Source organism: Paenibacillus sp. CF384 (assembly GCF_900106745.1).
Lineage (GTDB): Bacteria > Bacillota > Bacilli > Paenibacillales > Paenibacillaceae > Paenibacillus_Z.
The window spans coordinates 1-47,475 of record NZ_FNNV01000030.1 but is presented as its reverse complement, the minus strand read 5'-3'; the positions used below and the strand labels follow the sequence as shown (position 1 = coordinate 47,475).

Annotated in this window: 40 protein-coding genes; 33 read left to right on the top strand and 7 right to left on the bottom strand. The window is 50.8% G+C overall.

The genetic code is table 11. The features are described 5' to 3' along the window. Positions 1-364 precede the first annotated feature (364 nt). Positions 365-3,589 carry a histidine kinase gene (locus BLW29_RS29875; RefSeq protein ID WP_090986563.1) on the bottom strand — a complete coding sequence of 1,075 codons (3,225 nt, stop codon included), beginning with the start codon at positions 3,587-3,589 and terminating at the stop codon, positions 365-367. A 299-nt stretch (positions 3,590-3,888) separates the two neighbouring features. Between BLW29_RS29875 and BLW29_RS29870 the strand changes: the two genes are divergently transcribed. The 3 genes from BLW29_RS29870 (at position 3,889) to BLW29_RS29860 (ending at position 7,478) form a co-directional block, all read left to right on the top strand. Further along, entirely contained in the window at positions 3,889-4,761 is an 873-nt protein-coding gene (locus tag BLW29_RS29870) for an ABC transporter permease (protein ID WP_090986571.1), read from the top strand. Between the two features lie 28 nt (positions 4,762-4,789). Beyond that, positions 4,790-5,680 carry a carbohydrate ABC transporter permease gene (locus BLW29_RS29865; protein WP_090986561.1) on the top strand — a complete coding sequence of 297 codons (891 nt, stop codon included), beginning with the start codon at positions 4,790-4,792 and terminating at the stop codon, positions 5,678-5,680. A 139-nt stretch (positions 5,681-5,819) separates the two neighbouring features. Beyond that, the gene (locus BLW29_RS29860) at positions 5,820-7,478 is read left to right on the top strand and encodes an extracellular solute-binding protein (protein WP_090986559.1); all 1,659 of its coding nucleotides are present in this window, start codon (positions 5,820-5,822) and stop codon (positions 7,476-7,478) included. Positions 7,479-7,591: 113 nt separating this feature from the next. Here BLW29_RS29860 and BLW29_RS29855 read toward each other — a convergent pair whose 3' ends face one another. Further along, the gene (locus BLW29_RS29855; RefSeq protein ID WP_090986557.1) at positions 7,592-8,185 is read right to left on the bottom strand and encodes a CGNR zinc finger domain-containing protein; all 594 of its coding nucleotides are present in this window, start codon (positions 8,183-8,185) and stop codon (positions 7,592-7,594) included. Between the two features lie 230 nt (positions 8,186-8,415). Between BLW29_RS29855 and BLW29_RS29850 the strand changes: the two genes are divergently transcribed. Then, positions 8,416-8,964, top strand: a complete 549-nt coding sequence (locus BLW29_RS29850; RefSeq protein ID WP_090986555.1) for a pyridoxamine 5'-phosphate oxidase family protein — start codon at positions 8,416-8,418, stop codon at positions 8,962-8,964. A gap of 38 nt (positions 8,965-9,002) precedes the next feature. On the opposite strand, the gene BLW29_RS29845 is transcribed toward BLW29_RS29850, so the two are convergent. Both BLW29_RS29845 and BLW29_RS29840 read right to left on the bottom strand, forming a co-directional pair. Next, a complete protein-coding gene (locus BLW29_RS29845; protein ID WP_256209060.1) occupies positions 9,003-10,100 on the bottom strand; it encodes a sensor histidine kinase in 1,098 nt (365 codons plus the stop codon). Continuing rightward, on the bottom strand, positions 10,090-10,794 hold the full coding sequence (locus BLW29_RS29840) for a response regulator transcription factor (RefSeq protein WP_090986553.1): 705 nt from the start codon (positions 10,792-10,794) through the stop codon (positions 10,090-10,092). The genes BLW29_RS29845 and BLW29_RS29840 overlap by 11 nt, the downstream gene beginning before the upstream one ends. A gap of 203 nt (positions 10,795-10,997) precedes the next feature. On the opposite strand from BLW29_RS29840, the gene BLW29_RS29835 reads away from it, so the two are divergent. The 24 genes from BLW29_RS29835 (at position 10,998) to BLW29_RS29720 (ending at position 36,134) form a co-directional block, all read left to right on the top strand. Further along, complete coding sequence (locus BLW29_RS29835; protein ID WP_090986551.1) at positions 10,998-11,867, top strand: D-alanyl-D-alanine carboxypeptidase family protein; 870 nt, start codon at positions 10,998-11,000, stop codon at positions 11,865-11,867. Further along, on the top strand, positions 11,860-12,912 hold the full coding sequence (locus BLW29_RS29830) for an acyltransferase family protein (RefSeq protein WP_090986549.1): 1,053 nt from the start codon (positions 11,860-11,862) through the stop codon (positions 12,910-12,912). The genes BLW29_RS29835 and BLW29_RS29830 overlap by 8 nt, the downstream gene beginning before the upstream one ends. A 120-nt stretch (positions 12,913-13,032) precedes the next feature. Next, a complete protein-coding gene (locus BLW29_RS29825; protein WP_090986547.1) occupies positions 13,033-14,109 on the top strand; it encodes a D-alanine--D-alanine ligase family protein in 1,077 nt (358 codons plus the stop codon). 15 nt (positions 14,110-14,124) lie between these two features. Further along, positions 14,125-15,333 (top strand): alanine racemase, encoded by a 1,209-nt coding sequence (gene alr / locus BLW29_RS29820; protein WP_090986545.1) that lies wholly within the window; start codon positions 14,125-14,127, stop codon positions 15,331-15,333. 239 nt (positions 15,334-15,572) lie between these two features. Beyond that, the gene (locus BLW29_RS29815) at positions 15,573-16,748 is read left to right on the top strand and encodes an epoxide hydrolase family protein (RefSeq protein WP_090986543.1); all 1,176 of its coding nucleotides are present in this window, start codon (positions 15,573-15,575) and stop codon (positions 16,746-16,748) included. A gap of 175 nt (positions 16,749-16,923) precedes the next feature. Further along, positions 16,924-18,147, top strand: a complete 1,224-nt coding sequence (locus BLW29_RS29810; protein ID WP_256209062.1) for a sensor histidine kinase — start codon at positions 16,924-16,926, stop codon at positions 18,145-18,147. Then, positions 18,144-18,809: a response regulator transcription factor gene (locus tag BLW29_RS29805; protein ID WP_090986540.1), complete on the top strand. Its 666-nt coding sequence runs from the start codon at positions 18,144-18,146 to the stop codon at positions 18,807-18,809. Before BLW29_RS29810 ends, BLW29_RS29805 begins: the two co-directional genes overlap by 4 nt. A gap of 194 nt (positions 18,810-19,003) precedes the next feature. Next, the gene (locus BLW29_RS29800) at positions 19,004-19,369 is read left to right on the top strand and encodes a hypothetical protein (RefSeq protein WP_090986538.1); all 366 of its coding nucleotides are present in this window, start codon (positions 19,004-19,006) and stop codon (positions 19,367-19,369) included. A gap of 284 nt (positions 19,370-19,653) precedes the next feature. After that, a complete protein-coding gene (locus tag BLW29_RS29795) occupies positions 19,654-20,136 on the top strand; it encodes a DinB family protein (protein WP_177186862.1) in 483 nt (160 codons plus the stop codon). 67 nt (positions 20,137-20,203) lie between these two features. Next, complete coding sequence (gene msrB, locus BLW29_RS29790; RefSeq protein ID WP_218147148.1) at positions 20,204-20,629, top strand: peptide-methionine (R)-S-oxide reductase MsrB; 426 nt, start codon at positions 20,204-20,206, stop codon at positions 20,627-20,629. A gap of 510 nt (positions 20,630-21,139) precedes the next feature. Next, the gene (locus BLW29_RS29785; RefSeq protein WP_090986532.1) at positions 21,140-21,586 is read left to right on the top strand and encodes a MarR family winged helix-turn-helix transcriptional regulator; all 447 of its coding nucleotides are present in this window, start codon (positions 21,140-21,142) and stop codon (positions 21,584-21,586) included. A gap of 81 nt (positions 21,587-21,667) precedes the next feature. Further along, positions 21,668-22,069 (top strand): DoxX family protein, encoded by a 402-nt coding sequence (locus tag BLW29_RS29780; protein ID WP_090986530.1) that lies wholly within the window; start codon positions 21,668-21,670, stop codon positions 22,067-22,069. A gap of 64 nt (positions 22,070-22,133) precedes the next feature. Continuing rightward, the gene (locus BLW29_RS29775; protein WP_090986528.1) at positions 22,134-22,532 is read left to right on the top strand and encodes a DoxX family protein; all 399 of its coding nucleotides are present in this window, start codon (positions 22,134-22,136) and stop codon (positions 22,530-22,532) included. Between the two features lie 101 nt (positions 22,533-22,633). Beyond that, positions 22,634-23,584: a ring-cleaving dioxygenase gene (locus BLW29_RS29770; RefSeq protein ID WP_090986527.1), complete on the top strand. Its 951-nt coding sequence runs from the start codon at positions 22,634-22,636 to the stop codon at positions 23,582-23,584. Continuing rightward, positions 23,581-24,192 (top strand): alpha/beta hydrolase, encoded by a 612-nt coding sequence (locus BLW29_RS29765; protein ID WP_090986525.1) that lies wholly within the window; start codon positions 23,581-23,583, stop codon positions 24,190-24,192. Before BLW29_RS29770 ends, BLW29_RS29765 begins: the two co-directional genes overlap by 4 nt. 8 nt (positions 24,193-24,200) lie before the next feature. After that, positions 24,201-24,812, top strand: coding sequence for a flavin reductase family protein (locus tag BLW29_RS29760; RefSeq protein WP_090986523.1), 612 nt, complete (start codon positions 24,201-24,203; stop codon positions 24,810-24,812). 14 nt (positions 24,813-24,826) lie between these two features. Continuing rightward, on the top strand, positions 24,827-25,054 hold the full coding sequence (locus BLW29_RS29755) for a DUF896 domain-containing protein (RefSeq protein WP_090986565.1): 228 nt from the start codon (positions 24,827-24,829) through the stop codon (positions 25,052-25,054). A gap of 142 nt (positions 25,055-25,196) precedes the next feature. After that, entirely contained in the window at positions 25,197-27,080 is a 1,884-nt protein-coding gene (locus BLW29_RS29750; protein WP_090986521.1) for a glycoside hydrolase family protein, read from the top strand. A gap of 129 nt (positions 27,081-27,209) precedes the next feature. Next, a complete protein-coding gene (locus BLW29_RS29745) occupies positions 27,210-28,076 on the top strand; it encodes a M15 family metallopeptidase (RefSeq protein ID WP_090986519.1) in 867 nt (288 codons plus the stop codon). Positions 28,077-28,132: 56 nt separating this feature from the next. Continuing rightward, the gene (locus BLW29_RS29740) at positions 28,133-28,828 is read left to right on the top strand and encodes a response regulator transcription factor (RefSeq protein ID WP_090986517.1); all 696 of its coding nucleotides are present in this window, start codon (positions 28,133-28,135) and stop codon (positions 28,826-28,828) included. Next, the gene (locus tag BLW29_RS29735; RefSeq protein ID WP_090986513.1) at positions 28,821-29,948 is read left to right on the top strand and encodes a HAMP domain-containing sensor histidine kinase; all 1,128 of its coding nucleotides are present in this window, start codon (positions 28,821-28,823) and stop codon (positions 29,946-29,948) included. The genes BLW29_RS29740 and BLW29_RS29735 overlap by 8 nt, the downstream gene beginning before the upstream one ends. Positions 29,949-30,556: 608 nt before the next feature. Then, positions 30,557-32,428, top strand: coding sequence for an RICIN domain-containing protein (locus BLW29_RS29730; RefSeq protein WP_090986511.1), 1,872 nt, complete (start codon positions 30,557-30,559; stop codon positions 32,426-32,428). Positions 32,429-33,118: 690 nt separating this feature from the next. Beyond that, positions 33,119-33,907, top strand: a complete 789-nt coding sequence (locus BLW29_RS29725) for a DUF429 domain-containing protein (RefSeq protein ID WP_090986509.1) — start codon at positions 33,119-33,121, stop codon at positions 33,905-33,907. A gap of 220 nt (positions 33,908-34,127) precedes the next feature. Next, positions 34,128-36,134 carry a carbohydrate-binding protein gene (locus BLW29_RS29720; RefSeq protein WP_090986507.1) on the top strand — a complete coding sequence of 669 codons (2,007 nt, stop codon included), beginning with the start codon at positions 34,128-34,130 and terminating at the stop codon, positions 36,132-36,134. 464 nt (positions 36,135-36,598) lie between these two features. Here the strand turns inward: BLW29_RS29720 and BLW29_RS29715 are convergent, their stop codons facing one another. From BLW29_RS29715 to BLW29_RS29705, 3 genes are read right to left on the bottom strand one after another with little or no spacing between them, the layout of a single operon-like run. Then, positions 36,599-38,206: an extracellular solute-binding protein gene (locus BLW29_RS29715; protein ID WP_090986505.1), complete on the bottom strand. Its 1,608-nt coding sequence runs from the start codon at positions 38,204-38,206 to the stop codon at positions 36,599-36,601. Beyond that, entirely contained in the window at positions 38,206-39,663 is a 1,458-nt protein-coding gene (locus BLW29_RS29710) for a response regulator transcription factor (protein WP_177186861.1), read from the bottom strand. Before BLW29_RS29710 ends, BLW29_RS29715 begins: the two co-directional genes overlap by 1 nt. Beyond that, positions 39,656-41,473, bottom strand: a complete 1,818-nt coding sequence (locus tag BLW29_RS29705) for a sensor histidine kinase (protein ID WP_090986502.1) — start codon at positions 41,471-41,473, stop codon at positions 39,656-39,658. The genes BLW29_RS29710 and BLW29_RS29705 overlap by 8 nt, the downstream gene beginning before the upstream one ends. 303 nt (positions 41,474-41,776) lie before the next feature. Between BLW29_RS29705 and BLW29_RS29700 the strand changes: the two genes are divergently transcribed. From BLW29_RS29700 to BLW29_RS31640, 5 genes are all read left to right on the top strand, one after another. Beyond that, positions 41,777-43,216: an ABC transporter substrate-binding protein gene (locus BLW29_RS29700; protein ID WP_090986500.1), complete on the top strand. Its 1,440-nt coding sequence runs from the start codon at positions 41,777-41,779 to the stop codon at positions 43,214-43,216. Between the two features lie 92 nt (positions 43,217-43,308). Then, entirely contained in the window at positions 43,309-44,223 is a 915-nt protein-coding gene (locus BLW29_RS29695; protein WP_090986498.1) for a carbohydrate ABC transporter permease, read from the top strand. A 17-nt stretch (positions 44,224-44,240) separates the two neighbouring features. Further along, positions 44,241-45,083, top strand: coding sequence for a carbohydrate ABC transporter permease (locus BLW29_RS29690; protein WP_090986496.1), 843 nt, complete (start codon positions 44,241-44,243; stop codon positions 45,081-45,083). A gap of 24 nt (positions 45,084-45,107) precedes the next feature. After that, the gene (locus BLW29_RS29685; RefSeq protein WP_090986494.1) at positions 45,108-47,141 is read left to right on the top strand and encodes a DUF5107 domain-containing protein; all 2,034 of its coding nucleotides are present in this window, start codon (positions 45,108-45,110) and stop codon (positions 47,139-47,141) included. A gap of 144 nt (positions 47,142-47,285) precedes the next feature. Beyond that, a partial coding sequence (locus BLW29_RS31640) for a hypothetical protein (protein ID WP_218147147.1) occupies positions 47,286-47,475 on the top strand: 190 nt, incomplete at its 3' end.

Below are 47,475 nucleotides of genomic sequence, written 5' to 3'. Positions count from 1 at the left end.
TCCTTTCTCGGTGCGTGTCGTAACCCCGAGGATACCCTACTTTTTTTGTGCCCGACTAGGCCCAAATGTTGGTACACAAACTATTTTACGTCATCCAGGCGTGAGCGGGGTTTTGGGTTTATTGATGCTGAGAGTCGGGTTTCGCGACTCTCAGTTTCGTTTTGTGGCGTTTTCGCCGCTGAGAGTCGCTTTTTGCGATTCTCAGCCTCCGGCGTGAGTGAGGTTTTGGGTTTGTTGAAGCTGAGAGTCGGATTTCGCGACTCTCAGTTTCGTTTTGCGGCGTTTTCGCCGCTAAGAGCCGCATATTGCGACTATCAGCATCTTTCTGCGGCTTGCATCCCTCGAACGCCGGCTTCATTGCTCTTTACAAAGCACCTCTTAACGGGATAAGAATCTGAACCGCGGTGCCGATGCCCAGGCGGCTATAGATATGGACGCCGTAGCTGTCGCCGAACGTCAGCTTGATGCGGCGGTCCACGTTGCGGATGCCGTAGCCGGAAACACCGTCGCTATCCTCTTCACCGTGGATGCGTTGGAGCTTCTCCGGCCTCATGCCCATGCCGTCGTCGATGACCTCTAGCATTAGCGTATCATCCTTAATGCAGGCTCTGATGATTACGTTGATGCCGGCCTCGTCGTCCCAGATCCCGTGATTGATGGCATTTTCGATAAAAGGCTGCAGCATCAGCTTGATTACCGGATAAGGTAGGGCGGCTTCTTCAATGTCATAGTGCACATGAAGGAGTCCTTCGAAGCGCAGCTGCTGGATGGCAATGTAGGACTTCGTCAACCGCAGCTCCTCCGCGAAGCCGACAATGGTTTTGCCTTTGTTCAGCGAGATCCGATAGAACTTCGCCAGATGGGTGACCATGTCCTGAATGCGATTGTCATCGCTGCGCATCGCAAGCGAGGAGATGGAGGCCAGCGTGTTGTAGAGGAAATGCGGATTAATTTGGGCCTGCAGCATGCTCATTTCCGCTTCCTTCTTCGCGATTTCCTTCTTGTACACCTCATTAATCAGTTCCTTCATGCGCCTGGCCATCTTCGTCATGGCGAAGGATAACAGCCCGACCTCATCATGCCATGTCGATACGGCTTGGACATCAAAGTCTTCAGACTCGATGCGGCGCGTGAGCTGCAGCAGTTTCTCAATTCGAATCGTGAACCATCTGGCCATGATATAGATAAGGATGATGGATAGGATTAAGCTGGCGATAGCAATCGTGAATAGCCGAGAGAACGCGATCTTCACGTTCATCAGCAGGCTGTTATAGGACACGATCGAGACGGTTTTCCAGCCGTTATCGATGGAGTTATAGACGACAAAAACGCGCTCGCCCTTATACATGCCAATAAAGCTGCCTGCCTTGCTGTTCCCCCAATCCCCCTGCACAAACTCCTTCAGATTGTGGTTAATCTTGTTTTTGTCCTTGCCGGAGATGATCGCTCCATCCTCAGAAACGATGAATAGCTCTTTGTTATTGTTTTCTTTGGCCATCAGGGCGTAAATATCGACTTCGGGAATATCCATGGTCAGGATCCCGTAGGGGTAGTTCAGGCTGTTGTTGTCCAGCAGACGAGCGAGCACGATGCGTGACGGTTTGCGTTCCTCGATGCCTTGCGTCACTTGTTCGCTGGATGGATTGGTGGCGGGCATCACGGTGAACGTTACGCTGCCGTAAGACTTGCTCGCCAAACTGTACCAGGGGTAGCGCATGAGGTCTTTATCGGCGCGTTTAATAAACACCTGATCGGTGGGCAACGTCAGATTCGTCGTGTAGACGGTCACACTGCTCAGATCCGTGTTGGTAACGAGCAGATTTCGGAACGAACTGTTGATATATTCATAGGCATCGACATATTGGTTATTGCCGGACGAATAGTCCATGGTCAGGAAGTCGCGAAGACGGCTGTCCAGATACAAGGAGGAGGAGACTTTGGAATAGGAATCGAGCTTCATCTTCAGGTTGGAGCCAATCTGATCGGTCGTGGAGAGCATGTTGGAGTACATCTGTCTGGTCAGCTCGCTCTTCATCGTTTCGTAGGAATAGATGGCTAAGAAGATCAGGGGAATAACGGATACCAGCCCGAAGACGACGAACAGCTTGTTGCGCAAATGCATGTTGAGAAAAGGTCTTATGAGCAGGCGATGAATGAGGCCGGGCACGAGCGTCCCCGTAATTACCTCCAGAATGGTGCGTCCGGTCTTCTCTTTATAGATGGTGCGGATATAATTCGGCGATAAGTAGACTTCCTTCGCAATATCCTCGACAGTTAGCGGCTTGTGATAGGAACGGTCAATAATATCTTGAATTTGCTTGGCGATATGCTGATGGCGGTCTTTGTCCTTCTCCGACAGGGCCATGATTAAGCTGTGGCAGACATGCAGGACATGCTCCCCGATTTCGTCCAGCGTTTGGCAATGGCTCATAATCTCCCATTCGCTGCTGAACGGGCCGATCTGGAGCTCATGAATCGCGCCGCTGAAATGCTGCTCCACAGCCGTGATGAGACGAACCGCTGCGGAGCGGGCAAGATGGGGGTGTACATGTTTCTCTCGCAGCCTATGGATGAACAGGGCAACCTCCTGCTCCGTTTCCTCCGAGCGCTGATGCACGATGGCCCGGCAAAGCGCGGCACGGTGCTCTTCGACCTCGACCTCATCCGTAGACGGCTTGTGAACGTCTTCCGCAGCTAACAAGGCCCCGTTACCGAAATAGAAAGCCTGCTTAGCGGCGTCATGCGCTTCTTTAAAGAGGTCATGTGCATCTTCCAGTCTTTCACTCGCCCTTGATAGTCCGATTGTAAGCGATACGGGGAAATCCGCCTCGATCAGCTTCTGTAATTGCTGCCAGGTCTCCCGTTCCCCATCAAACAGAGAGTCCGGGAACACGCCTGCGAATGTGCGATACTCCCAATCGATCAGCTCGCCAATATAGCCGAGCGCCTTTAAACGGTTATGTACGGCTTCACCAATGCTTCGCTCAAGCGGATCCGGCATGCCCGAATCCGCAGCAGCTCCGTCATTGCGGCTCGGGCGGTCAATCACCAAGCAAGCGGCTTTGAAGGGACCGCGCAATGGCGGCGAGGCGATAGAGTCTAGCTGCAGCAGCCTCTGCGCCAATTCGGCGCGCCGATCCGGCGTTTCTTCCATGAGGAGCATCCGGAGCAGCTTCTCTTTGGCCATCTCTTCCGAGCGTTCCGCCAGTTTGGCTTCCTCGCATTTCTGTTTGACCTTCTCCATGAGATGCCGCAGCTCTTCCATGTCGATGGGCTTGAGCAGATAGCCGGATGCTTCGACGGCGAGTGCGGCTTTAATATATTGAAACTCGTCGTGACCGCTGAGGAATACGATCTTGACCCGTTTGCGAACCTGCTTCGCGCGTTTCACGAACTCAAGTCCGTCCATGATAGGCATGCGAACATCGGTCAGAATGATATCGGGGTCAAGCTGCTGGGTTAACTCCAGTGCTTCTCGGCCGTTGCGGGCGGTCCCGATAACCCGTATCCCCATCGCTTCCCAAGGCACATAAGTAGTAAGCGTTTCCAATTCTATCTTCTCATCATCTACGAGCAGTATGGAATGCATAGGTGAGCCACGTCCTTCCTATGTGAGAGCGGGATGATCGTTACTTGTTTTATTGTAGTCGGCCTACGGTATTTCAACAATGGCACTACATGAAATCAGGTGTTTTGGCGTATGAATTGGCGGATGTTTGCATGGAATGGCTGCGGAAAGCTCCCCTATAATGAGGATATTCCAGACGATAAGGCAGGGGGAGAGCGTAATTGAAAGCGCAGATCGAACAACCGTTGCAGCGTGCGCCGCTGCTCGGAAAGACTAACGGAAAGTGGAAGCGTTTCCGTCAGCAGAAGTATTTATGGCTTATGATCATGCCCGCGTTTATTTGCACGCTGCTGTTTTCATATACCCCGATGTTCGGACTCTATATGGCGTTCATTAATTATCAGCCAGGCGGATCATTCTTCGGATCTTTCTTTCACAGCGAATTTGTCGGCTTGCGGTGGTTCCAATACTTCTTCGACAACGGCGACTTCTGGCTGATTATGCGCAACACGCTGGCCCAAAGCTCATTAAGCTTGCTATTCGGATTCCCGGCACCGATCATTCTTGCCATCGCGATTAATGAAATCAGCAGCGGAGCGTTCAAACGGATCGTACAGACGATTTCGTACTTGCCGCACTTTATCTCCTGGGTTATCGCAGCGAACATCATCGTCACGCTGTTATCGTCGCAGGGGCTTGTGAATAAAGTGCTGATGCTGCTGCACATCACCGAGGAGCCGGTCGGCTTCTTCCAGAACGGCCATTATTTCTGGTGGATTATCGCTTCTTCCAACATGTGGAAGGACATGGGCTTCAACGCCATCATGTACCTTGCGGCCATCGCTTCCATTAATCCCGAGCTGTTCGAGGCGGCCAAGGTGGACGGCGCATCCCGTATGAAGCAAATGCTGTACGTGACGCTGCCCGCGCTTCGCCCGACGATCGTCATCCTGCTCATTCTGGCGGTTGGCGGCATTCTGAATGCCGGGTTCGACCAGCAGTACTTGCTGCAGAACAACCTGGTCTTGAAGTATTCCGATGTTATCGACACCTATACGTACAGGTACGGCTTACAGAATGGGATGTTCTCCTATGGCGCGGCAGTAGGATTGTTCAAGTCCGTGGTCGCTTTTATATTAGTGCTGCTGGTGAATAGGCTGGCGAAGAAAGTCAATGATCAATCGCTGTTCTAACATAGGGGTTTAGGGAGGAATAGAGAGCATGAAAAGCAGGGCAATGGGAGACATGCTTTACTCCGGCGCGGTATACGCCTTTCTACTGGCAGTCGTATTCGCAACGTTCTACCCGTTCTGGAATGTGCTGGTGCTATCGGTCAACAGCGCCTCGGATACCATCAAGGGAGGCATCTACTTCTGGCCGAGGGAGCTTTCATTTACGAGCTATAAAGAGATTTTAACCGATGGTCAGATCCTTCATGCCGTGTGGGTAACGGTAGCGAGGACGGTGATCGGGACGCCGCTTACGATTCTGGTCATCAGCTTGCTGTCCTACCCGCTGAGCAATCGTGATTTGGTGTTCAGAAGGCCGATTACGCTGTATTTCATCTTCACGATGTATTTCGGCGGTGGGTTGATCCCGTACTATATGGTGCTGAAAAATGTACACCTGATCGACTCGTTCTGGGTGTTTATCTTCCCGGGGCTGATGAACGTGTTCTATATGATTCTTGTGCGGACGTATATCGAGCAGCTTCCGCAGGAGCTGACGGAGTCGGCTAAGATTGACGGCGCTAACGATTTGCAAGTGTTCATCCGTATCATTCTTCCCCTGACGACGCCGGTGCTGGCGACGATCGCACTGTTTACGGCTATCGGTCATTGGAACGCTTGGTTCGATTCGTATGTGTTCACCTATAAGCCCAGCTTGAAAACCCTTCAAGCGGTGCTAGTGAAGATACTTAATCAGTACCAGACAGGCAGCATGGTGTCCGAAGCGCAGCAGTTGGCAGATTCCTCTAAGAGGCTGGCGGTATCGTCGGATACGATCCGCATGGCAGCGACCATGGTCGCAACTCTTCCGATTGTGCTGGTTTATCCGTTCCTGCAGCGATATTTCGTTAAGGGCATGACGCTTGGCGCAGTCAAAAGCTGATTTTTCTCGGGTTATGAAAGGAGTGTGAGTGGAAGGCGGCTATTATGGCGCACGGGCAGTATATTCTCGTTTTACCACGGAATGTCTATGGAAACGCTCATGAATCAACTATCATTGTATTTGGGGGGAGCAACACGCTATGAATAAGAAACGTATATTGACAGTCATGCTCACAATCATGGTCTTTACGACGCTGCTTATCGGCTGCAGCAGTAAAGATAACAACACCGCAGCGAACGAGTCCAATGATACCGCGGCTACTGCTAATTCTACGAATTCCACGGATGCGAACAATGCGGCGGCGGAAACGAACAGTAAACCTTCGGAGCCGATTACGCTTACTTTCTTCGATAAGAATACGGGCGATGCCTTCACGAACCCCGTAGCCCAAGAGGTTACCAAACGTACAGGCGTCTCTGTCGAAATTCAACAGCCGAGCGGCAATCCGTCGGAGAAGCTGAATCTGATGCTTGCCAGCGGCGACTTGCCGGATATTATCCTCATGGACCGTGGCAGCGATATCGTGAACAAATATATTGCAGCGGGCGCCATTATTCCGTTAGATGATCTCATTGAGAGCTTGGGACCTGACGTGAAGTCCCAATATGGCGAGGTCTTGCAAAAGACGCGTTATACCGACGGCAAAAACTACTATCTGTCCAACTGGTACGGCATGGATAACAGTCCGGTATTCGGCATTCAGATGCGCAAGGATCTACTGAAGGAGCTCGCGCCGGACAAAGCGGAAGGCGGCCAACCGTTCACGACGGATGAATTCGAGCAATTGCTGAAGGACTTCAAAGCGAAATATCCGAACATTGACGGCAAGGCTTCGATACCGCTTACTCTGAATGCGGAGAATATGGGTGCAGTCCTTGGCACATTCAAAGGCATGTGGGGGATGAAAGCCTACTACGAAGACGGAGGAAGCCTGAAGTTTGACGTGAAAGACCCGAAATACCGCGAAATGATCCTCTACATGAACAAATTGTATCGCGAAGATTTGATCGATCATGAATGGGCGGTCAATAAAACGCAAACGTGGGAACAGAAGCTATCCAACGGTTTTGTCTTCTCGACGGCTTCGGCTTATTGGGATCCGGGTAACGCGAACAACGCTTTGCTGAAAGCCGGCGGAGCAGACAAACAGCTATTCTCCTATAAAGTGGTTGCACCGGGCGTTGATCCTGGCGCGACAACGTTCGGTCCGCGCAGCCCGCTCGGCTGGGATGCGATTGCCATCTCCAAGAACAACAAGCATCCGGAAGAAACGATGAAGTTCATCAACTTCCTTGCAAGTGAAGAGGGGCAATATCTCCTCATGTGGGGGATCGAAGGCCAGACTTGGGATATGAAGGACGGCAAACATACGCCGAAGCCGGAAGTTCTTCAAGGCTTGAAGGAAGATTGGGCTGCCGAACAGAAGAAGACCGGTCTTCAGAAATGGACCTGGTTCGTTAAGAACGGACTGGGCAGCGACGGCACGCCTTATCACATCGGGGACAACAATCGCGGCGAAATCGACCTGATGGCGTTCAAGAATCTATCGGATACGGTTTGGGATACATCACCATACGATAACCTCGGACCAGGAGGCGGTACTCCGGAATCGCTCAGCTACCAGAAGGTTCAGGATATCATGAAGCAATCGATCACGAAGATCATTATCGCGAAGAGCGAGCAAGAGGCTAACGCCGGCTTCGACAGCATGCTTGCGGAGATGAAGTCAGCCGGCGACGAGAATGTGGAAGCGATTATCACAGATAACTACAACAAGCGCCAAGAGCTTTGGAAATAAACCGATTCATGCGGTGGGACTGCTGAGCGTTCCATTATGGAATGCTCAGCGTCCGAATGGCGTGGCTAGCCCTCGCATAAGAAGCTGAGAGCACCATTGGCCCCCGCTGTAACTTAAACGGTTACTTCCGGGAAATCAGGATTCGAAGGGCTGCCGTTCTCGGCGGCCTTTTGGCGTGCGCGGAACCGACGGACCTTCATCAGATTGCCGCAGGCTCGCTCGTCGCAGAACCGTTTAGACCGGTTGCGAGTCTCGTCATAGTAAACCGCACGGCAATCCGGATTATCGCAAATACGCAAGCGGGAGGGTTCGCTATCTGTGAGTAAGCGGCTGAAGGAAGTGGCGACCTCTGCTCCGATGCGGGCCCAGCCTGTTTGCAGCGGAGTAGTCTCCAGACTGAAATTGGAGTTCGACTCCGTGATGTGCAGAATTATGGGCCCGCTCGATAGGGCACGGTTCAGTCCTTCCAGATTAAGGGGATCCACGCTTTCGCCTACCGTCAGCTTCCGGACGATATGGAGAATATGCTCCCGCAACTGCTTCAACTCATCTACTTCTTTCGCGCTTGGAACTCCCGGATAAGGAAGATTGTGCGAGTTCAGAAACTTTTCCAACCATTCCGGCTTATCCAACAGCTCCTCGGTATGCCCGCTGCCTCTCCAGTCGCGATAGTCACTTCTCAGAAAATCGTCCCATAATACAAACATCCGCGCCACGCCCCTCTTGCTTCCTATGGAATTTTCTATATTGTAACACCCATGTCATTGCTTAGCTAGTTACTTGACGGACAAAACCGTTCATGTTACAGTGTGTTCCGTAACAGCTATTTTATAACTAGATGGTTACGATTTATTGACAACTATATTTATTCCGTCACTCATAGTTATCCTGTACCCTGTAAAAAGTAATAGAAAAAGAAAAGGTGAAATGACCGATCATGAATCCCATGCGCAATCAGAACCGCAGCTGCACGGATACCGAGCAGATCCGTTCCTTTCTGGAGCAAGCCCGGACCGGCTTTCTCGGGTTATCCGCAGGCGATGTTCCGTATGTAATACCGCTGAATTATGTATGGTTGAATAACGCCATCTACTTTCATGGAGCTGAAGAAGGTAGGAAAATCAACTATATCGCCCAGAACCCGCAGGCTTGTTTCACTGTCAGCGAGAACTATGGGACGATTACGAGCCCGGTACCGGCCGATACGGATACGGCCTACATGAGCGTCATTATCGAAGGAGCGCTGCTTCCGGTTCTGGATATGAACGAGGCGATGGAGGCTATGCAGGTCATGCTGGATAAATACGTACCCGGTTATTACGATCGACCGCTGGGGCGGGTTCATCTGGAACGGTATGTATCCAGCTTAGGCAGTAAAACCGCGATCTATAAGCTGCCTGCAGATTCATTGTCGGCCAAAGAACAATCCGCACCATCGGAGCGTATGTTCTATGAAGGTAAAACCGTTCATCATGACCGGGCATAAGGAAGCGGGGCAGATATAGATATCTGCCCCGCTTTGTGTTATATGGCGAGCGGAAGCTTCACCTCGAATGAGGTTCTCCCATCGTCGCTGGCTGCGGAGATCGTACCCTGATGAAGCTCGACGATGTTTTTGGCGATGGCAAGGCCTAGTCCCGAGCCGCCCGTATTCCGCGAGCGGGATTGTTCGCCGCGATAGAAACGCTGGAACAGAAGCGGAATGATGGAAGCCGGCAAAGTCTCGCCATAGTTCGCGATTTCGACGACCGCTTGTCCGTTGGTGCTCCAAGTCGTGATCTCGATACGCCGGCCGCTCTTGCCGTATTGAATCGCATTAACGATTAAATTCTCGAATACCCGAACAAGCTTGTCCCCGTCCGCATGAATGACAAGGGGATGGTCGGGGAGAATCAATTGGCATTCCATCCCCGCCTGTTCGAATTGCAAACGAAATTGACCTGCCAATTGTCCCATCAGTTCGGCGAGATTGATCGGCGACGGTCGAAGCTTCATGCCGCCGCTTGTCCGCGTAAATTCGAACAGATCATCGATCATCGATTTCAGGTGCATCGATTTATGATGCGCGATTTGGACGTATTGCCGCAGCTCCACTTCATCCTGATAACGATCATCATTGATCAGACCCAGATACCCGACGATGGACGTCAGCGGCGTGCGCAGATCGTGAGAAACATTCGTGACCAGCTCGGCCTTCGTTCGCTCGGCGCGCCGTTCTTCCTCGATGGACAGCTTCAGCTGCGCCGTCATGCGATTGATATTATCGGCCAATGCGCCGAGCTCGTCCTCTCTGCGAATCGGAAGGCGGAAATCGAAATTTCCGCCGGCGATCCGTTCGATGCCTTGCGAGATTTCCATCAGATAGTGAATGGTGGAGCGGCTGAAGACGAAGAAATAGATGATCGTAAATAAGAGGCCGGCTAAAGTGAAAGAGATGGGAATGCCGAGCTGAGATCTTGCCAAGTCCAAGAGATTGCTGATGAAAGGGATATCGGTATGGTAGGCGGCGAGGGCGATCAAGCTTAGAAAAACGACCGTCAGGCTGGACGCAAGCGCGCTTAAGGCGAACAAATACAACATTTTGAAACGAAGGCTTTCCCACGGACGAATGTTAGGGATCAATTTTGTACCCCACTCCCCAGACGGTCTGGATAAGCTTCACGCCGCCCAGCTCGCTCTCCAATTTATCGCGAAGCTTGCTTATATGAACCATAACAGTATTGTTGGACTCCATGAACTTGTCCTTCCACACCGCTTCGAATATCGCCTCCGCACTGAACACCTGCTTGGGATGACTCGCCAGCAAATACAAGATATCGAACTCCGTCGACGTCAAACTGACATTCCGATCCTCGATGGTAACGGCATGCAATTTTTTGTTGATCTTCAGCGATTGGATCTGAATTTCATCCTGATCCTGTGCCGGCTGCGTCTGTGTATTCAAAAGCATGGACCTGCGCAGCAGCGACTTTACTCTGGCCAGCAGCTCAAGGGCATTGAACGGCTTAACCATGTAATCGTCAGCCCCCGTCGTCAAACCCATGATCTTGTCCATATCCTCAGCCTTGGCACTCAGCATCAGAATCGGAATATTGTCATACTCCACTCGTACCGTTCGCACGACCTCCAGCCCATCCATCTCCGGCATCATGACATCGAGGACGAGCAATTGGACCGATTCCTTGGCGATCAAGTCGAGTGCTTCTCGACCGTTGCTTGCCGTCAGCACCTGGTAGCCTTCGTTGGTCAGGAAGATTGAGATCAGCTTGGCGATTTCCGGGTCATCGTCCGCGATCAGAATTTGAATCGATTTCATAGAAGAATCTCTCCGTTTGCATGAAGTTAACTACCGTATTTGTAGCATTAGCTTATCAGATATCGTATCCGCAACCTACCGTATGAATCCACAAATAAGAAAAACTTAAGGTTTCTTTTAAGGCGTTTTATGAACCTGTCCGGCTCGGGACGTTATCGTAGAGTGGCAAGAACATTTAACGATAACAAGGAGGTTCGTGCGAGATGGAACAACAACTACACCAAGCCGAACAACATATAGGCAGTCATTCGAAAGGTAACGTCGTGCAAGCAGCTCGTTCTGAGATCCACCAAGGGCATCTGGTCTTAATTAATCGCGAGAACCCGATCCAGCAGGTGATTTCCACCGGCAGCCTGCTGCCGCTTAGCTCGTTCCCGGCTATTCATACCCTGAGCGACAATATGCTGCTGGAACGGACTTGCTTGCAGCATTTGAATGATTTGCTTGAGGCTTGCGAAGGGGTACACGATATTATCGCGGTCAGCGGGTATCGGAGCCGATTGGAGCAGGAGATGATTTATCAATCCTCGCTAGTCGAGAATGGCGCCGAATACACGGCCTGTTACGTGGCGTTGCCCAATCAGAGCGAGCATCAGACGGGACTTGCTATCGACGTCGGCAAGAGGAACAAGGATGACAAGGACGTGAATTTCATTGCGCCGTCTTTTCCGGACAGTGGCGTTTATCTGACCTTCAAGCAGCTAGCTGCCCGGTACGGGTTCATTCAACGCTACAAGGAAGGCAAGGAAGCGATTACGCATATATCTTGCGAGCCGTGGCATTTCCGTTATGTCGGTTATCCCCACGCTGCAATCATGGAGCGGAACGATTGGTGCTTGGAGGAATACATCGATCAGCTTCGAAGTTTCCCGTACGAAGAGGATCATCTTGTATTCGAGGACGAGCATGCTTGCGTTTCGATTTATTATGTACCGGCGGCGGGTGAGGGTACGACGACTAATACCACCGACATTCCCGTTGTACCTTGCGATCACTACACGGTATCGGGTAATAACAGCGATGGGTTTATTGTGACCGCATACCGGGATAAAGGAAGTCAAGCTAATGTCTAAACCAAATTTCGGCGGGCTCGATTGGCTTAAATTCATTGTCGCGATTATGGTCGTTGCCAATCATACAGGGCCGTTTCTGTCCTACAGCACCACGGCTGATTTTGTTCTAAGCAATTTGCTTACTCGCATAGCCGTTCCGGTTTTCTTCATGACAGCCGGGTTTTTATTCTACCGCAAACTAACCGGGGACCCGGCGAAGGATCGCAAAGCGCTGTACAGTTACATGCGGAGGACCGGTAAGTTATATCTGATTGCGATCGTGCTGTACATTCCGCTGAATGTGTATAAAGGTTATTTTTCGGATTCCTTTACCGTTTATTCGTTGATCAAGGACATTGTGTTTGATGGCACATTCTATCACCTGTGGTATTTGCCGGCCTTAATGTTAGGGTTGTTAATTACTTACGTCCTGTATCAGATGAAGTCCATGAACGCTATGCTGGCTATCGCAGGCGGCTTGTACATCGTGGGATTGCTGGGGGACAGCTACTATGGAATTCTGCCAAGCGGTAGTGTAATCACTCAAATGTATGCAGGTATGTTCAATGTGTTCGATTATACGCGTAATGGGTTCTTCTATGCTCCTATCTTCCTGGCGCTCGGCGCTTGGGCAGCCAAGCAGCCGGCTTCCGCCAAATCGCCGATTGCCAATGCAACCTTGTTTGCGTGTTCGCTCGGCTTGATGGTTCTGGAAGGATCGGTTCTGCGCGCCTTTGATATTCCGCGGCATGACAGCATGTATATCTTTGCGCTGCCCGCCACGTATTTCTTGTTCCATTGGGCCATGCAGTGGAAGATCCAGTCGAGCAAAACGTTCCGAGAGTGGCGCGTATGGGTTTACATTCTTCATCCGATTGCGATTGTGCTCGTTCGCGGAGCAGCAGAGGCAGTGCACTTGGAACGACTGTTTATCGCGAACAGCTTGCTCCATTTTGTCGCTGTGTGCCTGGTCTCGGTCGGGATGTCCGCCGTTACGGTCTGGGTAGTGGACAACAAACGAAGAAGGAAACTACGGCCAAGACGTTACGCACTGGAGCAATCGTAATGGGCTTGACTACAAATAAGAAATTTTTAAGGAATCCTTTATGGCGTGTTATAAACCTCCTCGGCCCGGGGCGTTATCTTAGAGATAGAGCAACGGACAAGAACCTAGGAGGCATTACAAATGAAAACCAAGTTGTACTTACTATACGGCGGTAAATCCGTCGAGCACGACGTGTCATTGAAAACGGCAGTTACGGTCCTGCTTTCCATAGATGAAAGCCGCTTTGAAGTGTATCCCATCTATATTACGCGCGATGGCTTATGGTGTTCGCCAGGACATCTTTCCAAGGAAGGTTTAACGATTGAGCGGCTAATCGCGCGGCCCGATTCGAAAGACGCAGCCGACTCGATCGGTCGACTATTAACAGGCATGCTGGCATTGCCCGGCCCTAAAGTCGTCATGCCGCTTCTGCACGGCCCCAACGGGGAGGACGGCACGGTACAAGGCTTGATGGAGCTGCTGAATATTCCCTACGTTGGGAATGGCGTGCTCTCAGCTGCCCTTACGCTGGATAAGGCGATGTCGAAACAGATATTGGCCCAAGCCGACATTCACCAAACGGAATACGTAGTATGCCGCTATGAGGAATGGAAATCGGATGAGAAGGCGATCCTCTCGGGCGTGGAGGAGAGCATTGGTTATCCCTGTTATGTGAAGCCGGCTTCTCTCGGATCGAGCATCGGCATCAGCAGATGCACAAACCGAAATGAGCTGCTGGCCGGTATTCTGGAGGCTTTCTCTTATGATAAGAAGCTCGTGTTCGAACGCGAGGTGGCCGGCAGGGAAATTCAAGTGGCGGTTATCGGCAACGAAAGGCCGCTTGCTTCGCTGCCTGGAGAATTTATCCACGAGCATCGATTCTTCGATTACGAATCCAAGTATTTCGATAAGCAGCTTCGCATGTCCATTCCGGCCGAGCTGCCGAACGGCTTGACCGAGCGAATCCGCGAGCTGGCGATCCGAGCTTATCAAGCTCATGGCTGCGAGGGCCTTGCCCGCGTCGACTTCTTCCTGAACAGTGACGGCGATCTGTTCCTTAACGAGATTAATGCTTTGCCCGGATTCACGAACTTCAGCATGTATCCGGTGATGTGGGAACGTACCGACGGAACGACCTATGCGGAGCTGGTCGAGAAATTGATCGGCCACGCGATTGCCAGGCACGAGAACAAACAAACGATTCGTTATTCCAAATAAAGCGAGGCGGAAGGAATGCTAAGAGATACATGGGCTGAAATTAGTGTAAGCCGCATTCGCGAGAATATGCAGACCATTCGCCGCTCCTTACATCCTTCCGTCAAGCTGATGGCCGTCGTGAAGGCGAACGGCTATGGACATGGCGACCTTGAGTCAGCAGCGGCGGCGGAATCGGCAGGGGTGGATTATCTGGCCGTCGCCTACCTTGAGGAAGCACTGCATTTGCGAGCTAGCGGCATCCAATTGCCGATTCTAATCTTGACTCCAATCAAGCCGGAGCTGGTACCAATGGCGCTCGAGCATGAGTTCACGTTAACCGTAACGAGTGCCAAATGGTTTGCGGAGCTGCGGAAATCCATCCCTTACGCCGCTTCGGGAAAGCTTCGCATTCATGTCAAGATGGATACGGGCTTAGGGCGGATCGGAATTCGAACGCGGCAAGAATGGGAGGAGCTTGTTCCTTGGCTTCGCGCGGAGGATGTCGAGGTCGACGGCTTCTATACGCATTTCGCGACGGCAGGGCAGGCGGACACCGACTTTCTGGAGCAGCAAGTTGCACGCTTCCTCGAAATGAAGGAGTGGGGACGCTCGTCCGGCTTAGCGATTAGTCATTATCATTGTGCAGGCAGCGCCGCGGCACTACGGTTTCCGCAGCTGGCGATGGATATGGTGCGGATCGGCGCAGCGATGTACGGCTTCTATCCGGAGAAGCTCGTACGCTCCGTGAAGCTCGAGCCGGCATTAAGCCTGCACAGCCGTTTGATCCAGGTGAAGAAGCTGGCCAAAGGCGAGTACCTCGGCTACGACAATTCGTACCAAGCCGAAGCAGACGAGTGGATTGGAACCGTGCCGATCGGCTATGCGGATGGTTGGAATCAGCGGATGCAAGGTACGGACGTGCTGGTTGAAGGCCGGCGTGCTCCAATTGTCGGTAAGATCTGCATGGATCAGCTGATGATTAGGCTTCCTCGTCCTTGTCCGGAAGGTACCCAGGTAACTTTGATAGGACGGCAAGGAGCCGAACGCATTACGATCGCAGAGCTCGCCGAACCGCTCGGCTGCGCGCAGCAGGAGATATCCACATCTCTATCTGCTCGCGTCACGAGAACATACATCGAATATGAGGAGACACGAGCGCTGACAATAGCGGACAACGTAACATTCGGTCTTTGGCAGGAACACTTCAGCTCCGGTCGCGATGAATGTTCTCTGTGTAACCTTTAAAAATAATTTAGATAGTTACTTGTATTCATCTCCTTCACATGATATAGTACGTCTTGTAACTGGTTAAGTTTATTTGAGTAGTTACAAATGTGGTGTGGAAAACGTGTAAATGATTCTCCCGTGATTTCAAGCCTGCGAAGCCGGGCTGCGCGTAGTTAATCACAAGCTAATTTACATCAAGTCACTGCGCTGGTTTGCTCGGCCACCCACAAACTCTAAATCAGAAGGAGATTAACAACATGACTAATCCACAAAGTATTCGTCCGTTTCACGTAAACGTTCCGGAAGCGGAACTCACTGAATTGCGCAATCGTATTCTCGCTACAAGATGGCCGGAGAAAGAAACCGTTTCGGATCAATCGCAAGGCACGCAGCTTGAGACCATGCAAGAGCTTGCTCGTTATTGGGCGAATGAATACGACTGGCGCAAGATTGAAGCGAAGATTAACGCCGTGCCGCATTTTCTTACGGAGATCGACGGTCTTGACATCCACTTCATCCACGTTCGCTCGAAGCATGAGAATGCGATGCCGATTCTAATTGCACACGGATGGCCGGGCTCGATTATCGAGCAGATGAAGCTGATCGAACCACTGACTAATCCTACGGAGCATGGCGGAAATGCATCGGATGCTTTCCATGTTGTTATTCCGTCGATGCCTGGATACGGGTACTCGGGTAAGCCGACGACGACAGGCTGGGATCCGGAACGCATCGCGCGCGCTTATGCTGAACTGATGACTCGTCTTGGCTATGAGAAATACGCAGCGCAAGGCGGCGATTGGGGCGCGATTGTGGTTGATGCCATGGGCGTACAAGAGCCTAAAGGCTTGCTTGGTATTCACACCAATATGCCTAAGGTAATTCCGGCCGACGTTGATGCGGCGATTTGGACCGGCAACCCGCTGCCGGCCGGTCTTTCTGACGAAGAAATCAAAGCGGTCGAGCAAGTGCGCGAGAATAAATTTTATTACGCGTTCATCATGGGTACGCGTCCGCAGACGCTGACTGGACTAGTGGATTCGCCTGTCGGTTTGGCAGCCTTTATGCTGGACCACGACTGGAAGAGCCTTGCCTTGATTACGAGATCCTTCTCCGGCATCCAAGAAGGCTTGTCGCGCGATGACGTCCTCGATAACATCACGCTCTTCTGGTTCACGAACTCGGCGATTTCGGCGGCACGTATTTACTGGGAGAACAAGTCATCCTTCTTCGCTGTCCAAGGCGTCAAGCTTCCGGTTGCCGTTAGCGTATTCCCGGACGAACTCTTCGAAGCGCCGAAGAGCTGGACAGAGAAAGCTTATCCGAACCTGATTCACTACAACAGACTTCCTAAGGGCGGACATTTCGCAGCCTGGGAGCAGCCAGAATACATGACCGAAGAAATCCGCACAGGATTAAGGTCGCTGCGTTAATCTAAAATACATGTTGATGTAAGGAGCCTGCCGTAAGGGGGCTCCTTTTTGCGTGCTGCTTTATTCGTTCATAGGACAATGCGATATGGTTAGACTAACAATGGGGAAATGACGTCTAACTTGCCTATTTTTCAAGATGCAGCAGACGAGAAGGGGTCATGGGATAGTGGGATCGATGATGCTGAAAGCTACAACGAATCGCGTGTGGAAGAAAACGGTCTCGCTGAGAGGGCTTTTCGGCTTGAAACTCGTTTATGATCTCGTTCTGACGGGGCTGTTTTATTTTGAACATTCGGTTGCGATCTTCTGGAAGCTGACTTTTCTTGTGTTTTCCATACTGGTGTTTCTGTTCGTTAATTACTTCTATACCAGCATGAAGAAGCATTGGCTGTTGTACCTTTTGGTCATTGATTTCTTGGTATCTGCTTCTTATGGCTATATCTACATCGGGGGTAGAATTCCCAATCATCTGTTTAATGGCATTACGGCTTTAGCCATCTTCATGTTTATCAAGAATACCCGAGTGCTTATCGCATCCTGCGTGCTCTTGCTATTCCTTTATTTAGCGACGATGTGCACCATTGATTGGACGTTGTATCGGCAACTTGATCCATCCGGCTATTATATTTCCTCTTCGTTTATCGTGTTTGCGTGCATTGTGAGCTTTATGGTTCATTCTTATAAAAAGTCCAGCACGGATACGATGCAGCTCTACGATCAATTAAAGCAATCACATGAGCAACTGCGGGGGTATGCGAATCAAGCGGAGGAGTGGGCAGCGACAAGGGAAAGAGTGAGAATGACACGGGAAATTCATGATACGGTCGGTCATAAACTGACGGCCTTGTTGGTTCACATGCAAGTGGCTCGAAAGCTAAGCAAGCTGGATGCTTTACGCAGTGAGCAAACCTATTTGGAATGCGAAGGTTTAGTGAGGTCTGCTCTGCAAGAGGTGCGACTTTCCGTAAGGGCAATAAGAGACGACGCCCATACATCAGCCCCTTTGCACGAAAACCTTGCCCGCTTATCGGAGGAATTTACTAAGTTTACCGAGGTTCATACAGTGCTGGAAGTCGAAGGGATGCCCGTCGACATTCCCATCGATCTTCGATTAACGGCCTATCGCATCGCGCAGGAATCGCTTACCAATGCTCAGAAGCATGGCCATGCGACTCGTATCGTGATTGTGCTCGTTTATGCCGAAGCCCTATTTCGTCTAATTATTCGTAATAATGGAGAATTGCCTGTCGAGCTAAAACCGGGGTTTGGATTGATGAATGTACAAGAAAGGGTGCGGGAGTGGGGCGGAGAGGTTCATTTCAGGATGGAGCAAGAGTCAGGATTTGCCGTTGAAGTACAGTTTCCTTACGTTAGAACGGAAGTGGAGGGGGAGCATTGAAAATCCTCATTGTCGACGATCAACGGCTGATGAGAGAGGGTCTAGCGACCATCATTGGCTTGGAGCCGGGGATGGAAGTGGTTGGGACAGCGGAAGATGGCCGAGATGCCTATGCCAAAGTAGTCGAATGGCAGCCTGACGTCGTGTTGATGGATATTCGAATGCCGGGCATGGATGGCGTGGAAGGAACAGAGTTGATTCTGAAGCACTTTCCGAAGACGAAGGTGCTGATTCTGACCACTTTCGATGACGCGGAACTCATTATGACCGTCTTGGGGAAAGGGGTACACGGTTATTTATTGAAAGACATGCCGTCGGAGGCCATTATCAGTGCGATCCAATCGGTGTACAACGGAGGAACGGTGCTTCAACACGATATCACCGCCTTGCTGCTCAAGGAATTGAAGAAAATGTCGGATATGAATCCGAATCAAGTCCACCCATTAAGTAAAGAGGAGCCGGCCGAGCTGAGTCTGCTGACCGAACGAGAGAAAGAAGTGATTGCCTTGCTGGGCCAAGGATGCAATAACAAAGAAATCGCCGATTCCCTGTATCTTACGGAAGGTACGGTGAAGAATCACGTTTCCAATCTGATTGCGAAGCTCGGACTGCGCGATCGAACACAAGTTGCCCTATTTGCAGTGCGTCATTTCGAACCGTGAAGAGGCATGACTTTTGGCATGAGGCATGAAATTATGCATGGTTTGCAATCGGATCCGGCAGTTATCGACGTACAAAGTTCGTGACTTTCCACAGATTTGCTCGTGCACGATTGTTGCTATAATTCCGGCAGGGATACCGATGGCGCTGAAATAGGAGATCGATCAGTAAAGAATGAGGGGAAAGAAGGGAACGAATGAAGAAGGGCTGGTTTGAACTAGACAATTACAGGCACGAAAATGATTATATCCAAGATTCCTCTAAGATGTGGAGAATCAACATTTATTCCTATGAAGGCGAAGACGAATCGACGCCGGATGTCACCTTGAACTTGAATACGACGAGTGAAAACGGCAACGGTTATTGCTTGGTGGAATTATCGATTACCTATGTTGGCCGCTCAATCATGTTCGATGAGGTCATTGCATTGGTCAAACGGTTGGATGAGATCAGCATCAATGATGACTCGGTTAGTTTGACCGAGCACTTGGTCGTTTGCCGCGAGTTTTTTGATTGCGGAAGGATGCTCCCCCTGTCACATAGGGCAGTGCAGTCTCACTAGAGGGGGACTGCTTTTTTTATCCACTCGACCAAATATCCAATCTTTACAATATAGATAGTTACTTGCTTTTTGAATGTGGCCATGATATATTGTAACCAGTAAAACTAATATAGATAGTTACTAACTTACTTGGAGGAGGATATTGAATATGTTTAAAAAAATAATCACTTGGTCTCTTCTCGTTGCTCTTGTTGGCGGATCTATTTATGAAATGAATTGCTTCTTGAACTATTAAGATAACTAATGAGGAAATGGCTCCGGACCTACGGGAGGGAAGCTGCCCGATGAGAGAAGAATTCGCTCTTCGCCAATTGAACAAACATATAAAGAAATTCATTCGCGTCCTCAACCAATGTCCGCCGGAGAAGCGAGTCCTCATACCGGAAGGCTTTATAAACAATATTCACTGGCATTTGGGACATGTTCTGGTCGTCACGCATTATGATGTACTGGTTCTTTCGGAACAGCAGGACAACCTGCCGGGCCGCTATCAAGAATTCTTCGCTTATGGTACTAAGCCTGCGGATTGGCAGGGAGAACCGCCTGAGTGGGATGAATTGGTCACCAAGCTGAAAGAATTAAACAAGCATATTAGAGAGACGTTGAAAGATCGCTTGAATGAACCCATCAGAGAGAACGTTCTTCACGCCGAGAACATCGGCGAGTTAATCTATTTGACCGCGCTTCATATGCATTACCATCAAGGCGTTGTGTACGGCATGCTTCAGTCGTTACAGGCAGCTTCGACTGCTGCGCCTCAAGAGTAAAGCCATTTGGATGAATAAATGCGAGGGAGATGACGAAATGAAAACGAATGCTAAACCAGGTGCAGCTATGAATTTCTCCAAAGAAGAGAAGTTAAAAGAATTGACTAAGCTCCAATATGACGTAACCCAGCGTGGTATAGACGAGCGACCGTTCGCTAACGAGTACTGGAATAATGAAGAGGAAGGCATTTACGTAGATGTCGTTTCCGGCGAGCCTTTATTCAGCTCCAAAGACAAATATGATGCTTGTACAGGCTGGCCAAGCTTCTCCAAGCCTCTGGAAGCTGATAATGTCGTACTGAAACGGAAAGGTTTCTTCTCTGGAACAGAGGTCAGAAGCCGGAACGCGGATTCCTTCTTAGGTGATGTGTTTAACGATGGGCCAACGTCAACGGGACTGAGGTTCTGTATGAACTCTGCGGCGATGAAATTCATCCCGAAAGCCGACCTAGAGAAAAGCGGCTACGGTGCCTATGCCAAACTGTTTGAATAATTGATTAAAGACGACCTAAATTCCGTGTTAAGGAATAAGGTCGTCTTCTTTGTCTTAAACTAACATCCCCGCGGCATTCGAGCGGGCCTCTAGGTTACCGTGCGAGTGGCGTAGCCGCGAGCACCAGGTAACTCATCTCTTCCTCGCGCCAACCGTAAAGTGTGTCCCGAATGGGACGAAAACGAGGACTTGCACGCACTATCACCCAAGCGCCTCTGAAGCGGACCACGTTATCATGGTCCCGTAAGGGACACCAGGTAGCTAAAACCCGCCCAAAGTTAAGCGTGTCCCGAATGGGACGAAAGCGATCATACGCATAAATGAATCTCGCGAGCGCTCCTCTGTAGCACATACGTTAGTCAAATTCCGGGTGTCCAGAGGGACGGGTCCCTCGGGGTCCCCCTTTTAGGGGGATTTAGGGGGTTATTAAGGTGTTGACATTACCTCAAAAATAAGATATCTTTAATTCAAGATAATTAAATCAAAGACATCTGAGGGAGGTGAACGCTAATGTCATTCCAACTCGATGACGACCAAGCGGTCTCGCTTAAAACTTTCGTCGTACTTTCCAAATCATTCCGAACGTTGATGGACCGTGCTGTCAAAGACATGAAGCAATACGAGCTGTCATCCTCCGAATTTACGATACTTGAGGTGCTCTACACAAAGGGAAGAATTCCGCTCCAGCAAATCGGGGAGAAAATTCTGGTTACCAGTGGAAGCATCACGTACAACATCGATAAACTGGAGAAGAAAGGGCTGCTCAAGCGAGTTCCATGTGAAGACGATCGCAGAGTCATCTTTGCGGAAATCACACAAGCGGGTAACGATCTGTTTGATGACATTTTTCCCAAGCATGCCGCTTCCATACACCAGATGTCACAAAGTTTATCCCATGAAGAGAAGTTAACCCTTATTGAGCTGCTCAAGAAATTAGGGAAAGGCGTAGATAGTTAGACGTTCTGAGCACCATTTTTTTTGCTAAATATCTTAAATCAAAGATTATTAAAACCGAAATATAAATGGAGGTTGAACTACATGTTAGCATTAGGATTGTTAATTATTCGCGTAGTAATTGGTTTGTTGTTTATCGGACATGGCGCACAGAAGTTGTTTGGTTGGTTTGGCGGTTACGGTCCGAAGGGAACCGGCGGTTGGATGGAATCGATCGGCATGAAGCCCGGCGTCCTGATGGCTGTGGCAGCAGGTCTTATGGAATTAGTCGGCGGGGCACTCTTCGCAGCAGGTTTGTTCACACCGCTGGCAGCCGCGTTGATTGCACTGACGATGCTTGGAGCAATCGTTAAGGTACACGGGAAGAACGGAATTTGGGTTACGGCGAACGGTTATGAATATCCGCTTGTAGCACTTGCAGTCGTGATCGGAGTAGCTTTTGCAGGAGCAGGTTCGTATTCGCTGGACGCCCTGTTGTTTAACTAATACGCAGGTCGAATATCTTTAATCAAAGACTATTAAAATAAAACTATGTGGAGGTAAGTTAGAAATGTTAGCATTAGGATTCTTGATTATTCGTGTAGTGATTGGTTTGTTGTTTATCGGACATGGTGCACAGAAATTGTTTGGCTGGTTCGGCGGTTACGGTCCGAAGGGAACCGGCGGTTGGATGGAATCGATCGGCATGAAACCCGGCGTCCTGATGGCTGTTGCAGCAGGTCTCATGGAATTCGTCGGCGGGGCACTCTTCGCAGCAGGCTTGTTCATGCCACTGGCAGCCATACTCATTACATTGACGATGCTTGGAGCAATCGTTAAAGTGCATGGCAAGAATGGGCTATGGGTAACGGCAAACGGTTATGAATACCCGCTTGCTATCATCGCCGTCGTGATCGGTTTAGCTTTCGCCGGAGCAGGTTCTTATTCGCTGGATGCCCTGTTTAACTAATCGCTCACCTCATTATTTTCGAGCGAATAGCGGAATACTAACTGCAATAACTAAGGATTGTGCACGTCATTACAAATTAATCGAAGTGGGAGTGATTGTTTATGTCATTACAAACAGCCGGTATTCACCATATTACAGCCTTTGCAAGAGATCCGCAGGCAAACGTCGACTTCTACGCAGGTATCCTTGGCCTGCGTCTTGTGAAACAGACGATTAACTTCGATGCTCCGGATGTGTATCATCTGTACTTCGGCGACAAAGCCGGTACTCCGGGCACGATCATCACCTTCTTCCCATGGCCGAATTCCCGCAAAGGCAAAGTTGGCGGCGGGCAAGTGGGGATTACCACTTATGTAGTTCCTGTAGGGGCGTTCAGCTTCTGGGAAGATCGCCTGAAAAGCTTCGGTATCGCGACGACAACCGTTACGCGATTCAACGAGACCTATCTGCAATTCTCGGATAATGAAGGGCTGCTGCTTGAGATCGTGGAGCGTGAAGCGGGAGCAAACAGCGAATGGTCCTTTGGCGGCGTTACTACGGATAAAGCGATCAAAGGTTTTGGCGGAGCGGTACTGTTTAGTACGAAATCGGCGCAAACGAGGCATGCCCTTGAGCATATCATGGGTATGACCAAAATCGGCGAGGATCAAGGGTATGCACGCTTCCAAGCCTCTGCGGATCTCGGCAACTTGATCGACGTACCCGTAGCGGATATGGAGTGGGGCGCAGGTGGCGCAGGTACTGTGCACCATATTGCATGGAGAGCGAAGGATTATGAAGAGCACGCGCAGTGGCAGACGGAAGTGCTGAATTCCGGTTATCAACCGACTCAGATTATCGATCGTCAGTACTTTAACGCGATTTACTTCCGGGAAGCCGGCGGCATACTGTTCGAGATCGCTACGGATCCACCGGGATTCGCGAATGATGAATCCGCGGATGCGCTGGGTGAGAAGCTGCAGCTGCCATCGTGGTACGAACCGAAACGCGAGCAAATTCAAGCCAATCTGCATCCGATCCGGGTTCGTGAGTTGGAGGCGAAAAAATCATGAAGCATATATTCGAACAGGGCACATCTTCTAGTGCGCCAACATTAGTGCTGCTGCACGGTACAGGCGGAACGGAGAGAGATCTGATTACGCTTGGACAACGGATCTCTCCGGGTTCTTCGCTGCTAAGCATTCGCGGTAACATCCTGGAGAATGGCATGCCGCGCTTCTTCCGGCGCTTGGCCGAAGGTATCTTCGATGAAGAGGATCTTGTGTTCCGGACGAAGGAGCTTTACGACTTCCTGGATGAAGCCGCAGCTCAATACGGCATTGATCGCCGCAATTTCGTAGCAGTCGGATACTCGAATGGCGCTAACATCGCCGGAAGCCTTCTGTTCCATTATTCGGATGCTTTCAAAGGCGCGATCCTGCATCATCCGATGGTTCCGCTGCGAGGACTTGCGCTGCCTGACTTGTCAGGCACTCCGATCTTCATCGGTGCCGGAACGAATGACCCGATCTGCTCGGCGAGCGAAACCGAGGAATTGCAGCAGCTGCTCGGAGGAACAGGAGCCGATGTTGCCGTCCATTGGGAGAACTACGGTCACCAGTTGACCGCTTCCGAAGTGAATGCGGCCACGAAATGGTTTCAAGTGCATTTTCCGGCATGAGGAACGACATGATCTCCATCGATCCGGCAGCGCAAGGCGATCGAGATAATTATAAGCTCCTGATCGGCAGCGTCGTTCCGCGGCCCATCGCGTTTGTGACCACGCTATCGAAGCAAGGAGTGTTGAACGGCGCACCATTCAGCTATTTCTCCATCGTTTCCAGCAATCCACCGCTGTTATCGGTAGCTGTTCAGCGTAAGAATGGCGTGATGAAGGATACAGCACGAAATGCCGTTGCAACGGGAGAGCTTGTGATTCATATCGTGGATGAGACCAATGTGGCTGCCATTAATGAAACTGCAGCGAATTTGCCTCCGGATGAAAGTGAGATTACAATTGCAGGGCTCACGGCAACGGAGAGTGAAAAGGTTAACGTACCGGGTATTGCAGAGTCCAAAATCAGAATGGAATGCGTGCTGGAACAGGCTTTGGAGCTAGGCGGAACGGGCGGCTCACCGGGATGTGACCTGTTGATCGCGCGAGTGGTTCGTTTTCAGATCGCGAAGGAGATTCTGGAGAACGGTAGAATTGATGCGCAGAAGCTGGCGCCTGTGAGCCGAATGGCAGGCAACTTCTACTCATCGCTCGGCAGTCTGTTTGAGATTGAACGTCCGCAATAAAGGAGTGAGCCATCATACTAAATATTCTTAATCGAATTAATGAGCTGTCTAGGAAGCAGAAAGAATCGGGTTTATCGGAAGCCGAGAAAGCAGAACAAGCCGATCTGCGCCAAGAATATCTTCGTATCTTTCGCGGTTCAGTAGGCAGTCTGCTGCTGCACTCCACGATCATCGATCCGGACGGCAATGATGTTACGCCGGAGAAATTAAAGCAAGAACAGGCAAGAAGAGCAGCGCATTAATCATAGAGGGAAGCAGCGAATCGCTGCTTCCCTTATTTATTTGGGATGCTTGTGTATGAAAGCTGTGACTATTCTGTATGTTTATTATATGTTATAGGGAGAAACTCAACTATTGCATCGAATAGAACGGAGTGTATCATTCATGAGCCAGCCCGCAGAGATACCATGCGATTTGCGTCTAAATAGCCGAGAGAGCGTCCGATTCGATTGGGGTCATGTTCAGCGTTTGTCGTTGCAGGTTGCGATTACGCAAGTATCTGATGAAGAAGACTACGTGTCCATTGTTCAGCAGGACCAGGATCAAGATCAAGATCAAGATCAAGATCAAGAGCAGGGGCATAAGGAGATCATTCGCGTTTATTCCGGCACTTCGGCTGCCATACAGCAGTCTTCGATCATCGTGGAATTTCGTACAGATGCACGTCCGAATCCGTTAAGCTTATCTGTTCCGTGGGATGCAGTCGGACGCGAGGGACATTCATTATTTCTCAGCTATAACGGTCATTCCGTTCGATTCTATGTCGATGGCGTTCTGGTGGACGAAGAGTGGCCGATGGGTACGCTGCCGCTCGCGAATGTGGAAGTCAAGGTTGGAGAGTGCGGTGACAAGCTCTGTTTATGGAACAACACAATCACTCCTGAGAAACCTTCTGCGCAGCTCGAGGATCAATATCTTGGCGTGGAGCCAACGACGATTCAGTATTGGAGGCCGCGCGGACACAATACCGGAGTCGGGGATTGCATGCCTTTCTTTGATGGCGAACGCTTCCGCTTTTTTTACTTATACGATCGTAGAGGTCATGCGAGCAAATGGCGTCTTGGCGCGCATCAATGGGCTCAGATCAGTACGCATGATTTCAAAACCTGGGAGCATCATCCCATGGCCGTGGCCATTACAGCGGACTGGGAAGGCTCGATCTGCACGGGTTCAGTTATCGTGAAGGATGATACGTATTATGCTTATTATGCCGTGAGGGCTACGGATGGTTCGCCGGCCAAATTAACGTATGCCACCAGCACCGATGGATCGGAATTTCTTAAATCAGAGCAGTACATAGGGCTGTCCACTAAGTATTCGCTGGCATCCGTCCGGGACCCGCATGTGTTTCAGGATGAGGATGGCGTGTATCATATGCTGATTACAACGAGTCTGCTCGCCCCTTCCCGCAATCAGGGCTGCTTAGCCCATCTGACTTCAGAGGATCTAGTGAGCTGGACGGAGCAGGTACCGTTTATCGTACCGGGGTATCATGATGAGCCGGAATGCTCGGATTATTTTCAGTGGAATGGTTGGTATTATCTGATTTTCAGCAATGACGGCGTAGCTCGGTATCGCTATTCCCAAGAGCCGATGGGGCCGTGGCTGCGGCCGGCGATGGATGTATTCGATTGCGTGCAATGGCGCGTGCCGAAGACAGCCGCCTATCATGATGGGAGACGTGTTGTGGCGGGCTTCCTTTCCACGCCGGACAGGTACGCAGGAGAACTCGTCATTCGGGAGCTTGTGCAGCATGCTGATGGTACATTAGGGTTCAAGCCCATGCCGGAACTGGCGATGGAACCGGTTGCTGCGCATGAGATTGGCCAGGTAGCATTAACTGATTTCAACGGACTTATCTATCGCGATATTGAATTCGAGGGAGCTTCTGATTTGACCATTTCTTGTCAGGCTACCCCTGGAAACCACAACTTATATTACGGATTGTCGCTTGCCGGCCCGAATGGGTTCGAGGACGGTTATGATATTCGATTCGATCCTTCTCGCCGTAAAGTCGGCATTCATCGTGCCCATTGTTCCTCTTTGCTTGAGAATGAGGCTGCCTCGATCTATGAAGTCCAAGCCTTGCACGAAACCACCTCGATAGAGGTTGTTATCAAACAGAATTGGATCGATCTCTGCGTGAACGGCAATCGGACCTTAATTTCGAGATTTCAGAGGCAGGCTCAAGCACCGTTGAAACTGCGTTTATTCGTGCAATTCGGCAGCGTCACGTTCGATGATATTCGGATTGGGGAACTCGCATAGCCATCTGAAAGCGAAGGAACCGGTGAAGATTCATTTTGAAGTTTAAGAAATCCTTTAGGTTTTCCCCCACTTCTTCTTAACAAGTTTTCTTTATCCTTAGAAGCATAAAGGGATAAGGGGGCTTGGGAAATGAAGAAGTGGGTTTTTTGTTTTGTTATACTCGTATCGCTGTTGTTCGGCTACGGCGTTCGGGAAACCAAATTAAACGCAGATAATGAGATTCAACTGAATGAAGGCAAGCAAGCTCAAGAAGCATCGTCTTCAATGAGTGAGCTTCACATAGACGCAGATCAAATTTATAAAGGCGACTTACTGCTTGTGAATAAGGATCATCCGGTGCATCCGGAAAGTGAAGAGACTGGTGCGGTTAATTTGTCAGAGCATCTAGAGCTGGTGAATGGATTCCGTTTATTGGATAATGAGATTGAGCTGTCGCCAAGCTTGGCACGTAAATTCGCCGACATGGTGAAGGCTGCGAAGAACGATGGCGTGAGCCATTTTATCGTCAACAGCGGTTATCGGAATCATGAGGAGCAGAATCAGCTTTATGCTGAGAAAGGTGCTGACTACGCGCTGCCTGCAGGCTACAGTGAACATAACTTGGGGCTATCGCTGGATATCGGATCAACGCAAGCGGAGATGAGTCAAGCGCTTGAGGGCAAGTGGCTGAAGAAGAACGCATGGCGATATGGGTTTATCTTGCGGTATCCTGAAGACAAAACGGCAGTCACAGGGATTGAGTTCGAGCCGTGGCACTTCCGTTATGTTGGTTTGCCGCACAGTGCCGTGATGGAGAAGAAGAACTTTGCCTTAGAAGAGTATTTGGACTACTTGAAGGACAAGAAGCAAATTACGATTACGATCGATGATGAAATCTATGAGATCTCTTATTATCCGATCACCGGGGATACCACCATTCCGGTACCGGCGAAAGGCGGCTATGAGCTGTCAGGCAACAATAAGGACGGGGTCATCGTGACCACACAAATCAAGTAATCGAAGTATGAAATTTACGAGCATTCCTCATGCTAAGGGGATCCAGGGAGGAACGAATGAAGTCGATCACAATTCTAATTGCAGATGATGAGTCGGAAATTGCCGATCTAATCGAGCTGCATTTACTCAAAGAGGGCTACAACTGCATAAAAGTGACGGACGGGCACGAGGCGGTCGCTGCGATCCAGAAGCATCCCATCGACTTGGCGATTATGGATATTATGATGCCGAAGCTGGATGGCTACGAAGCAACAAGGCAAATTCGCGCTCATTATAACCTGCCGATCATCTTCTTAAGCGCCAAAACGACCGATCTCGATAAGATCACCGGACTCGTCAGCGGAGCGGATGATTATGTCACCAAACCGTTCAACCCCATGGAGCTGGTGGCTCGCGTGAACGCGCAGCTGAGACGCTCCATGATGCTGAATCAGCCTGCAGCAGCGAATCCGCTGGTCGTGGAAGCCGGTGGTTTGCTGATCAATCCGGAACAGCGTAAGGTTGTTCTCTATGGAGAAACGATCGAGATCACGCCAAAAGAGTTCGATATCCTGTACTTACTCGCCAGTCATCCGAAGAAGGTGTTCAGCGCGGAACAGCTTTTTCTCCAGGTGTGGGGCGAGGCTTATTTTGAAGGAAACAATACGGTCATGGTTCATATTCGTACTCTCCGGAAGAAGCTTGGTGAAGATGTTCGCAAGAACAAGCTGATCAAGACGGTATGGGGAGTGGGGTATTCGTTCCATGGCTGAGATGGTCCGCAGCTTCCGGTTTAAGATGCTTCAGTACTTTGGGCTGAGTATGGTTTTGTCGGGCGGCATTACTTATCTGCTCTATAAAGCGCTGCAGCTTTATTATTCGACTACCAAGCGGGAAAGCCCGCTCTTTAGGGTACGGTCTTTTATTGGCGAAATCGGGGATATCAACTTTTTCATGATTGTGTTCATCCCGCTCTCCATTTTGTTTTTCTACCTCTTCACGAGCCGATATGCGTCATATTTTCGCGAAATATCCAGCGGGATCAATCAGCTTGCCAAGGGTGACTTCAATAATCGTGTACAACTCTCATCCAATGACGAATTCGAAGATATTGCGCGGGATATTAATCTAGCCAGTGAGAAGTTGCAGCAAGCGCTGGAGAGAGGCGATTTTGCGGAGAACAGCAAGGAGCAGCTGGTCTTAAATTTAGCGCATGATTTGCGCACGCCGCTGACTTCGGTGCTCGGTTATCTGGATTTCATTCTTCAGGGCGATCAGCTGACAGCGGAGCAAATCAACCACTATACGAGCATTGCGTACACGAAGTCGCAGCGACTTGAGAAGCTGATTGACGAGCTGTTCGAAATTACGCGAGTGAATTATGGCAAGCTGCAAGTGGAGAAGAAGCCGCTTGATCTGAGCGAGCTCCTCATTCAGCTGAATGAGGAGCTCTATCCGGCGCTGGAGAAAAACAATCTTACTGCGCGCCTGAATGTGGCGCCGCATTTGACTGTGATGGGGGACGGCGAGCTGTTGGCACGCGTGTTCGAGAACTTGCTGACCAATGCCATTCGCTATGGCAGTGAGGGACGTTTTATCGATCTCAACGGCCAACTGGAAGCGGAGGAAGCGGTCATTCAGGTGGTTAACTACGGCACCAGCATTCCTCCGGAGGAACTGCCGTACATCTTCGACATGTTCTATACCGGCGATAAAGCACGTACCCATCGCGGTGAAGGAAGCACAGGTCTGGGCTTGTCCATCGCGAAGAACATCGTGACGCAGCATCAAGGGACCATCACGGCGCAGAGCGATGTCATTCGCACGCTGTTCGAGGTTCGATTACCGCGAAATATGGAAGCCGACGCTGGCGGGGAAGCTGAGTCATTGTAGGGGGCGCTCGCTGGCGTGAGGCTCGCGTGAGGCTCGCTGGGGGGATTGATTGCTGAGAGTCGGATTTTCCGACTCTCAGCACTTTTTATGAGGCGATTTCGAGCTGAGAGTCGTGTTTTCCGTCTCTCAGACGCCGAGATAGGGTTTAGTTGGTGGGCTGGCTAGCTGAGAGTCGGATTTTCCGTCTCTCAGCTGCCGAGATAGGGTTTAATTGGTGGGTTGGCTAACTGAGAGTAGGATTTTCCGACTTTCAGCTCTATTTATGAGGCGATTTCGAGCTGAGAGTCGTGTTTTCCGTCTCTCAGACGCCGAATAGGGGGTTAGTTGTTGGTAGGGGGAGAATCGGGGTAAGTTGACTGGGGGGACTATTTTTCGGAACATGACCATAAATTGACAACGCTTACATATAAATATGGTACAATCTAGATGCTTGCCGCTCATTGATGAAATGGGTTTCATTGCTGTAGCAGGCGAGTTATTGCGTTATTCCTGCTTATCGATTTGATCGGAAAGGAGGTGAGGCGAAATGAAGGGTCGGACTGTGGTCCGCCTTAGTTACGTGATCAGTTGCCTGATGAACATTCGAATAGGAGAGGAGCAATGACGTAATGTTGAAACGAATTGGGTTGTCCATTTTCAGCTGGGTGGTGATGGTGACGATGATGGGATCGGGCTTGGGAGGCATGCATGTTCCCAAGGTAAGCGCAGCTGCTTATACAGCTGTCGTTAACCCAAGTGTTCAATTTCAGACATGGGAAGGCTGGGGCACGACGCTCGCTTGGTGGGCGCACCGTGTCGGAGGTGCATCGGATTCGGTTCGCAACGATTATGCGGATCGGTTGTTCAGCACGAGCGGATTGAATTTCAACATCGTGCGCTACAACATCGGTGGCGGCGAGAATCCCGCCTATCCGAACCATATGGACTTGCGGGCGCGAATTCCCGGCTTTAAGGCTTCGTCTACCGCAAGCTACGATTGGACGGCAGATGCCAATCAACGCTGGGTGTTGAATGCCGCGAAGTCACGGATCAATGCGAGCGAGTTCATTGCCGAGGCGTTCGCCAATTCACCCCCGTGGTGGATGACGAAGAGCGGCAGTGTTACCGGGAATAACAACGCTGACGAGAACCTGAAGGTGGATATGTATGATGATTTCGCGGACTATTTGACGACGGTTACGCAGCATTTTCAGAGCAGCTGGGGTGTTAATTTCCGTACACTCTCTGCTTTTAACGAGCCAAGCTCCAATTATTGGACGTTCGGCAATCGCCAAGAGGGCAACCGCATGTACCCTGCTAATCAGCAGATCATGATCGGTGAGCTGTACAACTCGCTGACTGCCAAAGGAATAACGACGGGCATCAGCGCGCCGGAAGAAACGAGTATCGACCTTGCGAGGGATACGATTAATAGTTATTCTGCGGCGACTAAGGCGAAGCTTGTGCAGTACAATTCGCATACGTACGGAGGCAGTGACCGTGTAGGCTTGAACACCGCAGCCGGTGGCAAACGGATCTGGAACTCCGAGCACGGCGACGGGGAAGCGAATGGGATCACGATGTCTCGGAATATTTTGTGGGATATCAAGTATATGAAAAATGCAGCATGGGTCTATTGGCAAGCGGTAGAGACACCGGGCGGCTGGGGGATGATCGAAACCGATCTGAATAATGCCAGCGCGAATCTCGGCACCTTCACGGTGAAGAAGAAATACTATTCCATGGCTCAGTGGAGCAAGTACATCCGCCCAGGCTACAAAATCCTCGATATCGCCGATGGGGATTCCATTGCAGCATATGACAGTACGGGAAGCAAGCTCGTCATCGTTACGGTCAACGACTCCTCCGCTTCCAACACGGTGACGTATGACCTGTCGCAGTTTACGAACGTGACCGGTTCGGTGACGGGGACTCGGACCAGCGGCACGGAGAATTTGGCTGCGGTTTCCGGCCTTGCGCTCTCGAACAAGAAATTTACGGCGACGGTTCCGGCGGGATCTGTCAGCACATTCGTCATCACCGGCGTTTCGGGTACCAGCACGCCGACGATAGATACGTCAGCTTACTACAAGCTGGTAAACCGCAACAGCGGCAAACTGATGGACGTCAGCCAAGGGTCGCAGTCAGATGGGGCAGACGTCATCCAGTGGGGAGATAACGGCGGTATGAACCAAATGTGGCAATTCGTTTCCGTCGGCAGCGGTTACTACAAGCTGGTGAACCGCAATAGCGGCAAGGTGCTCGACGTGTCGGGGCAATCGACCGCGGATGGCGGCAATATCATCCAGAATACAAGCGGCACCGGTCTTAGCCAGCAATGGCAGCCGGTACTCGTCGGAAGCTATTACAAGCTGATTAACCGAAATAGCGGCAAACTCGCGGATGTCAGCGGTGCTTCGACTTCGGATGGCGGCGACGTCATCCAGTACTTTGACAACGGGGGAACGAATCAACAGTGGCAGCTTGTAAAAGTGAATTAATAGCGGAATGCCTAAGTAGAGCTTCGTTGTAACCATGCAGCCAGCAGCCGGACCCGATTAAGGGTCCGGCTGTTTGGTGAGAAACGGACGATTATCGTACGTGGTAGATCCTATCGATTTCGTACTAGATTCTGCTCTATTAGAGTGAGTCTGGTTGTCGCCATCTGTAACCCCTACATAAAGCAAAAGCACGCAACTCCACACTCCACAACGAGCACTCGGCAACTCGTACTCCGCATCTCACACTCTGCATTACTCACTCGTACAACTCACACTCCGCATTTCTCACTCGTACAACTCATACTCTGCAACTCACACTCCACATCGCACCACCAACTAATTCGCAATAATCTAACGAACCGTGGAGGCCTTATTTGGCCGAATCCCGGGGCTTTGAGAATCTAACGAACTGTACAGGTCTTATTCTGGGGAAATCGGCCTCCAATTGCCCGAATTCCAGCAAATAGAACCTGTACGGTTCGTTAGAATTTTTGGGGAGCTATTTTCGGACAAATAACCCCCGTACGGTTCGTTAGAAAATTTCGCACTTCCCAAAGCAGCTAAAAATTCCCTGCCAATCAGAGCGATAGTTTACCATGAGAGAGATAGAGTCTCAGACTAGCGACTGAACATCTAAACGGAGTATGATGGGAATATTGTGTGGAACGATCAGGATAGGGGGAAGAATGCGTGTACATCGGTGTGGACGGCTCCAAAAATCAGTGGGTAGCAGCTCTATTGGACAGCACACAGGAAGAGTCGACAATTCGATATGTTCAGGTAGAGCATTTGGAAGAGCTCTGGGCAGAATTCGGCATGACCTGCCGGAAGCTGCTGATCGATATGCCGCTCGGTCTAAGCAGCAGCGGCAAACGTCGGTGTGATGAATTAGTTATGGATATGCTGGGTCCTGCCAATAAGAAAAGATGCTTCCATGCGCCAAGCTACAATGCTTTAGAGGAGTGGCGGCGCCTTACACGTGCAGAGTCAAATGGCGAACCGGCACGATCGCCAATAGAGAGGTACAACGCGATTAATGGCATTAACGTTACAGATACCCAAATGAATCTGACTCCGCCCGGCTATGCATTGGTCCCCAGAATTGCAAATGTACGTGACTTCGTATTAAGCATCGCGGACCGTTCCGTGGTTTCGGAAGCACATCCTGAAGTTTGCTTCTTGGCCTTATCGAATCGTGAAAGATTCTCGAGCAAGCATCATGTCCCCGGTTTATTTGAACGACTCGCAGTGATCCAGTCCCATATCCCGAATTTTATCAACGATGTCGCTAGTGGCGGAGACGCGGTCTGGAACCAAGTTTCAGCTAAAATGGACGATGTCCTGGATGCGACTGTCCTTGCGCTGACCGCGCGAATGATGATGGAGAACCCGGCAAGTACAAGGCGGATCACGAACGAGCCGCCGCTAAACGATCAATCGGGCATTCCGATTGAAATCGTCTATGCAGAGCAGGAATAACAATCACAATTCCAATAGAACAGAGGTAAAGATCTTCAATTGACGCCTATGTGGCTGTAAAGTACGATATGCCCGAAGCACATTAGAGATCTTGTGCGAATCCATTCACAAAGGGGGAAGATTGGTTACCTGCCGTGCAACGCACGCGATGCAACGCAAGAAGGCTTCATTCTATCCACCACGGGTCGACATGATTAAAACTCGATTAGGAGGTTCTATCATGAAAAGAAGCAGCAGGATCTCAGTTGTACTGATTATCGCCATGCTGGCTATGTTGATTTCGACGTTAGCCATGCCATCAAGTGTTAGCGCTTACAGTACGCCGAATACAAGAGGCGGGATAATGGGGCAATGGTATTTTGGGACGCAAGCAGAGCTCAATACAGCCGCAGATAATGTCGTGGCCGCAGGCTTGAAGTGGGTGCGGTTGGATCTGAAATGGGACATTGTGCAAGCAGGCGGAGCTACCTCCTATGACTGGAGCTGGCCGGACAAAATGGTCAACACAGCGCTTAGCAGAGGGCTGAAGGTCATGCTCGTAGCCGGCTACACGCCAAGCTGGGCGAATGGCGGAAATTCGGATAGCCGCTACTATCCGAATGCGGCGAACATCAACGCGTGGAAGAACTTCCTCGATCTTGCCGTAAGACGCTACTTGCCGCTTGGCGTAACGACTTATGAGCTATGGAATGAGCCGAATTACTCGGTGCAATCCAGCCCTTCTTTATTCGTCAGCAACATTCTGATTCCGGGATCGACGGCAATCCGTGCAGCCTCTACGGACTTGCAAGTACCGGTTACGATCGTTAACGGCGCACCGGCAAACCTGATCAATACATCCGGAATCGTGGATCCGTATGATTGGGTGACGGGGATTTATGCGAACGGCGGAAAGAACTATTTTGATGCGCTCGCGATTCATCCTTATTGCTGGCCTGCGGCTCCGACAACGCCGAGCGTATGGAACGCCCTGCTGCGGGCGAATGAAATTCATACGATCATGGCCAACAACGGAGACGGAAGCAAGCAAATATGGGCGACGGAATTCGGATACCCCACATCGGGTCCGAATACGGTAACGGAGCAGCAGCAAAGTGACTATATCGTGTCAGCCTTCCAAGTGTGGACGCAGTCCGCGTGGGCAGCTTGGACGGGGCCGATGTTTCTGTATACGTACAAAGATGGCAGCACCAATCTGAATGATCCGGAATCCAACTTCGGATTGCTGCGCAACAATAATACGTTTAAGCCTGTCATGAGCCAGCTACTCTCGATTATGACGAACTCGCCTCCGCCGCCTGCTCCGGCCACCTCAGGTTATGGCGGTACCACGCCGCCCCCTACTGGAGGAACGACGGTCTATGAGGCAGAGAACGGAACCTATGCCGGCGGCGGGCAGCAGCAGAATGCAACTAATGCGTCTAACGGCAAGGTTGTCGGTAATTTGAACAGCGTAGGCGCGTCTTCCCAAGTGAGCAGTGTAAATGGCGGCGCAGGAGGGAATGCGACTCTGGTCGTCCGCTTCTCCAACGCGAATACGAATGCAAGAACGTTAAGCTTATACGTGAACAATGTGAAAATCCAACAGACCAGCTTCGCGCCAACGGGCAGCTGGAACACGTTCTCCAATACGGGATCCATAACGATACCGTTAAATGCGGGCACATCGAATACGATTAAGATTCAGCGAGACTCCGCCGATAATCCGGCTGCGGATATCGACAGCTACACGGTTACCACGGCATCGTCATCTTCGAGCCTCTTAGTGAACGGCTTTGAGAATACGGCGCAATGGGCGGGAGAGGCGACGCGAACAGCAGATACTACGAAGAAAACCGAAGGTGCTCAGTCCATCAAATTCCATTACGCGGTACCTTCGAGCGGCTGGGCTAACGGCTACTACACCATTAGCAGTCCGTATGTAGATATTGCTAACGCCACCAGCTTGAAGCTCGATGTGTATCCGACAACCCAATCACCATCGGGGCAAACCGAACCCATTGTGTTGAAGCTCCAGGATCAAACAGGCGGCGTCATCTATGAGAATCGGCTGCCGAATTTGACGGCCAACCAGTGGAACACGGTAACCATCAGTTTAACTGGAATCGCACAGGTCAATCGCCATCAGATCAACAATGTGAATCTATATGTATGGTCTGGCTTCACCGCTCAACTTAACGGCAGAACGACGCTCGATTACTACTTCGATAATTTGAGAGTACAATAGTCGTCGCCACACGCAGCCAAAAAATGAGCCGTCTCGAAAGGCTGCCACATGCAGCATTCGAGACGGCTTTGTTGTGCTCATTTGAGTAGCAGCGCGATGGATGGGGCAGCGCGGCTGTACGCCTGTGGGGAAGGGTTAAGTAAATGTTGCAGAAAAAGCAACAATCAACGCTCCCTAATGTGCGGATACAGCCTAATGTTGCAGAAACTGCAACATCTAACCGAGAAATGCCCTCTGTGAGGCTAATGAAATAGAAAATGCTGCATAATGTGCAACATTTTCCAGTAAGAGTGCTGAATTGACCTGGAATGCTGCATAAAATGCAACATTTCTGCTGCGAAGTGGAGTTCGTGCAGTTTACAACGATGTGCTCGTAAGGGAGCGCCGCCGGTTTGATCTGAAGTGTAGCGAGCAGCGCGGGATAGATCAGAGCTGATGCGCGCGGTTAGCGGGTTCGGCTGGGATTATTCGATGCCCATTCTCTTCGCCTCGGCATTCACCTCGTTAATCATCCGATCCAGCCCTTTGGCCTTGTAGCCGTCGATGATGGATTTCCATATCACCTCAACGGGCAGCTTGCTAATCATGACGCGAATCATATCATCGTTGTCGAAGATGGTGAACGTATCCTTCGTGGGCGTGGATAGGTTCGTCAGCCTCGGCTCGTACGCTTGCTTGCTCGTCATGCGCAAGGAGTAATCAATCAGCTCCTTCTGCGCCTTGTAAGCTTCAGGTGAAATACCGGAATAATTCGGATGAAGCATGGCCATCCCATCCCAGTTGGCTAAATTCGCGAATAGCGAGAACGAGCGATACTTGGACAGAATGTTAGTACTCGGATCGCTTTTCTGTATCGCATCTCCGTCCTTGGTGAAATCGACATTCTCCAGACCGTAATGCCTCATTTCCAGAAAGTCCGGAGAGTTCATGTAATCGAACAGCTGCAGGATGCGGTCCATCTTATCCTTGGATACATTTGACGAGATGTAACTCTCGGACCAGAACGTTTTGAACACCGCACTGTACCGGTTGCCGTCTATCGCCGGAAGAGGCTTGAGGAATCTTACGGAATCATAGAAACTCTGCTCCTTCGGATGCAGCTTCTGCCACCGGCTTTGATCCATATTCGCGTCCACGGAGCGAAACATGCCGGCTGTAATGATGGCCGCCACTTTGCCCTCGGCAAATTTATCAACCCCCATATTGCCCCGGGTGATCGGCAATTCCGGATCAATTAAACCGGCTGTATAGAAATCTCTCAGTTGCTGTAAGGACGCAATCGCATGCTTCGAGAATACGGCAGGAATATAACGCCCATCTTCCTTTATCCATTTAAAATCACTTCCGCTGCCGTCGCTTGTTGCAGCAGGCGAGCCGTACAGCCAGAACAATCCGCCAAGCAGAATCTTAGAGACCGTGGTGAGACCCGTAATGTGCTTGTTCTCGGGGTCTTTGTCGACGATGGCTTTGAGCATGGCACGGAACTCATCCCAAGTCTCCGGCTCTTTGGTAATACCCGCTTGCTGCGCGAGATCCCAGCGATAGGCGACCAATCGGTCCAGGACGTTATAGTCGGTGCTGTCATAGGTTTTGCGCGGGATAAAATACAGCTTGCCATGATCTTTAAGATCCTGAAATTCGGTCGTCGCCAGATACTGGGCCAAATACGGATAGGCGGTTAAATCATTCGGCAGCGGCTTGATGACGCCTTGATCCCTCCAGTTGCGATAGTACTGGGAGTTCACGGCATCGACTGCGAAGATATCAGGCAGTTGGCCCGTGGAAGCCCACATCTGAAACTGTTGGACGTAATTTGCGGTTGTAATGTCAACCGGTTTGATGGTGATATTGAGCTTCTTCTCCAAGCGTTGTACTAGCGGGTCGTCTGCTAACATGTTGTCCTTCAGGTCCCATAACGCAACGGAAATATCCATATGCTCGGATGGGGCGGAGGCAGCGGGCTGCGATGGCAGTCTTTGCTGGCTGGTGTCGCGGCAGCCTGCAGCCGTGGCGAACAGCACAACGATTGCAAGCATCAAGGGGAGCCGTCTTTTCACGATGTTCATACTCATTACGCCTCGCCGCCCCCGTTGCTCAGCATTCGATATTGCTTCGGTGTTTGCTGAGTGTTCTTCTTGAAGATGCGCGTGAAATAGAAGTAATCGCGGAACCCGATCGTTTCAGCAACCTCGCCAATTGGCAGATTCGTCGTACGCAGCAGGTTCTTCGCTTCTTGTAATCGCACCTTCGTTAAGTACTCCGTAAACGTCACCTTGATCTCGCGCTTGAACAGCTGGCTTAAGTAGTTCGGATGCAGGTAGAAGATGCGCGAGATGCTCTGGATGGAGATATGATTGCGATAGTTTTCATTCATATACTTGATGATTTCCTTCAAGTTCGCGTGTTCGGTTTCCCCCTTCACAGCGCGGGATGCGCTTACAACAGATTCGGAGGGCCCCTCAAGCTCGTCGTTTAAGCTTTCCTTCAAGCTCTCGATCATCTGATCGAAGCTCGGATAGAGATGATGCAGCTGCTCCTTGCTAAAGATGTAATCGTCCTCGGACGAATGGGAAGCAGAGTGAAAATAAACGATATTATACACTCTTAGCGAGTGGTAGATTGTGAAGCATTGCTTGTTGGAAGGCAGACACATCTCATCTAATAATTCCACAGCAAGGGTGAATTCACGCTTCGCTACCGCTCGCTCAAGCCTTCGGATCAGAAGAGCGGCAGTATCCTCCTTCGTCTGCTGCTCCTCCCAATACAGATCCCGGCGATTATGAATAAAGAAATCCCAGGCACGCACCGTGCATTGTTCGATTCGCTGCATCATGCCCTCTAGATTCCGGTCTGACTGCTGAATGCCTATGCCAAGAATACCGCCCTGCAAAGGCAATTGGATCGCTGTTAACAACGTATCCCGATCAGCCGATTGCACCCAATAGACACTGCGGGAATTACCAAGATTAAGGCCGACATAGTTCGTCTCCGGAAGGAACGTTAACCGGCCTTTGCCGCCGACGGTAACGAGAAGATAAATGGCATCTGAGGTGACGCCGGCATCCGATAAGATGTCATGAAAAACGGATTGTGCCTGTGCTGTAGCTGGATCATCAAGCAGTTCAAGCAGCTTGCCTTCGCGTTTGTGTTTAATCTCATTCAAGTTGCCGGCTGCCGTTTGAAGCAACGTATGGATTTCATGATCGTCGAAGGGCTTGAGGCAGTAGCCAAGAACGCCGTAATTCAACGACTTCTGAACATAGGCGAATTCAGCGTAGCCGCTGATGACGATGATTTGGATATCCTTATCCAGTTCTTTAATCTGCTTAATTAACTCAAGGCCCGATAACCCCGGCATACGGATATCGGTAAACACGACATGCGGCTGGAGCTCTTGAATCAATTGAAGCGCTTTGGTGGCATTATTCGCTTTGCCCGCAACAGAGAAGCCGGACTTCTTCCAATCCACGCCTGCCGCCAAACTCTTCAGAACAAGATTCTCATCATCCACGAGAAGTACTTTATACACGGATATCCCCTCCCTGTTGTACGTAGTGGCTTGGCATCGTAAGGGTGATGCATGTTCCATGACCGGCTTCGCTTTCGAAGGTGAGCCCATATTGAAAGCCATAGGCTAACCGAAGTCTATTATTCACGTTAAGCAAACCTATGCTGTCGCTGTCCGATGAGTCCTGACCGTCACGGCTCAAGGAGGACGTTTTCTCCAGCAATTTGCTTTGGATACGGCGCAAGGTTTCCTCATCGACGCCCATGCCATCGTCGGAGATGCGGAGCACGAGCGTCCTGCCATTCTCGACTTCACCGGTGATCGTGAGGTTACCTTTGGAGGTTTTCGGTTCAAGTCCATGGAAAACGGCATTCTCTACGAGCGGCTGCAGAATCATTTTGAGCACCGATACTTGCAGGGCTTCGTCCGTGAACTGATAGGTAACGTCGAAACGATCCTCGAACCGAATCAATTGCAGGTATATGTATGACTTGACCGCATTCAGCTCCTGATCGAGCGTGACATAACCAGAGCCTTTGATGCTGTAATGGAACAGCTTGCCGAGCGCCTTCGTCATTTCGACGATTTGGGGAGCTTCGGCTTCGAGCGCAACACCTTTAATCGATTCTAACGTGTTATATAGAAAATGCGGATTGATCTGACTGCGCAGATAAGCCGTGGCGGCTTTCTCCTTCTCGATCTCGGCCTCCAGCAGATGGGTGTTCGTCTCGACGAGGCGGTGTGTGAGATTGTCGATTTCACTTAACATGCCGTTCAAATTCTCGGCGACCACGCTCATTTCCACATTGCCTTCAAGGTGGATGGTTGATTTCAGATCCTTGATGCTGCCGAATTTGATGCCGTTAATGAATCGGACGAGCCGCTGAATGGGCTGCACGATATTATTCGTAATCACCGCGAAAGGAACGGCCATGAACAGGATCGATAGGATAACGATGAGAATGCTGCGGTTGCGCACGGAGTCGAGCTCCGCTAACAGCGCTTCTTGCGGGACGAAGCTGAGCACGGAAGCATTGATCTGGTCGAGCCGCTGGATTTGGATGGCTCCTTTGACCCCACCGATAGAATCGGTCAGCTTCTGCTCGCTATTATGCTGGCTGCTTAACGTACTAATCGTTCTGGTGATATCGGGTGAATTCGTCTCCGGATAGACACTGCCGAAGTGGTCGATGAGATAGAATCCGACGCCGGGCTCTGCCTTGCTCCTGTCGTCATCGAAGAACATCGCCTCCACGTCGATAATGACGGCTATGTACCCGATGCGATTGCCATCCGTGCCGTTGCCGAGATCGCTGGAATAGATATTCTGAGCGAACAGCATGCTGTTCTTTGAAGTGGAACTATAATCATAGGGCTCTAAGCCGCTGACATACACGGTCTTGCTGGACTCAATTTCCGCATCAGAGCGCTGTACGAAATCAATGCTGCCGTTCAGGCTGTAACGCATGCCGCTGGTGCCGATCAAGACGATATCCTGGAAGCCTTTGCGGCCGGCCTTTAAGGAGATGATCTTGCGGTCCAGTTCATTGCTCATCTCATAGAGCAAGCTGGGGTCGTTCTGCGTCATGAATTTCTGCACGAAGGGATCGAACCCTAAGCTGAGAATAATTTGACTGATTTCATCGGTCTTCTGCGAGAGGTTAAGCTTGAATTTACGAATGGTATCTTCGGTATATTGATTGTTGTTCTTGATGACGATTTGAGAGGTTTGGGTGTACAAGGAGTAAATAATCATCAGCATGATGATCACTATTAGTGCAACAGCTAACTGAAGCTGCGTCTTGATGCGCATTCTCGTTAAAATTCCCATGATAGCACCTATCCGTATCGAGAGTGAAATGGCGTTTATGTAAATGAGTATATCATCATCGATTTCGAAAGAGTCGGTTTCAAGCAAAGCTCTTAGTTTTATCCATATTCGTATAAGTTGTTTACATACTTTTAACACTTCAAGTTGCTTATAGGAGGGGGGACCGATGTCCGCCCTCTATTTGGCTGCGCTCGGAGCAGGCTTATTATTATCCAGTTTTATCTAATCTGCAGGCATACTTACTCGGATTTAATGCGCCTATAATCACACTTGTAAGCCATTACATGCCGGGGGGAATTCACTTTGATCCAAAGAAAACCATTAGCCGCACTAACGTTAACGACGATGCTGGCGCTGTCCGTATTGTCGGGCTGCGGGAAATCAAACAACGATACCAAGGCAACGAATGCTTCTGCGAATGAGAAGGAATCCACGAACACCGCTGCAACCGCTAATACGAGTACGAATACGAATGCGGCCAATGCGACAACAGATGAAAGCACTGCAGCAGGCCTCGAAGGGAAAGTCGTCTTCTGGTCGATGTGGAGCAATGCGGAGCCGCAGGCGAAAGTCATCGATGAGGCGGTCAAAGAGTTCGAGGCTGCCAACCCGAATGTGGATGTCGAAGTGAAGTATAACGGACGTGACATTAATAAGCTGATCAAGCCGGCACTTGAGAGCGGCGAGCAAATTGATATCTTCGAGCAAGACCCTGGCTCGGCGCTCGGCAATCTGAAGGATCATGTATTGAAGCTTGACGAGCTCTTGGAGCAGCCGTCAATCGGCATCGATGGCAAGTCCGTGAAGGATTCCCTGCTTCCGTCGCTGATGGACTGGGTGAAATCGCTGGCTGCACCTGCAGGTCTTGAAGAAGGCTACTACGCAATTCCGCAGCAGCCTTACGCGGTGCTGTTCTTCTACAATAAAGCCCTGTTTGCGCAAGCAGGCATCACAGCGGTCCCTACTTCATGGGATGAGTTCCTGGCGGATTGCGAGCTGCTCAAGAAAGCAGGCGTAGAGCCAATCACATTCGATGATGCTTATCGCGACCTCTTCATCGGCGGGTACCTCGGAAGCGCGATGGGCAGCGACTGGACCGACAGTCTGGTCAAAGACAAAACAGGCGAGATGTGGAAAGATCCGATCGTGCTCCAGTTCGCGAAAGACATGCAAATCTTGAATGACAAAGGCTACTTCTCCAAGAAAATCGCAGGCAATAAGTATCCGGCAGGACAGCAAGATCTGGCGCTCGGCAAAGTGGCCATGTATTTGAACGGCACTTGGCTGCCGAATGAAGTAGCCGCAACAGCAGGTCCTGACTTCCAATGGGGCTCCTTCCAATTCCCAGTCGTCGCGAACGGCAATGACAAGGGCGGCCAACAAGGCCTTTCCTTCGGCGCACAAGGCTTGCTGATGAATAAGAACAGCAAGAACGTTCCTGCTGCATTCGAGTTAGTGAAGTACCTTGTCGGCAAGAAAGCGCAAGAGGGCATGTCGGCGCAAGCGCTTGCGATCCCGGCTACGATCGATTCCACATGGCCTGCTCCGCTTGCGGAAGCTGCGGTTGCTTTCGGCAACGCGAAAGTAAACATGCCGTGGGGCTTCGGTATCGACAACGGCGGAGATTTCTCGAGCGGTACGGTTCTCCCGACATTCATGGAGCTGGCAACAGGCAAGATCAAGCCGGAAGCGTACGTAAGCAAAATGGCGGACCAAGCGAAGAAGTTCTATGAAGGCAAGTAAGGCGAAGTAACGCTATTGCAATCGGAACGCGGCGTTCGTGGGAACGCCGCGTTTTACGAATTGGAAGGCTGACATGTTGCGGGGGTGCTGTCATGAGAATGAAAAAATCGATTATCGCGCTGTTCTTGGCGCCGGCCGTCATTATATATCTGGCTATTTTCCTATATCCGACTTTGCGTACATTCGCTATGAGCTTCTATAATATCCCGACTCTCTCCAGCCGTATCGCGGAGTGGAAGTTTGTTGGCCTCGTGAATTACAAGGATGTAACGAGCAGTACTTATTTTATCGGGTCGGTCAAAAATGTACTTGGCATATGGGCGTTTGGCGGTGTGCTCATCTTCGTCTTTGCTTTCCTATACGCGGCCATTCTAACTTCCGGGGTGAAGGGGAAAAACTTCTGGCGATCACTGATTTTCCTGCCGAATACGGTCTCCGCGGTAGTCATGTCCGTTGTATGGCTGCAGTATATTTACAATTCGAGCTTCGGCTTGCTAACCTCCGTATTTAATCGCCTTGGTTTAACGGCGCTTGCCAATATACAGTGGACGGATAACGAGCATATCTATTACGCCATGATTATGGCGTTCAGCTTCGGTTCGATCGGTTATTTCATGCTGATCCTGAATGCCGGTATCAACCGCATTCCCGGCGATTTCTACGAAGTAGCCACCTTGGAGGGGGCGAGTCCGTGGACGAAGTTTTTCAAAATCACCTTGCCGCTGCTGCGGGATGTGTTTCGGACGACGCTGGTCCTGTGGACCATCACGGCGTTCAATTTCTTCGTATGGTCGGCGACGTTCGGGCTCGATGATCCGCATACCGTTACGCCGGGGTATTACATGTACCAGAAGGTGTTCGGCATGGCCAAAGGAACATCGGTTCTGAATGAAGGGGCATTTAACGTCGGATCAGGGGCGAGCGTGGGCATCTTGATTACGTTAGCGACGCTGATTGCATCTGCGCTCATCAGCCGGCTTTTCCCGAGGGACCGTTTGGAATATTAAGAGGAGGAGGAATCTTCATGCGCAGCGCAGCAATGCGAAAGAAAATAAATCTATTACCGGCTTACATTCCGCTCTATGGCTGGCTGATCTTCTCCGTCATTCTGTTCGGTTGGGTCATCCTGGCTTCGCTGAGTTCGACGAGGGATATATTCACGAACTCCTTACTGAAAAGCGGCATCCATTTCTCCAACTATACGGACTTGTTCAAGCAGCAGGACATTGGGCGATATTTTGCGAATAGTGTTATTTATACGGTTACGGCCTGCATCGGCATCGTCGTCGTTTCGGCTCCGGCTGCGTACATGCTGGGTCGTGCTCAGTTTAAGGGACGCGGGCTGCTGAACATGATGTTCATGTCTGCGCTTGCGATTCCGAGTATTCTCATCTCGATTCCGCTGTTCTCGATCTTCGTGGAATTGAAGCTGACCGGCTCGATCATTACGCTGATTCTCGTTTATATTTGCACGAACGTTCCGTTTGCCGTGTTTTTTCTCACCAGCTTCTTCTCCTCGGTTCCCAAAGAGCTTGAGGAATCTGCCGCCATGGATGGCTGCGGTCCGATTCGAGCGTTCATCCAAATCATTCTGCCGGTGGCACAGCCGGGCATCATTACGTTATCGATCTTCAACTTTCTAGGGGTGTGGAACGAATACTTCTTCGCGCTGATCTTCTCCAATGACGCCAATTCGCGCACACTCGCGTTATCGCTGCAGTCCATCGTGTACGGGTATGCCAATACGGGCAATTACGGCGGTATCTTCGCGGCATGTATGGTCGTGTTTCTGCCAAGCTTTATCGTGTATTTGTTCGTATCCAAGCGAATTATCTCGGGTTTGACTGTAGGTGCTGTAAAAGGATAAAAGCTGGGGAGCTGATGGACCGCCATGTTGGTGAGAACCGCAAGTTTGACGATCGAGGGAGCACGGCCGGAAGGGGTGAACCCCCTGCCGATGTTCAGAAATAAGAACGCGCATCGCGAAGTCACGGATAACGGCAGTCTGACGCCGGAACATAAGCTGCATATGGGAGACAATACGGGCGAGCGATATTTGCCGTACCGGATGCAGGATCGGTATTCCAGGAAGCGCGAGACGATTGAATTGAAGACGATTGTGCTGGAAAATGACGTGCTCAAAGCAGTGTTTCTGCCGGAGTACGGCGGAAGGCTGTATTCGCTGCAAGAGAAAGCAACTGGGCGAGAGATCCTGTATAGGAATCCGGTGTTCCAGCCGGCGAATTTAGCGATTCTGAACGCGTGGTTCTCGGGCGGAATCGAGTGGAATATCGGTCACATCGGCCATACGTTCACAACCTGCTCGCCGATGCACGCGGCCAAGCTTACGGATGATGAAGGGAACGAGTTTCTTCGCATCTACGAGTATGAGCGGTGCAAGAACCTGTTCTGGCATATCGATTTTCATTTGCCGCCGGGTGCTAGGCAGTTAGGGGTCTATGTCCGTATCGTGAATGATCAAGCGGCGGCCGTGCCTATGTATTGGTGGACGAATATCGCGGTAGAGGAGACGGAGAAGTCGCGGGTGTTCTCGGGGACCGGCGATGTTATTTATATCGATCCTGCGCAGAAGGGTTATGGCGCTGACAAGCTGCCGGTATTGCCCGCTGTCCCAGGCGTGGACGTGTCGTATCCGATGGGCTTCCCTTATGCGAGCGAGTATTTCTTCCAGACGCCTGCAGCCGAGAAGTCGCCGTGGGAGGCTGTCTCCTATGAGGATGGCCGCATGTTCTTCGAGCGATCGACTGCAAGGCTTCGGTATCGAAAAATGTTCTGCTGGGGCAATCATGCGGGAGGCAGACGGTGGTGCGACTTCTTGGCGAAGCCGGGCGAAGGCAACTACATCGAGGTGCAGGGCGGGTTCGCGCCAACGCAGCTGCATGACATCGAGATGCCTGCGCATTCCGTTTGGGATTTCACGCAAATGATAGGCATGCTGAGCGGCATCGATACGGAAGCGGCTTATCAGGAGAATTGGGACCAGGCTCGTGATTATATAGAGGAGCAAGTCAGTCAGGAGCTCAGCGACGAAGCGGTGTATGCCGCGCATGCGAGATATCAGGCGCTGGCAGGCAAAACGCCGGAATTATCGCTGCATACGGGCTCAGGCTGGGGCGCGTTAGAGCGAGTGCGGAGGGAGAGCGAAGTCGGGGGCGTCGGCGGTGTCCCGCAAGGCTTCCTCTTCGCGGATGAAACGCTCGGGGTAGAGCAGCAACCTTGGCTCGTCCTGCTGCGAGAAGGTTATCTGCCGGAGCATGATGTTGAAGAGATTCCGCCGTCTTGGATGATTCAAGACGTATGGATGGACAGGCTGAAGCGGAGCCTGGAACACGCTGATAATCGCACGTGGACGGCGCTCTTGCATGAAGGAGTAATGCGTTATGAGAAAGGGCTGGACGCGGAAGCGATTGAAGCGTGGGAAGCATCGCTGCGTTTGAAGCCTTCGGCATGGGTATACCGGAATTTAGCCGTGGTGATGAAGCAGCGGGGCGAGACGGATCGTGCGTTAGCTTATTATGAGCAGGCTTATGGAGTATCCGGTCGTTTCCCGGACCGGGCATTCGTGGAAGAGTATCTCAATCTCGTCATTCAGAACAAGGATTACGAGCGGGCATGGCACTTATACGAATCGCTGCCGCCGGCATTCGCGAGCAGCGACCGCATTCAAATCATTGTAGGCGCAGTCGCGCTGGAGCTTGGCCATGATGCATTCATGGAGAAGCTGTTCGCCACGGAGTTCGCCGTCATCCGCGAAGGCGAAATATTGATCATCGAGCTATGGTTCAAGTACAACGCCAAGAAGCTCGCTGCACAAAGGAACGTCGAACTGTCTCAAGAGCTGATTGAAGAAGCCATGCAGCTTTGTCCGCCGCCGCTCCATATTGATTTCCGGATGATCGGTTAAGGCCGATAAGCAAATGAGGCGACTGGGAAGCGGGGCACCGAGTATCGAGCATGGAGTAAATGTTGCATAAAATGCAGCATTCTAGCGCCACCATTACCCACACACTTGAGCTGTGTGGGTGATGGGCATCGAGCATCGAGCAAAATGTTGCATAAAATGCAGCATTTAACCCTCCACAGTGAGCTGAAAGGCCGAATGTTGCACAAAATGCAGCATTTTTATGAAAAGGGCAGCCAGACCGGCTCAGCCCCTTTAATCCGGAGTCCTTCCAGCCAAAAAACAAGTTCTCACAAGATTGCTTGTTTTTTCGCGCTGTTACATGGCTTTATGGAAC

Bases quoted from the DNA above. Each gene is read 5' to 3' on its own strand.
- BLW29_RS29875 (WP_090986563.1), bottom strand. From the start codon at position 3,589: ATGCATTCCATACTGCTCGTAGATGATGAGAAGATAGAATTGGAAACG.
- BLW29_RS29870 (WP_090986571.1), top strand. From the start codon at position 3,889: ATGATCATGCCCGCGTTTATTTGCACGCTGCTGTTTTCATATACCCCG.
- BLW29_RS29865 (WP_090986561.1), top strand. From the start codon at position 4,790: ATGAAAAGCAGGGCAATGGGAGACATGCTTTACTCCGGCGCGGTATAC.
- BLW29_RS29860 (WP_090986559.1), top strand. From the start codon at position 5,820: ATGAATAAGAAACGTATATTGACAGTCATGCTCACAATCATGGTCTTT.
- BLW29_RS29855 (WP_090986557.1), bottom strand. From the start codon at position 8,185: ATGTTTGTATTATGGGACGATTTTCTGAGAAGTGACTATCGCGACTGG.
- BLW29_RS29850 (WP_090986555.1), top strand. From the start codon at position 8,416: ATGAATCCCATGCGCAATCAGAACCGCAGCTGCACGGATACCGAGCAG.
- BLW29_RS29840 (WP_090986553.1), bottom strand. From the start codon at position 10,794: ATGAAATCGATTCAAATTCTGATCGCGGACGATGACCCGGAAATCGCC.
- BLW29_RS29835 (WP_090986551.1), top strand. From the start codon at position 10,998: ATGGAACAACAACTACACCAAGCCGAACAACATATAGGCAGTCATTCG.
- BLW29_RS29830 (WP_090986549.1), top strand. From the start codon at position 11,860: ATGTCTAAACCAAATTTCGGCGGGCTCGATTGGCTTAAATTCATTGTC.
- BLW29_RS29825 (WP_090986547.1), top strand. From the start codon at position 13,033: ATGAAAACCAAGTTGTACTTACTATACGGCGGTAAATCCGTCGAGCAC.
- alr (WP_090986545.1), top strand. From the start codon at position 14,125: ATGCTAAGAGATACATGGGCTGAAATTAGTGTAAGCCGCATTCGCGAG.
- BLW29_RS29815 (WP_090986543.1), top strand. From the start codon at position 15,573: ATGACTAATCCACAAAGTATTCGTCCGTTTCACGTAAACGTTCCGGAA.
- BLW29_RS29810 (WP_256209062.1), top strand. From the start codon at position 16,924: ATGATGCTGAAAGCTACAACGAATCGCGTGTGGAAGAAAACGGTCTCG.
- BLW29_RS29800 (WP_090986538.1), top strand. From the start codon at position 19,004: ATGAAGAAGGGCTGGTTTGAACTAGACAATTACAGGCACGAAAATGAT.
- BLW29_RS29795 (WP_177186862.1), top strand. From the start codon at position 19,654: ATGAGAGAAGAATTCGCTCTTCGCCAATTGAACAAACATATAAAGAAA.
- msrB (WP_218147148.1), top strand. From the start codon at position 20,204: ATGAATTTCTCCAAAGAAGAGAAGTTAAAAGAATTGACTAAGCTCCAA.
- BLW29_RS29785 (WP_090986532.1), top strand. From the start codon at position 21,140: ATGTCATTCCAACTCGATGACGACCAAGCGGTCTCGCTTAAAACTTTC.
- BLW29_RS29780 (WP_090986530.1), top strand. From the start codon at position 21,668: ATGTTAGCATTAGGATTGTTAATTATTCGCGTAGTAATTGGTTTGTTG.
- BLW29_RS29775 (WP_090986528.1), top strand. From the start codon at position 22,134: ATGTTAGCATTAGGATTCTTGATTATTCGTGTAGTGATTGGTTTGTTG.
- BLW29_RS29770 (WP_090986527.1), top strand. From the start codon at position 22,634: ATGTCATTACAAACAGCCGGTATTCACCATATTACAGCCTTTGCAAGA.
- BLW29_RS29765 (WP_090986525.1), top strand. From the start codon at position 23,581: ATGAAGCATATATTCGAACAGGGCACATCTTCTAGTGCGCCAACATTA.
- BLW29_RS29760 (WP_090986523.1), top strand. From the start codon at position 24,201: ATGATCTCCATCGATCCGGCAGCGCAAGGCGATCGAGATAATTATAAG.
- BLW29_RS29750 (WP_090986521.1), top strand. From the start codon at position 25,197: ATGAGCCAGCCCGCAGAGATACCATGCGATTTGCGTCTAAATAGCCGA.
- BLW29_RS29745 (WP_090986519.1), top strand. From the start codon at position 27,210: ATGAAGAAGTGGGTTTTTTGTTTTGTTATACTCGTATCGCTGTTGTTC.
- BLW29_RS29740 (WP_090986517.1), top strand. From the start codon at position 28,133: ATGAAGTCGATCACAATTCTAATTGCAGATGATGAGTCGGAAATTGCC.
- BLW29_RS29735 (WP_090986513.1), top strand. From the start codon at position 28,821: ATGGCTGAGATGGTCCGCAGCTTCCGGTTTAAGATGCTTCAGTACTTT.
- BLW29_RS29730 (WP_090986511.1), top strand. From the start codon at position 30,557: ATGTTGAAACGAATTGGGTTGTCCATTTTCAGCTGGGTGGTGATGGTG.
- BLW29_RS29720 (WP_090986507.1), top strand. From the start codon at position 34,128: ATGAAAAGAAGCAGCAGGATCTCAGTTGTACTGATTATCGCCATGCTG.
- BLW29_RS29715 (WP_090986505.1), bottom strand. From the start codon at position 38,206: ATGAGTATGAACATCGTGAAAAGACGGCTCCCCTTGATGCTTGCAATC.
- BLW29_RS29705 (WP_090986502.1), bottom strand. From the start codon at position 41,473: ATGGGAATTTTAACGAGAATGCGCATCAAGACGCAGCTTCAGTTAGCT.
- BLW29_RS29695 (WP_090986498.1), top strand. From the start codon at position 43,309: ATGAGAATGAAAAAATCGATTATCGCGCTGTTCTTGGCGCCGGCCGTC.
- BLW29_RS29690 (WP_090986496.1), top strand. From the start codon at position 44,241: ATGCGCAGCGCAGCAATGCGAAAGAAAATAAATCTATTACCGGCTTAC.
- BLW29_RS29685 (WP_090986494.1), top strand. From the start codon at position 45,108: ATGTTGGTGAGAACCGCAAGTTTGACGATCGAGGGAGCACGGCCGGAA.